This window comes from Zunongwangia sp., assembly GCF_048269745.1.
In the GTDB taxonomy this organism is placed as follows: domain Bacteria; phylum Bacteroidota; class Bacteroidia; order Flavobacteriales; family Flavobacteriaceae; genus Zunongwangia.
Genome location: NZ_JBLXIB010000007.1, coordinates 1 through 57,671 on the forward strand (window position 1 = coordinate 1; position 57,671 = coordinate 57,671).

At 31.9% G+C, this 57,671-nt stretch carries 50 protein-coding genes and 1 tRNA gene (1 of these 51 running past the window's edge); 29 read left to right on the top strand and 22 right to left on the bottom strand.

The annotated features are described in order from the left end of the window. The first annotated feature begins 224 nt into the window (after positions 1-224). Together ACN0WI_RS09565 and mazG are read left to right on the top strand one after the other, a co-directional pair. Positions 225-719, top strand: a complete 495-nt coding sequence (locus ACN0WI_RS09565) for a DUF6265 family protein (RefSeq protein WP_417886520.1) — start codon at positions 225-227, stop codon at positions 717-719. A 154-nt stretch (positions 720-873) separates the two neighbouring features. Beyond that, complete coding sequence (gene mazG / locus ACN0WI_RS09570) at positions 874-1,650, top strand: nucleoside triphosphate pyrophosphohydrolase (protein WP_417886521.1); 777 nt, start codon at positions 874-876, stop codon at positions 1,648-1,650. A 9-nt stretch (positions 1,651-1,659) separates the two neighbouring features. Here the strand turns inward: mazG and ACN0WI_RS09575 are convergent, their stop codons facing one another. Further along, positions 1,660-2,151: a hypothetical protein gene (locus ACN0WI_RS09575; protein ID WP_417886522.1), complete on the bottom strand. Its 492-nt coding sequence runs from the start codon at positions 2,149-2,151 to the stop codon at positions 1,660-1,662. Positions 2,152-2,160: 9 nt separating this feature from the next. After that, positions 2,161-2,631 carry an Lrp/AsnC family transcriptional regulator gene (locus tag ACN0WI_RS09580; protein WP_417886523.1) on the bottom strand — a complete coding sequence of 157 codons (471 nt, stop codon included), beginning with the start codon at positions 2,629-2,631 and terminating at the stop codon, positions 2,161-2,163. Positions 2,632-2,793: 162 nt separating this feature from the next. On the opposite strand from ACN0WI_RS09580, the gene ACN0WI_RS09585 reads away from it, so the two are divergent. From ACN0WI_RS09585 to ACN0WI_RS09600, 4 genes are all read left to right on the top strand, one after another. Next, positions 2,794-3,921 carry a 5-methyltetrahydropteroyltriglutamate--homocysteine S-methyltransferase gene (locus tag ACN0WI_RS09585; RefSeq protein WP_417886524.1) on the top strand — a complete coding sequence of 376 codons (1,128 nt, stop codon included), beginning with the start codon at positions 2,794-2,796 and terminating at the stop codon, positions 3,919-3,921. 209 nt (positions 3,922-4,130) lie between these two features. Then, entirely contained in the window at positions 4,131-6,578 is a 2,448-nt protein-coding gene (locus tag ACN0WI_RS09590) for a DUF4114 domain-containing protein (RefSeq protein ID WP_417886525.1), read from the top strand. A 239-nt stretch (positions 6,579-6,817) separates the two neighbouring features. Next, a complete protein-coding gene (locus ACN0WI_RS09595) occupies positions 6,818-7,105 on the top strand; it encodes a hypothetical protein (RefSeq protein ID WP_417886526.1) in 288 nt (95 codons plus the stop codon). A gap of 290 nt (positions 7,106-7,395) precedes the next feature. Next, a complete protein-coding gene (locus tag ACN0WI_RS09600) occupies positions 7,396-8,046 on the top strand; it encodes a SanA/YdcF family protein (protein ID WP_417886528.1) in 651 nt (216 codons plus the stop codon). Positions 8,047-8,175: 129 nt separating this feature from the next. Here the strand turns inward: ACN0WI_RS09600 and ACN0WI_RS09605 are convergent, their stop codons facing one another. Further along, the gene (locus ACN0WI_RS09605; RefSeq protein WP_417886529.1) at positions 8,176-10,236 is read right to left on the bottom strand and encodes a tetratricopeptide repeat protein; all 2,061 of its coding nucleotides are present in this window, start codon (positions 10,234-10,236) and stop codon (positions 8,176-8,178) included. A gap of 137 nt (positions 10,237-10,373) precedes the next feature. Between ACN0WI_RS09605 and ACN0WI_RS09610 the strand changes: the two genes are divergently transcribed. Further along, the gene (locus ACN0WI_RS09610) at positions 10,374-11,633 is read left to right on the top strand and encodes an oligosaccharide flippase family protein (RefSeq protein WP_417886530.1); all 1,260 of its coding nucleotides are present in this window, start codon (positions 10,374-10,376) and stop codon (positions 11,631-11,633) included. Between the two features lie 75 nt (positions 11,634-11,708). Then, positions 11,709-12,911 (top strand): glycosyltransferase, encoded by a 1,203-nt coding sequence (locus ACN0WI_RS09615; protein ID WP_417886531.1) that lies wholly within the window; start codon positions 11,709-11,711, stop codon positions 12,909-12,911. A 6-nt stretch (positions 12,912-12,917) separates the two neighbouring features. Here ACN0WI_RS09615 and ACN0WI_RS09620 read toward each other — a convergent pair whose 3' ends face one another. Genes ACN0WI_RS09620 through ACN0WI_RS09630 form a run of 3 tightly spaced genes read right to left on the bottom strand, consistent with a single transcriptional unit; the run spans position 12,918 to position 18,791 of the window. Then, complete coding sequence (locus ACN0WI_RS09620) at positions 12,918-14,483, bottom strand: glycoside hydrolase family 2 TIM barrel-domain containing protein (RefSeq protein WP_417886532.1); 1,566 nt, start codon at positions 14,481-14,483, stop codon at positions 12,918-12,920. After that, entirely contained in the window at positions 14,473-15,702 is a 1,230-nt protein-coding gene (locus ACN0WI_RS09625) for a hypothetical protein (protein ID WP_417886533.1), read from the bottom strand. The genes ACN0WI_RS09620 and ACN0WI_RS09625 overlap by 11 nt, the downstream gene beginning before the upstream one ends. Next, entirely contained in the window at positions 15,702-18,791 is a 3,090-nt protein-coding gene (locus tag ACN0WI_RS09630) for a hypothetical protein (protein WP_417886534.1), read from the bottom strand. Before ACN0WI_RS09630 ends, ACN0WI_RS09625 begins: the two co-directional genes overlap by 1 nt. Before the next feature lie 182 nt (positions 18,792-18,973). Here ACN0WI_RS09630 and ACN0WI_RS09635 point away from each other — a divergent pair, with 182 nt between their 5' ends. The 3 genes from ACN0WI_RS09635 (at position 18,974) to rfbD (ending at position 21,763) form a co-directional block, all read left to right on the top strand. Then, positions 18,974-20,137, top strand: a complete 1,164-nt coding sequence (locus ACN0WI_RS09635) for a response regulator (protein WP_417886536.1) — start codon at positions 18,974-18,976, stop codon at positions 20,135-20,137. Positions 20,138-20,345: 208 nt separating this feature from the next. Next, positions 20,346-20,903 carry a dTDP-4-dehydrorhamnose 3,5-epimerase gene (rfbC, locus tag ACN0WI_RS09640; protein WP_417886537.1) on the top strand — a complete coding sequence of 186 codons (558 nt, stop codon included), beginning with the start codon at positions 20,346-20,348 and terminating at the stop codon, positions 20,901-20,903. After that, positions 20,903-21,763: a dTDP-4-dehydrorhamnose reductase gene (rfbD, locus tag ACN0WI_RS09645; protein ID WP_417886538.1), complete on the top strand. Its 861-nt coding sequence runs from the start codon at positions 20,903-20,905 to the stop codon at positions 21,761-21,763. Before rfbC ends, rfbD begins: the two co-directional genes overlap by 1 nt. A gap of 54 nt (positions 21,764-21,817) precedes the next feature. Here the strand turns inward: rfbD and ACN0WI_RS09650 are convergent, their stop codons facing one another. The 5 genes from ACN0WI_RS09650 to ACN0WI_RS09670 form a co-directional block, all read right to left on the bottom strand. Next, positions 21,818-24,040, bottom strand: coding sequence for an NADP-dependent isocitrate dehydrogenase (locus tag ACN0WI_RS09650; RefSeq protein WP_417886539.1), 2,223 nt, complete (start codon positions 24,038-24,040; stop codon positions 21,818-21,820). Positions 24,041-24,237: 197 nt separating this feature from the next. Then, positions 24,238-24,591, bottom strand: coding sequence for a 50S ribosomal protein L19 (gene rplS / locus ACN0WI_RS09655; RefSeq protein ID WP_417886540.1), 354 nt, complete (start codon positions 24,589-24,591; stop codon positions 24,238-24,240). Positions 24,592-24,709: 118 nt separating this feature from the next. Continuing rightward, the gene (gene trmD / locus ACN0WI_RS09660) at positions 24,710-25,390 is read right to left on the bottom strand and encodes a tRNA (guanosine(37)-N1)-methyltransferase TrmD (RefSeq protein ID WP_417886541.1); all 681 of its coding nucleotides are present in this window, start codon (positions 25,388-25,390) and stop codon (positions 24,710-24,712) included. Positions 25,391-25,433: 43 nt separating this feature from the next. Further along, positions 25,434-26,030: a hypothetical protein gene (locus ACN0WI_RS09665; RefSeq protein WP_417886542.1), complete on the bottom strand. Its 597-nt coding sequence runs from the start codon at positions 26,028-26,030 to the stop codon at positions 25,434-25,436. Positions 26,031-26,281: 251 nt separating this feature from the next. After that, positions 26,282-27,682, bottom strand: coding sequence for a trypsin-like peptidase domain-containing protein (locus ACN0WI_RS09670; protein WP_417886543.1), 1,401 nt, complete (start codon positions 27,680-27,682; stop codon positions 26,282-26,284). A gap of 114 nt (positions 27,683-27,796) precedes the next feature. Here ACN0WI_RS09670 and dapF point away from each other — a divergent pair, with 114 nt between their 5' ends. The 4 genes from dapF (at position 27,797) to ACN0WI_RS09690 (ending at position 31,424) form a co-directional block, all read left to right on the top strand. Further along, positions 27,797-28,582, top strand: a complete 786-nt coding sequence (dapF, locus tag ACN0WI_RS09675; RefSeq protein ID WP_417886544.1) for a diaminopimelate epimerase — start codon at positions 27,797-27,799, stop codon at positions 28,580-28,582. Beyond that, complete coding sequence (locus tag ACN0WI_RS09680) at positions 28,576-29,109, top strand: GNAT family N-acetyltransferase (protein ID WP_417886545.1); 534 nt, start codon at positions 28,576-28,578, stop codon at positions 29,107-29,109. The genes dapF and ACN0WI_RS09680 overlap by 7 nt, the downstream gene beginning before the upstream one ends. After that, positions 29,099-30,142, top strand: coding sequence for an endolytic transglycosylase MltG (gene mltG, locus ACN0WI_RS09685; protein WP_417886546.1), 1,044 nt, complete (start codon positions 29,099-29,101; stop codon positions 30,140-30,142). The genes ACN0WI_RS09680 and mltG overlap by 11 nt, the downstream gene beginning before the upstream one ends. A gap of 595 nt (positions 30,143-30,737) precedes the next feature. After that, positions 30,738-31,424 (top strand): peptidoglycan-binding protein LysM, encoded by a 687-nt coding sequence (locus ACN0WI_RS09690; RefSeq protein ID WP_417886547.1) that lies wholly within the window; start codon positions 30,738-30,740, stop codon positions 31,422-31,424. Positions 31,425-31,462: 38 nt separating this feature from the next. Here ACN0WI_RS09690 and ACN0WI_RS09695 read toward each other — a convergent pair whose 3' ends face one another. Genes ACN0WI_RS09695 through dnaA form a run of 3 tightly spaced genes read right to left on the bottom strand, consistent with a single transcriptional unit; the run spans position 31,463 to position 34,135 of the window. Next, on the bottom strand, positions 31,463-32,182 hold the full coding sequence (locus ACN0WI_RS09695) for an SAM-dependent methyltransferase (protein ID WP_417886548.1): 720 nt from the start codon (positions 32,180-32,182) through the stop codon (positions 31,463-31,465). A gap of 2 nt (positions 32,183-32,184) precedes the next feature. Next, complete coding sequence (locus ACN0WI_RS09700) at positions 32,185-32,655, bottom strand: low molecular weight protein-tyrosine-phosphatase (RefSeq protein ID WP_417886549.1); 471 nt, start codon at positions 32,653-32,655, stop codon at positions 32,185-32,187. Between the two features lie 52 nt (positions 32,656-32,707). Further along, positions 32,708-34,135: a chromosomal replication initiator protein DnaA gene (dnaA, locus tag ACN0WI_RS09705; protein ID WP_417886550.1), complete on the bottom strand. Its 1,428-nt coding sequence runs from the start codon at positions 34,133-34,135 to the stop codon at positions 32,708-32,710. Between the two features lie 207 nt (positions 34,136-34,342). On the opposite strand from dnaA, the gene ACN0WI_RS09710 reads away from it, so the two are divergent. Next, positions 34,343-34,744, top strand: coding sequence for an acyl-CoA thioesterase (locus ACN0WI_RS09710; RefSeq protein WP_417886551.1), 402 nt, complete (start codon positions 34,343-34,345; stop codon positions 34,742-34,744). A gap of 44 nt (positions 34,745-34,788) precedes the next feature. Here ACN0WI_RS09710 and ACN0WI_RS09715 read toward each other — a convergent pair whose 3' ends face one another. The 4 genes from ACN0WI_RS09715 to smpB all read right to left on the bottom strand — a co-directional run bounded on the left by ACN0WI_RS09715 (position 34,789) and on the right by smpB (position 37,702). Beyond that, entirely contained in the window at positions 34,789-35,415 is a 627-nt protein-coding gene (locus ACN0WI_RS09715) for an IMPACT family protein (RefSeq protein WP_417886552.1), read from the bottom strand. 30 nt (positions 35,416-35,445) lie between these two features. Further along, positions 35,446-36,057 carry an HAD family hydrolase gene (locus ACN0WI_RS09720; protein WP_417886553.1) on the bottom strand — a complete coding sequence of 204 codons (612 nt, stop codon included), beginning with the start codon at positions 36,055-36,057 and terminating at the stop codon, positions 35,446-35,448. Next, complete coding sequence (ribD, locus tag ACN0WI_RS09725) at positions 36,050-37,078, bottom strand: bifunctional diaminohydroxyphosphoribosylaminopyrimidine deaminase/5-amino-6-(5-phosphoribosylamino)uracil reductase RibD (RefSeq protein ID WP_417886554.1); 1,029 nt, start codon at positions 37,076-37,078, stop codon at positions 36,050-36,052. The genes ACN0WI_RS09720 and ribD overlap by 8 nt, the downstream gene beginning before the upstream one ends. A gap of 159 nt (positions 37,079-37,237) precedes the next feature. Beyond that, entirely contained in the window at positions 37,238-37,702 is a 465-nt protein-coding gene (gene smpB, locus ACN0WI_RS09730; protein ID WP_417886555.1) for an SsrA-binding protein SmpB, read from the bottom strand. A 319-nt stretch (positions 37,703-38,021) separates the two neighbouring features. Between smpB and ACN0WI_RS09735 the strand changes: the two genes are divergently transcribed. Beyond that, positions 38,022-39,410 (top strand): NAD-dependent succinate-semialdehyde dehydrogenase, encoded by a 1,389-nt coding sequence (locus ACN0WI_RS09735; protein ID WP_417886719.1) that lies wholly within the window; start codon positions 38,022-38,024, stop codon positions 39,408-39,410. 93 nt (positions 39,411-39,503) lie between these two features. Here ACN0WI_RS09735 and ACN0WI_RS09740 read toward each other — a convergent pair whose 3' ends face one another. Continuing rightward, complete coding sequence (locus tag ACN0WI_RS09740; RefSeq protein WP_417886556.1) at positions 39,504-40,601, bottom strand: esterase-like activity of phytase family protein; 1,098 nt, start codon at positions 40,599-40,601, stop codon at positions 39,504-39,506. 115 nt (positions 40,602-40,716) lie between these two features. Here ACN0WI_RS09740 and ACN0WI_RS09745 point away from each other — a divergent pair, with 115 nt between their 5' ends. Together ACN0WI_RS09745 and ACN0WI_RS09750 are read left to right on the top strand one after the other, a co-directional pair. Further along, on the top strand, positions 40,717-40,902 hold the full coding sequence (locus ACN0WI_RS09745) for a CsbD family protein (RefSeq protein WP_417886721.1): 186 nt from the start codon (positions 40,717-40,719) through the stop codon (positions 40,900-40,902). Between the two features lie 148 nt (positions 40,903-41,050). Continuing rightward, positions 41,051-42,022 (top strand): Gfo/Idh/MocA family protein, encoded by a 972-nt coding sequence (locus ACN0WI_RS09750; RefSeq protein WP_417886557.1) that lies wholly within the window; start codon positions 41,051-41,053, stop codon positions 42,020-42,022. Between the two features lie 51 nt (positions 42,023-42,073). Here the strand turns inward: ACN0WI_RS09750 and ACN0WI_RS09755 are convergent, their stop codons facing one another. Further along, complete coding sequence (locus ACN0WI_RS09755) at positions 42,074-42,613, bottom strand: DUF1697 domain-containing protein (RefSeq protein ID WP_417886558.1); 540 nt, start codon at positions 42,611-42,613, stop codon at positions 42,074-42,076. Between the two features lie 267 nt (positions 42,614-42,880). On the opposite strand from ACN0WI_RS09755, the gene ACN0WI_RS09760 reads away from it, so the two are divergent. The 6 genes from ACN0WI_RS09760 to ACN0WI_RS09785 all read left to right on the top strand — a co-directional run bounded on the left by ACN0WI_RS09760 (position 42,881) and on the right by ACN0WI_RS09785 (position 51,944). Beyond that, a complete protein-coding gene (locus ACN0WI_RS09760; RefSeq protein WP_417886559.1) occupies positions 42,881-43,750 on the top strand; it encodes an SDR family oxidoreductase in 870 nt (289 codons plus the stop codon). Positions 43,751-43,774: 24 nt separating this feature from the next. Beyond that, positions 43,775-45,193, top strand: a complete 1,419-nt coding sequence (locus ACN0WI_RS09765; RefSeq protein ID WP_417886560.1) for a phytoene desaturase family protein — start codon at positions 43,775-43,777, stop codon at positions 45,191-45,193. Positions 45,194-45,526: 333 nt separating this feature from the next. Further along, on the top strand, positions 45,527-50,023 hold the full coding sequence (locus ACN0WI_RS09770) for an excinuclease ABC subunit A (protein ID WP_417886561.1): 4,497 nt from the start codon (positions 45,527-45,529) through the stop codon (positions 50,021-50,023). Between the two features lie 134 nt (positions 50,024-50,157). Beyond that, positions 50,158-50,457, top strand: coding sequence for a hypothetical protein (locus tag ACN0WI_RS09775; RefSeq protein ID WP_417886562.1), 300 nt, complete (start codon positions 50,158-50,160; stop codon positions 50,455-50,457). 152 nt (positions 50,458-50,609) lie between these two features. Continuing rightward, positions 50,610-50,879 carry an ArsR/SmtB family transcription factor gene (locus tag ACN0WI_RS09780; RefSeq protein WP_417886563.1) on the top strand — a complete coding sequence of 90 codons (270 nt, stop codon included), beginning with the start codon at positions 50,610-50,612 and terminating at the stop codon, positions 50,877-50,879. Positions 50,880-50,915: 36 nt separating this feature from the next. Then, positions 50,916-51,944 carry an LLM class flavin-dependent oxidoreductase gene (locus ACN0WI_RS09785; protein WP_417886564.1) on the top strand — a complete coding sequence of 343 codons (1,029 nt, stop codon included), beginning with the start codon at positions 50,916-50,918 and terminating at the stop codon, positions 51,942-51,944. Positions 51,945-52,147: 203 nt separating this feature from the next. Here the strand turns inward: ACN0WI_RS09785 and ACN0WI_RS09790 are convergent. Further along, a tRNA-Pro gene (locus ACN0WI_RS09790) sits at positions 52,148-52,221 on the bottom strand. Positions 52,222-52,367: 146 nt separating this feature from the next. Between ACN0WI_RS09790 and ACN0WI_RS09795 the strand changes: the two genes are divergently transcribed. Continuing rightward, the gene (locus ACN0WI_RS09795; protein WP_417886565.1) at positions 52,368-53,939 is read left to right on the top strand and encodes an NADP-dependent glyceraldehyde-3-phosphate dehydrogenase; all 1,572 of its coding nucleotides are present in this window, start codon (positions 52,368-52,370) and stop codon (positions 53,937-53,939) included. A 26-nt stretch (positions 53,940-53,965) separates the two neighbouring features. On the opposite strand, the gene ACN0WI_RS09800 is transcribed toward ACN0WI_RS09795, so the two are convergent. After that, positions 53,966-54,814, bottom strand: coding sequence for an aldo/keto reductase (locus ACN0WI_RS09800; RefSeq protein ID WP_417886566.1), 849 nt, complete (start codon positions 54,812-54,814; stop codon positions 53,966-53,968). A 160-nt stretch (positions 54,815-54,974) separates the two neighbouring features. Here ACN0WI_RS09800 and ACN0WI_RS09805 point away from each other — a divergent pair, with 160 nt between their 5' ends. The 3 genes from ACN0WI_RS09805 to ACN0WI_RS09815 form a co-directional block, all read left to right on the top strand. After that, on the top strand, positions 54,975-55,997 hold the full coding sequence (locus ACN0WI_RS09805) for a PAS domain S-box protein (RefSeq protein ID WP_417886567.1): 1,023 nt from the start codon (positions 54,975-54,977) through the stop codon (positions 55,995-55,997). A gap of 71 nt (positions 55,998-56,068) precedes the next feature. After that, positions 56,069-57,328, top strand: a complete 1,260-nt coding sequence (locus ACN0WI_RS09810; RefSeq protein ID WP_417886568.1) for a YaiO family outer membrane beta-barrel protein — start codon at positions 56,069-56,071, stop codon at positions 57,326-57,328. Positions 57,329-57,389: 61 nt separating this feature from the next. Then, positions 57,390-57,671: the 5' portion of a hypothetical protein gene (locus tag ACN0WI_RS09815; RefSeq protein WP_417886569.1), read on the top strand. It continues 813 nt past the right edge of the window; the window shows 282 of its 1,095 coding nt (coding positions 1-282); the start codon lies at positions 57,390-57,392; the stop codon falls past the right edge of the window.

Consider the following 57,671-nt stretch of genomic DNA (forward strand, 5'->3'; position numbering starts at 1 on the left):
CTTCGTGTCATAATACAGTAAAATTAAAGTTATTTTTGAACTTAATTTACTGTCCTAATTTTTGGGGTATGATCATTATTTTATTTTTAAGTAGGTAAGTGTTTCTTTTAAAAATCAATAAATAAAATACCACTTTAAAATTATATTGTGTTGTTTGTTAGTTTTTTAGTGTTTGATGTCGAGAATTTTAATTAGATTTATCTGAAACTCAACTCAGGTATATTATGAATAGAATTTTATTAATTGTGATAGTTTTGATTAGTTCTTGTAATCAGAATACAAAATCAAAAAATGTAGTTGATGAAAAATCTTCTAAAAAATATACAGATACTATAACTGAAACGAATTTTGATTGGTTATTAGGCAAATGGAAAAGGCTTAATGAGCAAGAAGGAAAAGAAACTTTTGAAAATTGGGAAAAGAAAGACAGTACAGAATATCGTGGGATCGGATTTACATTACAAAATGGAGATGTTATAAAGCAAGAGAAAATGATGATTTCTAAAACAAATAATAATTGGAAGTTATCCGTAAAAACTTTGGAGGAACAAGAATCGACAGACTTTGAACTTATAAAAGCTAAACAGGAAGAATTTGTATTTGTAAACGATTCGATAGAATTTCCTAATGAGATTAAATATTGGAAAAAAGGAAATCGTTTATATGCTACTGTTAAAAATGACTCTATAAATGTTGATTTTGAATTCAAAAAAGACTAGTATTCATTAGTCTTAGAATTCGTGATTCTGAATTTTTAAATCAATTTAATTAACGTTATTCAATCACAACTTCTATAAATATTCTGATTATAAATTACATTAATATAAATGTTCTCTCTACTGAAAATGGTACTTTTGAGGTTAAAATAAAGGTATGAATTCTAGAGAGAAGCAATTAAAAGCATTTGGTCGTTTATTAACTATTATGGATGAGCTTAGGGAGCAATGCCCTTGGGATAGAAAGCAAACTATGGAAAGTTTACGCCATTTAACCATTGAAGAAACTTACGAGTTGGGTGATGCTATTTTAGATAAGGATCTAGATGAGGTAAAGAAAGAGCTCGGAGATTTGCTATTACATTTAGTATTTTATTCAAAAATAGGAAGCGAAACTAACGATTTTGATATTGCAGATGTTGCTAACGGAATTTGTGAGAAATTAATAACAAGGCATCCTCATATTTATGGTGATGTAACAGTTGCAGACGATAAAGATGTTAAAAAGAATTGGGAAAACATCAAACTTAAAGAAGGAAGGAAAAGTGTGTTAGAAGGTGTGCCTAAGTCTTTACCAGCTATGGTAAAAGCAGATCGAATACAAGAAAAAGTATCTGGTGTTGGGTTTGATTGGGAAGAACCACAACAAGTATTCGAGAAGTTGCAGGAAGAGCTGGCAGAATTTCAAGAGGAAGTAACCCAAAACAATCAGCAAAAAATGGAAGCTGAATTTGGGGATGTTTTATTTTCAATGGTGAACTATGCACGATTTCTAAATATAAATCCTGAAAATGCCTTAGAGCGAACTAATAAAAAATTCATAAAGCGTTTTCAGTATTTAGAAACAAAAGCAGCTGAAAAGAACACTAGTCTAAAAGATATGGATTTAGCAGAAATGGATGTGTTCTGGAATGAAGCTAAACAAAACGATTAATATAATGCATTAAACTATTTCTAAAGGTAAACTTTCGGTAGAATAAGTTGCCACAATTTCTTCAGCTTTTTCCTTAGTGAAATAATATTTGTAGCCAGCTGGAGCAAATACCGGATATTTACCTTCTGGATTTTCTTTGCTTTTGTGCCGGAAATTATAACCTGCTAAATACAAAGAAACTCCTCTAACTTTGATTTTATAAATAGGCCGATGCTTCGCATTATGAAACCAAGTTTTAATAGTTTCTTTATCAGGTTCCATTTCCCAAGTTAATTTTTCTTCATGCAATACGTCTCCATTTTTAGGAACGTCAGTAAATAATAAATCAAAATTATGAACATAACAACTCAGTAAAATGCGATCATCCAAAATAACTGCAGGAGCATGTTTATTTCCAATTATGGTAATATTAACCTCACAATCTATAATTTCAGGGAAGTAATTTTCAAAAAAATGTTCCAGTTTTTTATTTCTTCTTTGTATCGCTTTTTCTGTAATCATATTCTTTATTTATAAATCAATTATTCCAATACCATTGGTATTTTTAATTTCAGTCATAACAAAAGTACTATGGGTACTTCCAATACTTTTTACGCTGCCTAATTTATTGAAAACAAAATCCTGATAATGCTTCATATTTTTGGCATATACCTTTAAAATAAAATCGAAATCTCCCGAAATATTATAGCATTCTACAATTTCATCAATACTCATAATGTCTTTTACAAACGCATTACCAATACTTTTGTCGTGTTTTTTTAATTTTATATTACAAAATACAATAAATCCCTGATGTAATTTTTCAGCATTTAAAATGGCTATATATTTTTTAATGTAACCTTTTTTTTCCAATCGTTTTATTCGTTCAAAAACTGGTGAAGCCGAAAGGTTTACTTTTTCTGCCAGTTGCTTGGTAGTATAGTTAGAATTATGATGTAGTATTTTTAGTAAACGTAGATCGATGATATCTAGATTTTCCATAGTATGATTTTCCGTAAGTCCACTTAAAATGGAGGGATAAAGATAAAAAAATCTTCAAATATTTAAAATATAGATTATATAACTGAAATAGATGATTTTTAAGGTTTTTTTAAGTGTAATAGATAGGTTTGTAAAGAACATTTAACCAAATATTATCTAATTATGTGTACAATATCTCATGCTCCATTTAGAGCAGAAGCAGTTGGAAGCTATTTACGACCAGAACGTTTAAAAAATTCCAGAATTGCTTATTTTAATAATGAAATATCTATTGAAGAATTAACTAAAATTGAAGATGAAGAGATTACCAATCTTGTTGAAAAGCAAATAGAATGCGGTTTAAAAGCTGTAACCGATGGTGAGTTTAGAAGATCTTGGTGGCATTTAGATTTTATGTGGCATTTGGATGGAATTCAAAAAATTGAAGTAGATAAGGGATATCAATTTAAAGATGTAGAAACGAGAGCAGAATCGGCTAGTGTAGTTGGTAAAATTCAATTTTCAGAAAATCATCCTTTTTTAGCTCATTTTGAATTTTTAAATAAGTTGGCTAAAGAAAAAGGAGTAACAGCTAAACAAACAATTCCTGCTCCGGCACAATGTTACGCGGAATTAGTGAGGCTTGATAATCTAGATGAAGCTAAAAAAGTTTACCCAAATTTAAATGATTTAGAAACCGATCTAATTAAAGCCTATACCGATTTTATTTTTGCGTTATACAACAAAGGTTGCCGCAATTTGCAATTAGATGATTGTACCTGGGGAATGTTATGTGATGCTAATTTCTGGAATAAAATGGCAGGAGAAGATTACGATCCTGAAGAATTAATAGATCGTCATTTGGCATTAAATAACGCGGTATTAGAAAAGTTACCTGAGGATTTAACTGTAAATACGCATGTATGTCGCGGAAATTATAAATCTACTTGGGCATCTTCAGGAGGATACGGAAGAGTAGCTGAGAAACTTTTTGGAAAAGAAAATGTTAATGCCTATTACCTAGAATTTGATACTGATCGATCTGGCAGTTTTGAACCTTTAAAAGAAATTCCTCCTCACAAAAAAGTAGTTTTAGGATTGTTAACTTCTAAAAATCCTACTTTGGAAGATAAGGAACTAATTAAGGCTAGAATTAAAGAAGCAACTAATTATGTGCCTTTAGAAAATTTATATTTGAGTCCACAATGTGGTTTTGCTTCAACAGAAGAAGGAAATATATTAACGGAAGAAGAACAATGGAATAAAATGAAATTGATAAATGAAATTGCTTCAGAAGTTTGGGGAGAATAATTATAAATATATAATCTAAAATATTGATTTTGAGTCCGTTTTTTATAACGGACTTTTTTTGTGCTTAGTTGAAATAATACTTCTTCAAAAATTAATCGATTCTTTTTTACCAATAATCGATACTTATTGTTTAGTTATCTAATTAATTGATAATTAGTTTAATACTGTCTTTATATTTGTTGAAGAGCTAACCAAAATCTATTTAAGCCATGAAACAAAAATTACTTTTACTTTTCTCGATTTTAAGTTTTAATCTCTATGCACAAGATTATCAGTTTTTAGGTACATATACAGCAGATGGAGTGCCTAATTATCTAGATGGCAGAGATAAGATATCGGCTGAAACCATACAAATGATAAACGATGCACTTCCAGAAGGTTATCCGGTTCCTGATTATAACCCTCACTATATCTCTGCTGGTTACGACACCGATATCGTTTTAGATAAAGATGCAGATGTTTGGGTAACTTTTGTTCAAGAAGGTGCAGGCTATAAAAACGTATTAGGCTTTTATACTTATGATAGTAATAAACCACAGCCATCAAAACCAACCCCAGAAGAAATCACCATAATTTTTCCAAATGTTTCAGCACAGGGTTCAGGAGGAGGCTTATTGGTAGGTGATAAAGTAAAAATAGGAAGATTTACTGCCGGAACCGGAATAGGTTGGGTATTACTAGCTAATGGATGGAAAAATGGAGCGGTAACGTCTGGTCATTGGCAAGTGTTTTCAAATCCGGACTATAATCCGGAATCCGATCCAGATTTAAAGCCTCATAATGTATTATTAGCTGATGAGGAAAATGAACGAATCATTTTAGGGTTTGAAGATATTAGAAGAGATTATTCTAGTTGCGATCAAGACTTTAACGATGCATTATTTTATGTAACTGCCAATCCCTACGATGCAATTCGAACTGAAAATTTTGTAGATGTAAAATCGGCTACCGATGTAAGTTCAGCCAACGACGGTGGATTAGAAAGTAACGGAGATTTAGCACGCTTAATTGCTAAAAGAAACTTTAATCGGATTAAAAATAATTCATTTAAAAACACAAAAAGTAAACAAGTAACTTATAAAGCTCAGAGTCAATTTATCAAAAATTCGCAGGTTAATCTGGAATCCCTACTACCAGAAACCGGAATGTTTGGCTCTGAGCGCGCATACGAGTCGAGTCCTGAAGATTTATTAGCCATTACAAATGCTACTGAGATTTTCTCGGTAGATTATTACCAGGACCAAAAAAGAGTGGCTGCTGCACTAGCTAGCCACACTGAAGGCTCAATTTACGATCATTCTAAAGTAATTTGTGATCGGTTAAATGGTTCTAGCTTAGAAGATATTAGAACAATAAAATTAGCAGGTCATCGCATTATAATGATTAAAGTATTGCGAAGAACGGGGCAATTAGAATATGCACTCAATTTCTCGATACAAATGAATGCCGGAATGAATACACTTTTTAGTTATTGGAATATTGGTGATTATCCTAAAGGGAATTATGCTAATTTCCAAGTATGGGGTGGTACAATGGGCCAAGTAAGTACCATAGCAAAACATATTATCGAAAGTTTTACCAATACACAAGGTTTGAAAGTAGATAATCAATCGAAAACAGTACCCGGTGTATTTGTAAAACAAGGAATTTATAAAAATGGAAAAATTCATTTAAAGCTTAGAAATAATAGTAATGCTTCATTAATGCAAGTAACAGCAAATGCACGAGCTACTGAATTGGCTGCTGAAGAAACTTTTCAGCAAAATATTGCGCTACAAGGAAATTATGAAGAAGAAGTTATTTTGAATATAGGCGGAATTTTTGATGCTGGTTTAGAAATACAAGCAGAAGGTAGCCAAAAAACAGATGCACTTTATTTGGCTGATGGCCCTTGGGGAATAGATTATAACGAATCAGAAACAAAAATTTCAGAATTTGAATTAGAAGCATCCGAGATCGAAAATAGCGATGCTGCTACTTATCATATAGAGCGAAATGCGAAAATTAGTGGGGACATTTATGGAACGTTAAATATTTTCAGAAATATTCTACCAGGAGATCTCAGTTTTTATCCTGAAAATTTTGAAGCTATAGCGTTTAATTTACAACATTCTGTTCCTGTAGAAGTGATATTAGTATCTGAAAATTTAACTGACTGGGATAAAAGATATCGATACACTATTGAAAGTTCAGAAAATACTAAAGCGTATAATATTCGATTAACAGATTTTAAAAATGATTCAGGGCAATTTGATGGAAAACAAGCATTAAAAGGTATTGTATTTTCAGTAAAGGGCGATTATAAACAATTTAAGACTTTTACAGTGAATGTAGCGGATGTTAAGTTTACTGATTTTATTGAAATTCCTCAAAATGAAAAGCCAATAGCAGTGGTAGAAACACCTGATAAAAAAGCGTATAACTATCCAAATCCGTTTAGAGGAAGCACCAATTTAGTGTTGCCAAAATCGGGAAAGCAAGCTAAAGTAACAATATTCGATATGGGAGGTAGAGTAGTACATCAAGAAGAATATGTATTACAGCATGCAGAAATAGAAGTTCCTTTACAGTTACATGGAGTTTCACCAGGAATGTATCACAGCATAATAAAAGTAGATAATAACGATACTATGAATGTTCGTTTAATTATAAAATAAAATGTTTGATTAGTTTTGTTGGTTAGGTTGAAAAATGCCGGTGCACTATGCTCCGGCATTTTTTGTATTAAAATCGAAAAGTTATAGCTCTTTATTTATAAAAAATGGCATATTTATCTAGTAGCTTAGATGCTTGTTTTACAATAGATAAACAATTTTTATGTTAGTATATTTTATTCCGAATGTAGCATGTTTATTTTTTTTTAAAATTTGAGGACAAGACCAAAAAAGCTAGTCTAATGACACAAGAAGTATATCAAAAAGCAATACAATTTGCCGGAGGGAAATATCAAAATCAAAAAGTCCCACGAACAAATTCTAATTATTTAGTACATATTTCTAAAGTAGCTATGGAAGTAATTCTTGCTTACAATTCAGCTAATAACTTCAATCTAAATTATACCATACAATTGGCGATTCTTCATGATACTTTAGAAGATACTGAAACTAACTTTTCAGAATTATCTAACCAATTAGGAAATAGAAGTAGTACCCTCCAAAACATTGGGCAAAAGATAAAATTGTAGATTATATAAATGAAGCAAAATTGATTAATGAAATGCTACAGGACAAGAATAACTATTTAGATGAAAGATTGCAATAAAAAATAATAGCGTACAAGAAATTCACGGAATAGTAGTCTATTAATTTAACATCGTGAAAACAACTTCATAATTATATTATAAAAATAGGTCGTGAGAAGAATAAACTAACAGTATACTTGTTATAAAAATAAATAATTGAAAATATAAAACTGCCAGTTTAATTCTATTTCAGTTTTAGTAAAGCTATCTTTAATAGCTTTGAAAGCTAAATTATGTTTAATAATCCAATGAAAAAGAGACTATTATTAATACTACTACTATTATTAATTATTCCTGTGATACTAGTTTTTCTATCTAATTATTCAATAGAGAAAAATGCTGAAAATAAAACCTATTCAGATTCTTCAGAAATCAATAAAAATAAGGTTGGCCTTGTTTTGGGAACAGCAAAAAAATTAAAAAATGGTCAGATTAATTTATATTTTCAATATCGAATAGATGCGACTGTTGAGCTTTATAAAAAGGGTAAAATAGATTTTGTTTTAGTAAGTGGGGACAATGGAAATGAAGATTACGATGAACCTACAGATTTTAAAAATGAACTTATTAAAAGAGGAATTCCGGAACATAAAATTTATCTAGATTACGCTGGTTTTCGAACCTTAGATTCTGTGGTAAGAGCTAAAAAAATATTTGGAAAAAAAAGTATCACGATTATCTCCCAAAAATTCCATAATGAAAGAGCGATTTATTTAGCCGAAAAAAATGGAATTTCGGCAATTGGATTTAATGCAAAAGATATAACCGGAAAAAGTGGTCTTAAAACTCAAGTTCGAGAATATTTTGCAAGAGCAAAAGTTTTCTTTGATATTTTGTTTGGTGTAAAACCTAAATTTTTAGGAAAAAAGATTGAAATAAAGTAGATTAATTATTCTCTCAAAATAGCAGTTTCACGATTTTGATTTCGTGAAACTGCATTACTTTTAATATTTCTATTTAAATATTATAAAAACTATTTTTAAAATCCAAAATGGATGAAATAGGTATCCTTTTTATTGTGTTTTAAAAATTGGTTTACTTAAAAAAATCCACTTTAATCGTAATCCGAACTCGGTAAATGTAAACCCAGCAGCTGTTGCAGAAGCTATATTACTTCGTGTGCCGTATAAATTGGTAATTAAACGTTCTGAAAATTTGTAGCCAAATTTACCTTGAACTCGATAGGTAGATTGTTTAGCGTCATCTTCAATAAATTGGTAACCGGCAGCAGCAGTTAATCCGTAATACCATTCTTTTGGTTGAGCGGCATTTTCACCTTTCATAAAATCTACAAACAATTCAACAGCATTAAAATGTGATGGACTAAAATAAATTTCCGGAACCTGATTTTTAAAACTTAAATACTGGTAATTTATACCTCCTTTAAGCACCGGTTTCGATAAGAAGTTGTAATACAAACTAGTAAATAGTAAGTTTCTGCTATTATTATCGGTTTGCGAACTATAAAAATACTGCGTAAACCAGCCCAAATTAATATTGGTACCCATGTTATAATTTAAATAGTAATTGTTTACTCCAATCTCACGATCTAATAAATCAGCATTAAAATCTTGCACTTCTCTATAATATCCAACCTCTAGATCTTGTAATTTATAAGGTTTTATTTTGAAAAATGCGCGTGCTAAAAACTGATCGTAATCTTTACTGAATGATTTAGCAGAATTAACACCAGCCATTACATGAAAGCTAGCTTTTGAATGAAATTGATAACTAGCTCCTAGGCTAAAATTATTAGCGGTAGCTTCATTATTAGTAACCGAATTCTTTGTTTTTCGATGTTTATAATTAGCATTCACTTTCCACTTAGTACTCAATGGAAATAGAATTTCTGTAGTGGTAGAATAAGCTTTGTTATCACCATTATCGAATGTATAGCTTATTTTTTCTTCTACGGAAGGGGAGAAGTTCCGATCGAGTTTATTTTTAAAATTAGTTGCATCCTTTTGATTAGGAAAAACTTCTAATGTTTGATAAACGGCTTGGTAAGATTCAATACTTTCTCCATTAGCAAAATAAGCATTAGAAATCCCTAAATTACCATCGAAAGAAGCGCTATCTTTTTCTAAAATTTGCTGATAATCGTCAATACTTTCTTTAAAATCGCTTCGGTACATGCCTAAGGTAGCTCGTAAAGCCAAAATCCAATTTTTAGGGCCGTATTCTTCAATAAGAGTATTAATATAAGTTTCACCTTTTTTAAAACTTTTATTCCATACGAGAGTTTGTCCGTATCGTTCTTTAGAACTTTTAACAAGCGTAGAATCCTTTAAAATATTAGCCTTTTGTAAAGCCATTTTAGCTAATTTTTGGGCTTCTTTTTCGTCTTCGGCAATATGTGCGGCTAAAGCCATTCCGTTGTAAGCAACTACGCTGTCTTTAGGAGTAGTGGCCAACTCTAAATACACATTCTTTGCTTTATCACTTTCTTTAGTGATTAAATAAATATTGGCTTTATTTAATAAAGTTTCTCGGTCAGCACTAAAATCTTCTAAATTTTCATTTAGTAGAGAAATTGAACCTTCATAATCTTGATTTTGCATTTTTTGATAGGCAAATCCTAGTCGAATATATTTTTTGGAGACCATAGCGTTAGGGTTGCCAGGAGAAACTCCTAAAGCTTTATTTATGTAGTCTAAAGCTTTATCGTAAGTTTTTAAATTCGATAATGTATTGGCATATCCCAATAATGCCGCAAAGTTTTCTGGATATTCTTCAACTAAATTTTTGTAATATGCTTCGGCTGCTGTATAATTTTTACCCCATAACATTGATTCTGCATAATTTAACTTCACTTCAATATCATCTGGATAAACTTCTAGTAGTTTTGAAAATAGATTAGTAGCCTTTTCAGGTTGTCCATTTAATCCAACAGCTCTTCCGTAGCAGAGCTTTGCTGTTTTATCATCAGGAAAGTCTTCTAGGATTTTTTCAAAAAAAGGTTCTGCTTCTTTAAAATTTCCATTTTCTAAGTAAGTGAATCCTTTTTGCATGTCTTGAGCATGTACAAAATAAGATCCAAATATGATGAAAATCAATAAGTTAATGTTTTTCATAATTTGGGTTGAATTTTAATGCAAGTTAAGTAGGTTTAGTCTTACTTTCATCTAAACAAACTTTCCACTCATCGAAATAGCTGCTTTTTATAACGTTAGTATATAGATATTTGTGTTGAAACCTAATCTCTAATCTAATGAAAATCACATTATCTCAATTAAAGATAAGAAAAATTACGCCAGAACAGTTTTTTATGTTGAGTGCAATGGCTGTAAATGGTGGGAATTATTTATATAATCTCTTATTAGGGAGAATTTTAGGGCCGCAGCAATTTGCTAATGCAGCCATTCTTATCACCTTTTTGTTAGTCTTATCTTTCGTAGCAATGACCTTCCAATTAAGTGTTGCTAAATTTACCGCAGGTTACGAAACACATAAGCAGCTTCACTTTTTAAATTATGTAAAAAAAGCATCTCTACTAATAGGGATTGTTGCCTCGTTAGCTGTAGTTATTTTTGCAGGACAATTGCAACAAGTATTCCATACCGATAGTAAATGGATGTTTATAATTTTTGGACTAGGAATTCCTGTTTATTTTTTAATGAGTGTAAACAGAGGGTTTTATCAAGGAAATAAAAGTTTTTATAAACTATCGGTTACGTATCAAGCAGAGATGTTTAGTCGGTTATTTATTACAATTCTTCTAGTTGTGTTATTAACAACTAATAATTCTTCGAACTTAGTAGCTTTAGGGATTTTAATCTCATTTATATTTGGTTTAATGCCTTTTAAAAACAGCGGTAAGTTATTTTCTAACAAAATAGAATTAGAAGCTTCTGAGGTTAAAAATTTAGTTCATTTTATTGCTATAACCGCATTTTATGAGTTTACTCAAATTATAATCAATAATAGTGATATATTATTAGTTAAACATTATTTTCCCTCTTACGAGGCCGGTTTATATGCCTCTTTAGCGCTTATTGGTCGGTTAGTGTATTTTGTAGCTTGGATGTTTGTTATGATTTTATTACCAACCGTTGTACAGCGAAAAAAACGAGGAGAAGATACATTACCTGTATTATTTAGATACATAGGTTTTGTGTGTATCTTGGCTGCAACTATTATTGGTTTAACTTACTTTTTTCCAGAATTTATAATTAATATTATGTTTGGTGAAGCTTATGTAAGTATGGCTTCTTTGTTATGGAAATATGCTTTAGCAACTTCTCTATTTGCTATATCTAACGTTTTTGTATATTACTTTTTATCTTTAGATAAATACTGGCCGGTGGCACTTTCTGGAGTATTTGGAATAGCACAAGTAGTAAGTATCTTATTATTTCATGAATCTTTAGCTCAAGTAGTTAATGTGCAAATAAGTATTATGTTAGGTTTATTAGGAGTACAATTAGTGTATTTCTTTTATCAGCATAAATCAAAAACTCGTCTAAAGTAAATTGTCATTCAACGAATAAAGTATTAAAAGATAGCAAGATAGCTGCATATTTGAATCATCTAAAAAACCTAAATCATGAAATTAGCCATTGTAACAGCATTTCCGCCAAGCAAAGTAACTTTAAACGAATATGGATATCATTTGGTTAAAAACTTTGCAGCAAAAAAAGATGTAGAAGAAATTGTTTTAATTACCGATTATACAGAAGCTGATAAACAATTAGATTTTGAGAACAGTGAAAAAATTACAATCAAGCAATGTTGGAAATTTAACGATTATAAAAATGTTGCTACAATTTATAAAGCAATAACTAAAGAAAAGCCAGATGCTATTTTATTCAATCTTCAGTTTATGAAGTTTGGAGATAAAAAAGTTGTAGCAGCTTTGGGCTTATTACTACCAATGATATTTAAATTGAAGAATGCAGCGACTATTGTATTGTTACATAATATTTTAGAAACGGTAGATTTAGGTAAGGCAGGTTTTACATCTAATAGATTGATGCAAAAAATGTACAATTTTATTGGTGCTAGTTTAACTCGATTAATTTTACAAGCAGATACAGTTGCCGTTACGATAAGTAAGTACGAAGAAATTTTAAAATCTAAATATAAGAAAGATAATGTGGTTTTAATTCCGCACGGATCTTTTGAAACACCACCAGAGCCAACTTACGATTTGCCGGAAGGACCTAAAAAAATAATGACTTTCGGAAAGTTTGGAACTTATAAAAAAGTAGAAATATTAATTGAAGCTGTAGAAAAATTAAGAAAAGATATAAATGAAGAGTTAGAAATTGTAATAGCCGGAACGGACAGCCCAAATACCCCTGGATATATTGATAGCATGAAAAAGAAATATTCGGCAGTCCCTAATCTTACGTTTACGGGTTATGTAGAAGAAAAAGATGTTCCGGTTATTTTCAGTGAAAGTGCTGTAGTGGTTTTCCCATATAGTTCTACTACAGGAAGCTCTGGTGTACTTCACCAAGCAGGAAGTTACGGTAAAGCAGTAGTATTACCAGATTTAGGAGATTTAGGAATTCTTGTACGAGAAGAAGGGTATAGAGGGCAATTTTTTAAGCCTGAAAGTTCAGAATCTTTAGCAGAGGCTATTGGATCAATTATCGCTAACGATGGGTATCGAGTAGATTTAGGTAAGAAAAATTACAAGGCATCTTGCTCTTTACCAATGGAAGAAATAGCTGAAAGATATCTTGATCAATTTCAAAAGATAACAGATAAAAAAGTAAAAAAAAGTAGTGTAAATATGATATAGAATTGGTTAGTTAGTTAGGTTTTTATGATTGATGTACTTAAAAGCAGGCTTAGGCATTCCCTGGAGATCTATAAATCCAAAATGCTTTTGTCTGCTTTTTCTCCATGGACGAATTCCTACCACATCAGTAGGAACTTTAGGAAAATCGTATAAGGTCCAAGACATAAATGCTAAATCTTTTTCCTTAAAAAAGGACTGTATTTTTTGATGATAATTAGCTTGATCTTCTTCATCATCTCCAAAAAAGTTCCACAAACCATGATAGGAACTCATACCGAATTCTTGTAGCACTAAGGGTTTATTTACCTTTTTTTGCAAGATAGAATAGTCTTCTTCTAATTTATCTAAATCTTTGTAAAAGTGAAAAGAAACAAAATCTAGTTTATTTTGTAATTTTTCAGCAATATCTGGTGTAGACCATCCTATAGTAAGCAGGTGGTTAGGATCGGTTTTTCGAATTTCACTTGTTAAATGCGAAAGCCATTCTAAAACTAATTCTTCACCACGAGAATCGAAATCAAGATCGGGTTCATTTTTTAAATCCCATGCTATTATTGCAGGATGATTTTTAAATGTTTCAACAATTTGGCGAGCATGCTCAAAAGTAAGTGTCCAATCTAACACCGAATAATTTCCGTAGAAATCGAATAATGTAACCACAACTTTTAAGCCTTCTTCTTCTGCAACATTTAAAAGTGTATTTAATTTTTGCAATTTTTCAGGAACAACATCAGCTTTCCCAAAATCTTCATATTGTATAAAAATACGGATACTGTTAAGCGATGCATCTTTTATGATTTTAAAATCTTTCCGAAGAGTATCTTCAGAAAAATTATCACCAAAAAGATCCCAAGCAGAATGTTGTGGATAATAATTAATTCCTTTAATTGAAAATGGCTTATTTTCAATATAAATTTTACCGTTTTTAACGCTTGCTATTTTACTGGAAATCGTAGAATCTTGGTTTGGTGTAGCTAATTCTTTTTGAAGATGACGAATACGCCAGAAACCGTCTTCTAACAAAAGCATTACCTTATAATTAGCGGTATCTTGATGGGTGAATAACTTTTGATTGTTTTCATAAACTTCTTGATATTCTATTACATTTTTATCGGTTATTACTACTAATTGTCCATCGGCACTGTAAAACTCTAAATCGGGTTCGTGCTGTAGCGTTGTAGCTTCAAAATGAATATTATTTTCTTCATTATATGCAATAGTTTCAAATAAGTTAACACGAGAACTGTCGGTATAATAATCTTCAATTCCATACGGGTTATTTGTTTTATAAGCTACCTCTTTTACATACCAAGCATTTAAGTAGTCTTGTTGGATTTCGCCTAAGGTTTGTAATTCCATAGGTCTGCCAGGATTTACCGTATCTCCCCAAGTTATTTTCGGTAAATAAACATCTTTACTTAAAACTTCGGTATGTAGCATTCCGGTACGATCTGCACCCGTATTAAGCCAAGCAAGAACAGAGCTTATACCGAAAAGAATTAATCCATTTAGAGCAATAAATGTGATAATAAGCCCTGCACGGTAAATATTTTTTGTGATTTTATTTTCCATAAAATGTTCTTCCTATTGGTTTTTCAATTCCGAGTGCTTTTACAATAAAATGATAGCTTTTTTCAGGATAAAAACTTTCTTGCAACCTAAAAGTAACTAAACCATCGTTAGAAGTTTCGTGTTTAGTATCTACTAATTCATTTTCATGATATACCATAAGTGTAACTTGTGCACCATCTGGAATTAACTGATTCATAAAACTATGAAGCGGACCTACTTGAATTATACGATTATTTTCTGAAAAATTAATATTGAAATTCTTTAAAACCGATCTGAATTGTAATGAAATTTCATCACTTTCTGAAAGACCCGTTACATAGGCTTTTACCGACCAACTTTCAGGATGGTCCGGATGAATTGTTTTAGCAGTTGCTATACCATTAATAGTAGTTCCTCGCGTGGTTAAAATTAGATTTTCTTTGTTTTTAATATAAAAAGTAACAAAAGTACCATCGCTTACTACATTACCCCATTCGTCTCTAATTATTGATGTTGTAAAAGTAGCGACCTGATTTCCATCAGCAAAATCATGATTTCTAGTTGATTGAATAGTGAAATCTGTTGCGTTAGAAGGTAATACATTACTGGTTAATTCAATAGAGTTTATCCCATTTACTTCAGAAGAAATATGAATATCTCCTGTTTTTCGGTACGATGGAATATTTTTCCAAGCCATAAATTTTTCCATATACACTGTTATTGTATCTATATTTAGATAAAACTGTCTGTGAATATTAACGGTTGTACTATCGGGAAGCGGATTATCAAAGGCATCGACTGGAGCTATTACTAACATTGAATAATCTCTATCTCCAGCTTGAATACTTCTTGGTCCAAAATAACTTTCTATAGTAGGCTCTGTATTTAAGCTTGGTTTTATAATGAGTTGTCCTTCTGCTACTTTTTTATTCTTTTCAATAAGAAACCAATTTAAAGCACCAGTTTTGTTAGTTAGAAATTCTGGAAACTGAAATTTAGCTGTTTTTTTATTGAATTTGGGTTTTAAAACAGTTTGTGAATAAGAATGATGTATATATAATTTTAAAGCAGCTGTATCTTTAATATTGAATGTTAAGTTTATTGGTTTGCCAGCTACAAATTCAGTGTTTTTTGTTAGTAGAATTGGAGGTTCACTCTTGTTTTCTTCTGAAAAAAGAGTAAAAGAAATGTCTATAATGGCTATTAATATTACTAAACTTATAGTGACTAGTCGTTTCATTATTTAGGATTTCCTACGTAATTATTAATTTTAATATTTAGATAATTAAAGCCTTTACCATCTACGTTTTGTAATTGTTCTTTTATATGATTCTCATTTCGATTTGGTATTACTTTTTTAGCGATTTCTGAATTTGGCAAGCCATTTACAAAAATATTTTTCATGGAACTATTAATAACTTCTACATCATTAATATTTGGTAATTCCTGATTAAAGTATTGTTTTCGCTGTACGCGAACTCCTTCTCGCATAAAAGTATGGCCAACCCAAATAAGCTCTTTTTCTTCATTATAAAAAGAAAAAATAAGTTCGGGTATAGTAACTTCTTGAATACCATAATTAAATAAAGTTCCGGTAATTTGTTGATTTTTAAAAGAAACATCAGCTAAAGAGACCGATTTATATAAATCGGTATTAGCAACATTGGCAGCACATTGCAAGTTAAATTTAACTGGTGGTTCAGTTAATTTAATAGGCGTAAATTCATCCGGATTAAAAGTTTCTGGAATTTTATCATCTTTTCCTAACCAAGCAATGCCTTCAAAATCTACTCGAAAACTAGTAATTTCTTTTGGGAGTAATTTATGGCTCATTACGTATTTAGCATTGTAATTAGCTAATGCTTTGTTGTTTTCATTATAAAGTGTTCCTTTTATAACTACATCTGCCGGTACATTATCTACATTTTGAACTTCTCCGATAATTGCATAACGCTCTCCTTTTTTTACCAATTTAGCAGATAGTACTTCAAGTACTGGTTGTTTAAGTACATCTTGATGATAGGTTTGCTGTGTTGTTATTCGTCTTCGCCCATGATTGTAAAACTGAGTTAAGTTGTCTGAAAATAATTGATCAGGTGGAATATCGGTGTCGAATTTACTAGGTTTAATAAACCATTTACTATTAATTTTTATAAGTTCATGTTCATAGGTTTTGTCAATTTTTTCAAGAGGAGTTATCCAACGTGTATGTGCTAAAATTTTAGCGCTTTTTTTAGTTTCTTGAAGTACTTCTAAACCAATAGAATCCATTTTTGCATACGAGCTTAAAATGCCATCGGTAACTGAAACTTCTAACATATATTGGGCAATAGTAACATCGCTTTTTGGATCTAAATATGAATGAGCTCGTTCAAATTCTTTAAAATCGAGTGCATCATAATAAGCTTTTACCACATTTTGTGCGCTGATTTGTGTCGCATTTTTTACATAGAAAATATAAATCCCGTAAAAAATAATTCCACTTAAAATAACTGCCCAAATATGGCTATACTTAATTAATCGCCAATTAAAATTGTTATAAGGTGTTTTAAATTTTAAAAAGTCTGGTTTCGGGGGTAATTTGATTTTTAAGGTTTGGTACCATATAAACTGAATATTGATAAAAAAAGCAAGTAATACCGTTGTTACAGGGATAGTACCCCACATAATTTTTAAAAAAACAGGGACATCATCTTTTGGTAAAATTTTGCTGATAGGCGGGACGTTTAATTTTTCCCAAACCATGATTCCATTTTCAAGTTGTTGTAAGCGTTGCCAACCTGAGAAATAAAGAATGGGATCGTAAAATTTATCATTAGAAAATATATATTTTAGATTATATTTTTCGGGTACTGTTAGGAATTGCTGTAACGATCCAATTCCTTCAACACCTCTAAATTTAGAGTTTTCTAGGCGTTCTACAGCTCTAGTAGTTAATTCAGGAAGCCTTCGTGCGCTATGGTAATTTCCATCTACAGTAAGTGCATTTGTTTGTGCAGAAAGCCAGGCCATTTGGTCGCCAAAGCCTAAGGTTAAAAACCGCCAAGCATCATGTTGATCCTGACTCAGGAAATTGGTAATAGGTAGTGTTTTTATCTTTTGAGGTTGCATTGGTCTAAAATACCCTAATGTAACCGTAAACACTGTCATAAAAAGAAATAGGATAACTAAAAAAGCGCCTAAAACTCGGTGATATACTGCTCCTAATTTTTCTTGAATTTTCCATTTTAAGTCTCTTTCGGCAAAACGATATCCAAATTCACCAAATACGGGCAATGCCATAATAGAAGCCCAAAGTGTAAATCGATCTAGTGTTAAGATGTTAAATGCAGTATCGCCTAACATCATTTTTGGGATAGGAGTAGTGCCACCAGTTCCTAAAATAGCAAGTAAAGTAAATGATAGCCCGAAAAAGATATAGCGTTTTGAATAATATCGGTATAATATATATGGAAGTAAAAACATAAGTATCCCCCATGGAATTGTAAAGAATACTAAACCTGAAGAAGTTACTTCCAAAAAATTATCACGACTACCATGTGGTATTGGAACTTGCGTAATCGGATTTTTTTTAGAATTCACCCAGTAGGGTAGAATACATACAACAATAATGACTAAAGAGATTGCACCAAATGAAACAATCCGTTTAAAAGCTTGTAGAAATGAACTGAAGAATACTTTAAAAGTCACTTGTTTTATTGTAGGAACTTTCTCTCTGGACATGTCCATAACAGCCATTCCTATTAACGGAAAAATAAAAAACACCATACCAAAAATTGGGGTTACATGATGCGATGTAACGGTTACCGCTAGCAATGAAATTGCCCGAATTAAAGATCCTTTTTTTCCGGTTTTAATCCACATATAAATTTCGGGCATACAATGCATAAGTATAGAAACTCCAACAATACTTGGCAATTGCCCGAAAATATGAAGTGTTTCAACAAAAGACGATGAAAAAACGGCCAATAGCGCAGCATATCCGGCAGCGTTACGATTACCAAGCATCATTAAAGAAAACCGATATACTCCAGTTATAAATAATACAATCCCTATAATAGCAACGGTAAATAAGCCAAATTTTAATCCGCCAATATAACTGAGCAATCCCATAGCTTGATGAACTAAAGGAGGATAGCCCATTACGGTGAATCCTGTATACCATTCATAATTCCAAGGTTCCCACCAGCTATTAGCGTAATGGTCGGCAAAAAATAAATGTATTAAAGCATCGTAGGTGTTTTCAATAGTATAAAACACAGTAGTCCCATGGAAAAGTACACCAATTATTAATGCTGCAATTAAGTATTTATTTGTTTTTTCCTTCATTCCTTGAAAACCCTGTATGTTTTGCTATTTAAAAGTAAATATAAAGGAATCATTATTGCTATTCCAATTCATTTATCGATAGAAATTAACCTTTTGTCTTTAGAATTGCTTATTTTCATCTAATATAAGTTATAAGCGATTGATATCCAGTCTATTTTTGCCAATATAAAACTAAACCAACTATGAAAATTTTAGCTATTGACGATCAGCAGTTAGTCCTTCTTCCGCTGAAAAAAAGATTAACCGAGTTAGGATACGAAGTTTTCACGGAAACAGATTCTTTAAAATCAAAATCAATTTATGATGATGTTAATCCAGATCTTGTAATTGTAGATCTTAATATGCCTGTAATTTCCGGTATAGAAATTATTAGGTATATCCGGACAACTAAAAATCATAGTACACCTATTATGGTGCTTTCTGGTAATAGTGATGATAATTCAATTGTTGAGACTTTTGATTTAGGGATAGAAGACTATATGAAAAAACCTTTAAGCTTAAATGAAGTATCAGCTAGAGTAAAACGATTAATTGGAGCAGCAAATGATGGATCTCAACCGCAAGCTATTTTACAAAATAGTATAATAGAGAAACGATGTGTGGGAGTGGTTATTCCTTGTTATAATGAAGAAGACAGGCTTTTAAGTAAGGATTTTACCGATTTTGTACAAGAACACTCTGGTTATCATTTATGTTTTGTAAATGATGGTAGTAAAGATAATACGTTGGAAGTATTACAACAATTAAGAAAAGGACGTGAAGATTATATAACAGTATACGATTGCCCAAAAAATGGAGGAAAAGCAGAAGCTGTTCGTTTAGGGATGTTACATATGGCAGCGTTTACCGATTTAGATTATATTGGATTTCTAGATGCAGATCTTTCTACGGATTTATCCGATTTTGATGATTTGGTAACAACTATTGAGACGTCTGATTTTAAAATAGTGAGTGGCTCTAGAATTAGTAGAATGGGAGCTAATATCGCTAAAGAATCTGCAAGGCAAATTATAAGTCTTTCTATAAATTTTATTATCCGAAAAATTCTTAAAATGAATTTTAAAGATACTCAGTGTGGAGCTAAAATTATGGATAAAGAAATTATAGAATTAGCTTTTAAGGATAAATTTATTACAAAGTGGTTGTTTGATGTAGAAATTTTTATGCGGATGAAAATATATTTTGGAGCTACAAAAGCCAAACAACTAATTTGTGAGCAGCCTTTAAAAAGATGGGTACATGCTGATGGTTCAAAACTATCGATGAAAGATTCCGCTAAAATTGTATTTCAGTTGGCTGACATAGCTAGACATTATAATCAGAAAGAAGTTAAAAAAAAAGAGTAAAGAATATGTAGTGAGGTCTGGTGATGTTCAATAATGTATTAATAGAGGTTTAAAGCAGGCTCCTTTGCCTGCTTTTTTTATTTTAAAGATTTATAAAATATATTGAGAGATATTTAGAATTTAAATTATCAAAAATAGTTTAGTGCTTGTACGATTACGTAATATTAATGATCTTTACTTTTTTTAATAAGTCTGTAAATAAAATTATATGAACTTAAAAAACACCGATATTTCAGGTTGTTTTGAAATAACTCCCAATATATTTAAAGATAAACGGGGTTATTTTTACGAAAGTTTTAATGAACAAAAATTTCAACAAGTAACCGGGCATTCTGTAAATTTTGTTCAAGATAATTGTTCATTTTCTAAAAAAGGAGTGTTGCGAGGGTTACATTTCCAAGAAGGAGAATTTTCACAAGCCAAGCTGGTTACTGTTATGCAGGGAGAAGTGATAGATGTGGTTGTTGATTTACGAAAAGAGAGCCCTACCTTCAAAAAAGTATATAAAGCTAAATTATCTGATAAAAACAGGAAACAGCTTTTTGTTCCAAGAGGTTGTGCCCATGGTTTTATAGTAATAAGCGCGTCTGCTTCATTTTTTTATAAATGTGATAATTTTTATAATAAATCTTCAGAAGCTGGTATCATTTATAATGATCCGACACTTAATATCGATTGGGAGTTTCCAGAAAATGAATTAGTAATTTCTGAAAAAGATCTAGAATTGCCTACTTTAGAAAAATATTTTTTGAAAACAGGCTTATAATGAAGAATATTTTAATAACCGGTAGTAACGGACAGTTAGGACAAAGTATTCAAAAAGAATATCAGAATTTATTAAATAAAGAACAGTTCAACTTCTTTTTTAAAGATTCGGCTGAGTTAGATATAACAGATACAAAATCAGTTATAGAAGATTTTCAAAAAAATAAGTATCAGTATTGTATTAATTGTGCTGCATATACAGCTGTAGATCAGGCTGAAATTGAAAAAGAAAAAGCTTTAGCCATAAATGCAGAAGCTGTTTCTAATTTGGCAGAAGTTTGTAAAGCCAATCAAACTATTTTGATCCATATATCTACTGATTTTGTTTTTTCAGGAATTAAGCCTTTTCCTTATAAGGAAACAGCTAAAACACAACCAGCTGGAATTTATGGTGAAACAAAGTTAAAAGGAGAGCAAATTATTCAGCAGCATTTATCTCGATATTTTATTTTGCGTACTTCTTGGCTATATTCTGAATTTGGAAATAATTTTTTGAAGACGATGTTAAGACTAGGGCAGGAGAGGGAGGAACTTTCTGTAGTTTTTGATCAGGTTGGAACACCAACATATGCGAGAGATTTAGCGCAGGTAATCTTAAAAATAATTATTACCAATTCTAACGATTTTGGCTTATATCATTACAGTAACGAAGGTGTTGCTAGTTGGTACGATTTTGCTATTGCTATTTTTGAAAAGAAAAATATAACTTGTAACGTAAAATCCATACTTAGCGAGGAATATCCAACTTTAGCTAAACGTCCTGCGTTTAGTGTACTAGATAAACAAAAAGTAAAAGCTGTTTTTTCTTTAGAAATTCCGTATTGGCAAAAATCTTTAAAGAATTGTATTGATAAATTATAAAAAACGGCTGAATTTTAAAGTTCAGCCGTTTCTAGTTATTCTTTTATGCAGATTTTAGTTTCCTAAAATTTCATTTAAAGTTTTACTTGGTAACATAGCATTAGTAGTTTTTTTATCGTCTACTTTATAATAACCACCAATATCTTGTTTAGAACCTTGTGCAGCATTTAGTTCTTCAACAATTTTACTTTCATTTTCTTCTAATTTGCTAGCTAGTTTTCCGAAGTGCTCTTTTAATTCAGCATCTTCATCTTGATTAGCTAATTCTTCAGCCCAATATAGTGATAAGTAAAAATGGCTACCACGGTTATCTAACTCGTTTACTTTACGAGATGGGGATTTACCGTTTTGTAATAATTTTTCTGTAGCAGCATCTAAAGTATTCGCTAGAATTATTGCACGCTTATTATCGTATTTATTTCCTAAATGTTCTAAAGAAACAGCTAAAGCTAAAAATTCTCCTAAAGAATCCCATCGTAAATGGCCTTCTTCTAAAAATTGTTGAACGTGTTTTGGAGCAGAACCACCAGCACCAGTTTCAAACAATCCACCACCATTCATTAATGGCACAATAGAAAGCATTTTTGCACTAGTACCTAATTCTAAAATAGGGAAAAGGTCGGTTAAGTAATCTCTTAATACATTTCCAGTAACAGAGATTGTATCTTTACCATCTTTAACTCGTTTTAGCGTAAATTCAGTAGCTTTTACTGGAGACATGATTTCGATTTGAACACCTTCAGTATCGTATTGTGGAAGGTATTTTTGAACTTTTTCGATTAACTGTGCATCGTGAGCTCTTTCATTATCTAACCAAAATACAATTGGCATTCCACTAGCTTTACCACGGTTAACAGCTAATTTAATCCAATCTTGAATAGGAGCATCTTTTACTTGACACATTCTCCAAATATCGCCAGCTTCAACTTCATGTTCGATTATCGTTTCTCCTTTAAGATTAATAACCTCTACTTTACCTGCACTAGGAACTTCGAAAGTTTTATCATGAGAACCATATTCTTCTGCTTTTTGAGCCATTAACCCAACATTAGGAACAGTACCCATGGTTGTAGGATCGAAAGCACCATTTTCCTTACAAAAAGCTATGGTTGCTTGGTAAATTCCTGCATAACTACTATCAGGGATTACAGCTTTAGTATCTTGAGTTTCATTATTTTTATTCCACATTTGCCCTGATGTTCTAATCATTGCTGGCATAGAAGCATCAATAATTACATCACTTGGTACATGTAGATTTGTAATTCCTTTGTCAGAATTAACCATAGCTATATCTGGTCCGTTTTTTAAATCGGCTTCAATGGCATCGTTAATTTCCTTTTTCTTATCAGGAGAAAGATTATTTAAAGCACTTAATATATCACCTAAACCATTATTTGGATCACCTCCAGCTTCTTTAATATCATCTCCATATTTTTCAAAAACATCTTTAAAAAATACTTTTACAGCATGACCAAAAATGATAGGATCTGAAATCTTCATCATGGTTGCTTTCATGTGTAAAGAAAAAAGAACACCTTGGCTTTTAGCTTCTTGTATTTGTTCTTTCAAAAACTCTTGAAGTTTGGATACTTGCATAACCGAACCATCAATAATTTCTCCTGCTAATAGAGGTAAACCTTCTTTAAGTATCGTTTTCTCTCCATTTTCGGCAGTAAAAACGATATTTATTTTATCGTTATCGTTTAAAGTAACAGATTTTTCGCTGTGGTAAAAGTCTCCACTTTCCATTGTTGATACATGTGTTTTAGAGTTCCCACTCCATTCACCCATTGTATGAGGAAATTTTTTGGCGAAGTTTTTAACAGCTTTTGGCGCACGTCTGTCTGAATTACCTTCTCGTAAAACAGGGTTAACAGCACTACCTTTTACTTTATCGTATTTTGCTTTAATAGCTTTTTCTTCATCGGTAGTAGGCTCGTCCGGATAATCAGGAAGCTTATATCCGTTATCTTGTAATTCTTTAATAGCAGCTTTTAGTTGAGGACTAGAAGCACTAATATTTGGAAGTTTTATAATGTTGGCTTCCGGTTTTTTAGCTAGATCTCCAAGTTCAGCTAGCGCATCGGCTACTTGTTGACTTTCTTCTAAAAATTCTGGGAATTGAGAAAGAATACGTGCTGCTAAAGAGATATCTTTAGTTTCCAACGCAATGTTAGCTGCTTTTGTATACGTTTGAACAATTGGTAATAAAGAATAGGTTGCTAAAGCCGGGGCTTCATCTGTTTTTGTATAAAAAATCTTGGTGTTCTCTGCCATTATTTTATTTTTTTAGTTTTCATTTTAACGCACGAATACCCATTGAATTCAATGGATTCGCATTTTAGCAATATACTATATTTTTAATGTATATGCTAAATTAAAGCTTTAAAGGCTTGTTAAGAATTTCTAAAAATAGGGCATAAAAAAACTCCGTTATTAAAGCGGAGTTTTTGATAAGGTATAAAGAGTTTTCCTTATGATCTTTTAGCTTCTTTAATACGAGCTTTTTTACCAGTAAGTTCTCTAAAGTAGAAAATTCTTGCTCTTCTAACTTTACCTCTTTTATTAATTTCAATCTTCTGGATTGCAGGAAGATTTAAAGGGAAAATACGCTCTACACCAACAGTACCACTCATTTTTCGAATAGTAAAAGTTTGTGAGCTACCAGTTCCTCTTTTTTGGATTACAACTCCACGAAAAAACTGAGTACGGGTTTTTTGACCCTCTTTAATTTCGTAATAAACTGTAATAGTATCTCCAGCTGAAAATTCAGGAAGATCTTTTTTTGCAACAAATTCGTCTTGAACGTATTTAATTAACGATTCCATAGATAAATATTTAAGATACAAGCTAAAGCAACATTCACGGTTTTCGCCAGAGGTTATTTTAGAACGGATGCAAAATTATAAAAATATATTTTATAATTTAATGTTTTTATAAATAATTTTATTCATCTTCTAAAAGATCGGGCCGAAGTTGTTTTGTGCGTTTAAATGATTCATTTTCACGCCATTCTTCAATTTTAGGGAAGTTGCCAGAGGTTAAAATTTCTGGAACTTTCCAGCCTTTATATTCAGAAGGTCTTGTGTAAACTGGTGGAGCTAATAAATTATCCTGAAAAGAATCGGTTAACGCTGAAGTTTCATTTCCTAAAACTCCAGGGATTAATCGGATAACGGCATCACAAAGAATTGCAGCTCCTAATTCTCCTCCGGAAAGCACATAGTCTCCAATTGAAATTTCTTTGGTAATAAAATGATCACGAACTCGTTGATCTACACCTTTGTAATGCCCACATAAAATAATAATGTTTTCCATCATTGAAACGTGATTGGCCATTTTCTGATTTAGCGTTTCTCCATCAGGCGTCATATAAATAACTTCGTCGTAGTTTCTTTCCGACTTCAATTTTGTAATGCATTTATCAATCGGCTCAATCATCATTACCATTCCGGCACCGCCTCCAAATTGATAATCGTCAATTTGGCGGTAATTGTCGGTAACATAATCTCTAAGATTATGAAGATGAATTTCTACATGGCCTTTTTCTATAGCACGTTTTAAAATAGAAGCTTCAAAAGGACTTTGTAGAATATCGGGAACAACTGTAATAATATCGATGCGCATAATCTAAATTTTTCAGAGTGTAAAAGTGCGAAAATTAAGGTGTTTAGCTATTCATTCTGTTAACCTTGTTTTTTTCGTCTTGTAGTAAGCGTCCTAAACGTTGCTCTTTCTCTAAAGCTTTTTTCTTATAATCGTCGAATTCTCGTTCCGTGTCGTCTAGTCGTTTTCTTGCTTCTTTTGTAACTGAATTAGAATTTTTGAATTTATAAATAAAGAAAAGCAATGCTAGTATAAGTAAGGCTACAATTCCCCACATCATTGCCATGTAAGTTCCTTTAGTTAATGGTAAGCCTAAGAAAACAATATTGTCTTTCTCTTCATTAACTTGTTGTAGGTTTTGTTGAGTTGATTTAAGTTCAGTCTCTAAATTATTAATTTCTTTTTTTTGATTAGCTGCCGTTTTTTTTCCGGTAGAAATCTGATTTTTTAAAGTCTGAATATAAGAGTTCGTATTGTTTTTTAGTTTTATTAAATCATCGTAATTGACTACTTTATATTCTTGATAATTATTAGAAGATTCTATTAAGTCTTCAAACTGTTTTTGTATAGGGTTTTCGTTTTCATTGCTAATAGTATCTTGGGCTTTTCCGGAAAATGAATATCCCAAAATAAAGATTATTAAAATAAATAATTTGTTCATTGTAAAAAATACTTTTCTAGTTTGTTAGTATCAACGTAACCCGTAAAAACTTATTTTATTGTAGTAACGGATTAATAACGGGCAAATTTCTAAAGAAAGTTACTTAGAAACAACGAATAAAGAAGATAATTATTTTTCTTTTTTTAGTTGATTTGTTTTCAGTTGAATTTATACTATTGGGAATATAGTAATATACAGAAAAAGGCTTACTAATAATTTAGTAAGCCTTTTAGTTTGGGAATTATATGAGGTTATCTAAAGATAACTCTTTGTTTTTGACCTGTTTTGTCAATAAATGTCATAGATAGACCACCATTTCTAGATATATTTTTAAATGCTTCTTGTGCATCTCTAATATCTATAATTTTTTTACCATTAATTTCAGTAATTAATGCCCCTACAAATTCATCTTCCGGATAACGCTCATCTAAAGTTTTACTAATTTTCACACCGTACTTAGTGTCATAAAACTTAAGATCGTCTTTAGAAGCTTTGGTTACTTCTAGACCTATAGGTAACACAGCAGTACTCAGTTTAGTCAGTTTTACTTCGATTTCTCGTTCTTCTCCATTTCGTAAAATTGTAACATTCACAATATCATTAGGCCTTTTAGTATTTATGTAACCAGTAAGATCTGAAAATTTATTAATAGTAATATTATCTACCTTTTTAATTACATCGTTAGTTTGTATACCTGCTTTTTCAGCACCGCTTCCTTCGGTCACATCGCTAACAAATACACCTTGCGTAGTCCCATATTCTTTACTCATTTCTGGAGCTCGGTTAAAATCGCCTCCACGAATACCCAAAATTCCTTGTTGAATATCTCCATATTCCATAATATCATCAACAATTTTTTTAGCATTATTAGAAGGTACAGCAAAAGCATAACCTACATAGCTACCCGTCATTGAAGTAATAGCAGTATTAATACCTACTAATTCTCCGTTTATATTAACTAAAGCCCCACCGCTGTTACCAGGGTTAATAGCAGCATCGGTCTGTATAAAGGATTGTCCAGCATTAGCAGGATTTAAGTTTCTTGATTTAGCACTTACAATACCTGCTGTTACGGTAGATTTTAAATTAAACGGATTGCCTACAGCTAAAACCCATTCTCCAACTTTTACATTATTAGAATTCCCGAAAGGAATGTACTCTAAGTCTTTTTCCGGATCAATTTTTAGGAGAGCAATGTCTGAAACAGCATCAGATCCAATTACTTTTGCCGGATACGTTTTGTTATTATTAAGGGTAACTTCTAACTCATTAGCACCTTCAATAACATGATTATTAGTTACAATATAACCATCCGGAGTTATAATTACACCAGATCCTGTACCACGTAGTGACTTACTAGATTCTGTTTTGCCTTGCATAATATCTGCCCAACTACGTGGACCGTTAAAAACAGCCACATTTTTGACGTGAACTACTGCATGAACGGTTTTTTCTGCTGCTTTGGTAAAGTCAGCATTGGTTCCATAGACAGGTGTGGCACTATAATTTGCTTTTAATAAACTTTCTGCAGCTTCAGACTTTTCCGAAGTGAAATTTTCGGATTGTTCTGGTTCAAAAAACAATTTGTAGCTACCTAATGTTAAAATTCCACCTAAGATGGAAACAATAAGTAAACTTGCTAATTTTCTCATCTTTTTAATATTTATGTTTTGTTACTTGTTTTTACTCATTTTATATTGGACACAGGTAATAAACGCCAACGTCTTACAAAATTGTATATTTGTAGCGTTAAAAAATCTGTAAAAATGAAACTTCAGTTTTTCAAATATCAAGGAACAGGGAACGATTTTATAATGATTGATAATCGTCAGCAGCAAGTGTCCAAAAATAATACCAAACTTATAAACAAACTTTGCGATCGAAAATTTGGCATTGGTGCCGATGGTCTTATTTTATTAGAAAATGAGGATGGAGAAGCCGATTTTAAAATGGTTTACTTTAATGCAGATGGAAACCAAAGTACAATGTGCGGTAATGGAGGGCGTTGTATTGTAGCTTTTGCAAAACAGTTAGGCATTGTTACCGATAAAACTATTTTTACGGCAATAGATGGTGTACACCATGCAAGTATAGATGCTAATCAGGTGAATTTAGAAATGCAAAAAGTAAACGGTATAACTTCTAATGGAAACACAGCTTTTCTAGATACCGGTTCGCCACATCATATTGTTTTTACAGAGGCTGTAGAAAATTTAAATGTAAAAGAAGAAGGAGCTGCGATTCGATATTCTGATGCGTATAAAAAAGAAGGAACAAATGTGAATTTTGTAGCAGCTGGAGCAGATGCTAATACATTTTCAGTGAGAACTTATGAGCGTGGAGTAGAAGATGAAACTTTAGCTTGCGGAACCGGAGTTACGGCTGTAGCAATTGCTGCACATTACAGTAATCGAACTTCTGCTAACGAAATTACATTAAATGTGCCGGGAGGAAAATTAAAAGTTTCTTTTAAAGTCAATGGAGAAACATATTCTAATATTTGGCTAACTGGTCCAGTTGATTTAGTATTTAAAGGAGAAATAGAATGCTAACATTACAAGGAGACAGACTTTATTTGCGAGCTTTAGAACCAGAAGATCTTGATTTCTTACATATATTAGAAAATTCAGAAGAGTTTTGGGAAGTTAGTGCAACCCAAACGCCTTATTCAAGATATATTCTAAAAAAATATTTAGAAAATTCCCATTTGGATATTTATGAAGTCCGTCAATTACGTCTAGTAATTTGCAATAGTGAAAATAAACCTATTGGGCTAATTGATATTAGCGATTTTGACCCTAAAGATCGTAGAGCAGCTTTGGGAATTTTAATAGCTAATCCCGAAGAACGAAAAAAAGGATACGGAGCCGAAAGCTTATCGCTTTTATGTAGGTATTGTTTTAAACATTTGGGGCTTCATCAGGTTTATGCTAATATTGCAGCCGATAATTATCAAAGTATTAAATTATTTGAGTCTCAGGGATTTTCTAAAATTGGTTTAAAAAAAGAATGGTTTTTTTATAACGGAGAATTCAAGGACGAATATCTATATCAACTAATCAATAAAGATGTATTTTAAAAAAATATTAGCAGCAGTTGCTATTTTAGGATTAATAGGGCTTGGTTTTTTTAGCTATTATATTTACAACACTGTATTTGGAGAGAATACCAAATTTTCTGATTCTCAAGCAATTGTTTTAATTCCAACAAATTCAGATTATCGTTCTGTAATGGATAGTTTACGACCTTTAGTAAAAGATATACAAACATTACATATTGTAGCAGAGAAAAAGCAATATCCAAATAACATAAAAGCAGGTCGATTTATTCTGAAAAAAGGAATGAATAGTAATGAAATTGTAAATACACTGCGTAGTACAAATGTTCCCGTTAATATAACATTCAACAACCAAGAACGTTTAGAAGATTTAGCAGGGCGAGTAGCGCAACAAATTGAAGCCGATAGTACCTCCCTTATAAAGGTTATGAAAGATTCAACTTTTTTGGCGAATCATCAATTTTCAGAAGAAACAGCTTTAAATATGTATATTCCGAATAAATACGAGTTTTTTTGGAATACATCAGCGGAAGAGTTTAGAGATCGAATGTTGAAAGAATATAATCGGTATTGGACAGAAAGTCGTTTAGAAAAAGCTGAAAAAATAGGTTTAACTCCCAATCAAGTTATGGTGTTGGCATCTATTGTTCAAAAAGAAACTGCTAAAGTAGATGAGCGTCCAAAAGTAGCCGGAGTGTATATGAATAGGTTTAAAAATGGATGGAAATTAGAAGCAGACCCTACTGTGATTTATGCCCTAAAGAAACAAACTCAAAATTTTGACACCATTATAAAACGAGTTTTGTATAAAGATTTAGAATTAGATTCTCCTTACAATACGTATAAATACAAAACCATTCCTCCGGGACCCATTACAATGCCCGATATATCATCTATAAATGCTGTTTTAAACTATCAGCATCATGATTATTTTTATTTTGTAGCAAACGTTAAGAATTTCGGCTATCATAAATTTGCTAAAACGCTAGCTCAGCATAATCGAAATAAACAAGAATACGTGCGTTGGATTAATAAAAAAGGAATAAATAGATAGTTTTAAAAAATTAGTATAAATCACCTTACTAAAGGTTTTTTTCAAACTTTGAGTGTATTCCAGTTCAAAACTAAAGTGTACACTTGTCTTGAATTGGAATATTTTATATAGAGATCTTTAAAAATCGAAGTAATTTTTATAGAGTTTGGATTAAGAATATCTTTATTTATTCTGAAAAAATAAATTCATTCATAAAAATTGTTTTGCAAGTTGATATAGGAGTGGACTAATAAAATATTTTCGATACTTACCAATAAAATTCATATAAGATTAGCAAGTTCAAGTTTTTCAAATTTCGAAACTACTGAATATTCTTAATTCTTATATATCAATTGGAATATTTTTCCAGCATTGTTAATTATAGACTTACAAAACTTCTAGTAGAGACTTCTCATTATCATCTTTATAAGAGAATCTGGAGAGTGATTTTTCAGGCTTTCACTAAAGTTTTAAAATACTTAAAAAAAACTTTAACAGTCTGTTATTCAGGTTATTTAAAATTGTTGTACATTTGCGGTCGCAATTTGAAGAAGTAGTAAGCTCATAAAAATACAAAAAAATATTTAGTAAGCAACTTCTTCAGAAAAAAAATGTAATGAGTAAGAAAATTATTAAGCTTTCATGGTTGCCGTTTGTTGCTGGTTCTGTGTTTTTCAGTTTTAGTACAAAAGAAGCCGCTATATCTAGCTTGGAAATTGAAGGATTCTCGACACATTCTTTAGAGTTAGACTATACGGTCACTAATAACTCAATAGAGAATAGTCCGTTAAATCAAAAAGCAATAAAACCAACAAAGGCGCTTCCTAAATTAGGAAAGTCTTATACCGGTTTTAAAGAAGCTGTTGGTTTTAAAGAATCTCGAGGAAATTACAAAACCATAAACCAATATGGGTATATGGGAAAATATCAATTTGGTAAAGGAACATTAAATTTATTAGGAGTGTATAACACTCAAGAATTTTTAAACTCTCCAGCGTTACAAGAGAAAACTTTTTACACGAATGCTTCTCGTAATAAATGGATTTTACGCCGTGATATTAAGCGTTTTGTTGGGAAAACAATTAATGGAGTAGAGGTTACTGAGTCTGGTATTTTAGCAGCAGCACATTTAGCGGGACCAGGTAGTGTTAAAAAATACCTACGTAGTTTCGGAGCTCAATTATTTAATGATGCTTTTGGGACTAGTATTACAAACTATATGAAGCGTTTTGCAGGTTACGATACTTCATTTATAAAACCTGAAAAAAATCCGAGAGTAGATCTTTCGAATTTTAATGATTAATAAACAAAATTTAAAAAGCAGCTTTAATTAGGTGCTTTTTATTTTTGAATAATAAAAATGGTAGGTCTTTTATGAAGGTCTACCTTTTTTTGTTTCCAAGCAGATATAGGTAAAGTTAAAATATACTCAGAAGATAAGGTGATGTCCGCAGCAACACACAATTTTGTGGTTGGATGCAGTGTTTGTATCATATCTTCTAATAATTTATTATTTCGATATGGCGTTTCTATAAAAATTTGTGCCATATTCTTTTCAGAAGAAATTCGTTCTAACTGTTTTAACGCTTGTTTTTTTTCCTTTTTGTCGATCGGCAAGTAGCCATTAAAGCTAAAAGCCTGTCCATTCATACCACTAGCCATCATTGCTAAAAGAATGGAAGAAGGGCCAACTAATGGAACAACTTGAATCCCGTTTTGATGCGCTAACTTAACAATTTCTGCACCAGGATCAGCTACACCCGGTACGCCTGCTTCACTTAGTAAACCAGTATCGTAACCGGCTTTACAAGAATCTAAAAAAGTGGGGATTTCGGTAGCTTGCGTAAACTTATTAAGTGTTTTAAAATGTAATAAGTTTTGTTTTTTAGAAGGAACCAAGTTTTTAATAGATCTACGCGCTGTTTTCTCGTTTTCTGCAATATAATAATCAATACGTTCCACATGTTTTTTTACAGGAAGCGGTATTACATCTAATGGATTTGTATCCCCGAGAGTAGTAGGAATTAAATATAATTTCCCTAGCGTAGATTGAGTATCCATAATTAATAAATTCCTTTTTGAATTTTATCTGATATTACATCACAAGCTTCATTAAGCATTTGGTATACATTTTCAAAACCTTGATCGCCACGGTGATAAGGATCTGGAACGTCTACATTTTCTCCAGGGAAAATTTCCTCTAAAATAAGCTTAACTTTTGCTTTTTCTGCATCAGATTCTGCTAGCTCAATTGCGTCATCATAATTGAATTGATCCATTACAAAAATATGATCAAATTCTTTTAAATCTTCAGCAGTTAATAATCTACCACGTTGGTTGGTTATATCTAAATTATAACGCTTTGCTATTGCTACAGAACGAGAATCTGGTGGATCACCAACGTGGTAATTTCCGGTTCCTGCGGAATCTACCAGCACATCGGTATTATCATTTAATTTAGACTTTAAAATGCCTTCAGCCAGGGGCGATCTACAAATATTACCCAGGCAAACCATTAGTATCTTGGTTTTCATAATTGTCGGGTTTTAGACGTAAAAAGCCCTTGTTTAAGAGCTTTTTAATTGGTTACATAGTTAGTTTTTTATTCAAATCTTCTACAAATTTTTTGAATTGTTTATCAGTTGTAGAAAGATTATCAACAGTTTTGCAAGCATGCAACACTGTAGCGTGATCTCTTTTTCCTATTTGCGATCCAATACTCGCTAAAGAAGCTTTGGTAAACTTTTTAGCAAAGAACATAGCTAATTGTCTAGCTTGTACTATATGGCGTTTTCGCGTTTTAGATTGCAAGGTATCTACATCCATCTGGAAGTAATCGCTTACTACTTTTTGAATGTATTCTATACTTACTTCCTTTTTTGTATTTTTTACGTAATTGTCTACAATACCTTTAGCAAGAACTAAATCTATTTCTTTTTTATTGAAAGAAGAGTGGGCAATAAGTGAAATTACAGCTCCTTCTAATTCCCGAATATTAGTTTTAATATTATTCGCTAAAAATTCAACAATTTGTTCTGGCATTTCAACACCGTCACGGTATAATTTGCTTTTAATTATCGAAACGCGAGTATCAAAATTAGGATGTTTCAATTCAGCAGAAAGGCCCCATTTAAATCTTGAAAGCAATCGTTGCTCAATATCCTGCATATCTACAGGAGCCTTATCACTTGTTAAGATTACCTGCTTTCCATTTTGGTGTAAGTGGTTAAATATATGGAAAAAGACATCTTGTGTTCCGGCTTTACCAGAAAGTAACTGAATATCATCAACAATAAGAACATCGATAATTTGGTAAAAGTGAATAAAATCGTTTCTATTATTCTTTTTTACCGATTCAATATATTGTTGTGTAAACTTCTCTGCAGAAATATATAAAACAGTTTTTTCCGGATGTTTATCTTTAACTTCAACACCAATCGCATGAGCAAGGTGAGTTTTTCCTAAGCCAACTCCTCCAAAAATAAGAAGAGGATTAAAAGAAGTTCCTCCGGGTTTATTTGCTACAGCTAATCCTGCAGATCTAGCTAATCGGTTTGAATCACCTTCTAAAAAATTATCAAAACTATAGCTAGGGTTTAATTGAGATTCAATTTTTACATTCCGAATCCCTGGAATTACAAATGGATTTTTTAATTCCGGATTTTTATTTTTTACCGGTACATCAACTTCCTGAGAAGCCATGTTAGAACGTTGAGTGCTTGGTATTTTTTCAGTAAAAGGCATTCGGTTGCCGTATGTGTTCTCCATTTTGATTACATACACCAACTTTGCTTTTTCTCCAAGCTCTCTATTTAAAGATACTTTTAATAACTTAACGTAATGCTCTTCCAACCACTCATAAAAAAACTTAGATGGAACCTGTATACTCAAGGCACGGTCCGTAAGCTTTACGGCCTGTATTGGCTCGAACCAGGTTTTATATGCCTGCGGCGATATATTATCTTTTATAAAAGCTAAACAGTTATTCCAAACTGATTGCGCAGTTTCCGACATGCTTTTTGAGGCGTTATTAATTGGTTACTAGATTGTTTGATTTATACCTTCAAAAAAAGAATACTTTTTTAAAGAAGGGGCACAAAGATGTGAACAAAAAATGTAAAAAAAAAACACTTTTGGGGTTGAATATTTAGAATATTTTGTTCATACTTATAATACATCGAATCACAAAATTTTATTTATTTAATTCTTAAAAAAACCAGTATGAAATCTCATAAAACAACGCTCAAAGTTCGATACGCAGAAACAGACCAAATGGGTGTTGTACACCATGGAAACTACGCACAATACTTAGAGATTGCCCGGATATCTTGGCTTGAAAATGTGGGAATTTCCTATAAAGATATGGAAAAAAATGGGATCATGTTGCCTGTTTATGAAATGAATTTTAAATTTAAAAAATCTGCTTTTTTTGATGATGAGTTAACCATTGTAACTCGTCTAAAAACAACGCCAGACGTTCGTATAAGTTTTGATTATGAAATCTATAATAAATCCGGAGAATTGCTCACCACGGCCACTACAATTTTAGTATTTATGGATGCTAAGAAGAGACGACCAATACGTTGTCCTAAATATGTGTTAGAGCTATTGGGAAAAGACTGATTTTTTAATAACTTTTTATCAAAAAAAGCGAAAATAAAATTTATTTAAGAACTTTTTATAGCTTCTATTTTTTTGATTGTTACTTTGTAAATAGTATCAAATTTTTCAAATATAAAATCGGCATATTTTTTTCGGACGGAAAGGTAAATCTTACAATCCAATTCTAATTTTTGCTCAAGGATTGTAAGATTATTTTCTTTGATGGTTCGCATTACAATATTCATTTCAGGATAACCAAAAGAAACTTCAAAAATTTCATCGATTGTTCTCTGCACAATAGTAGCGTTTTCAAGAGCTAATTGTGCAGCTGTTTTATAAGCATTTATAAGTCCACCAACACCTAGTTTTATGCCACCAAAATACCTTACCACAACAATAAGTACATTGGTTATCTCGAAAGATTGTATTTGTCCATAAATCGGCATTCCGGCTGAATTAGAGGGTTCTCCATCATCGTTTACTCGATAGTATATAGAATTTCCCTCTTTTCCGGTTTGCCAAGCAAAACACCAATGCCGCGCTTTATGATGTTTACTTTTTAAAGTTTCGATATGCGTATTGGCTTCAACCTCCGAATAAATCGGATAAGCATAGCCGAAAAATTTCGAATTTCGATCTTTAAATAAAACTTCAGCGCTTGGTTTTGTAAGTGTTTTGTAGGTGTCCTTCATAAATGGTTACTTCCCGATTTTTTGATAGAATTATTGAAATAAATCTTTTTTAACTGAAAATAAATTAATTACATCTTCTTTTTCAGGATTAATATTCCATGTTTTAATTCCTAATTTATCTGCTGTTTCTATATTTTCTTTAGTATCATCTATAAACAAACATTCTTCGGCAGAAAGCTGATGTTGTTTAAGTACAAACTCATAGATGTTAGCATCTGGTTTTCTGAAATTTATTTCGTAGGATAAATAAAAGGCATCAAAACATGCTTTAAATTCTTCGAAGAACTCAACATTTTCCCGAACCCAATCAATATGAATTTCATTAGTGTTACTCAGTAAAATTAATAGGTATTGTTTTGAAGCAGCTAATTTTTTTAAAAAATCTAATCGGTATTTTGGAAAATCTACAAGAATCGAGTTCCAGGCATTTAAAAATTCATCTTTTTCTAACTTGGTGAAAGTTTGTTGATATTCTTTAATGAATGTATCAGAATCTAAATTACCTTTTTCGTATTGTAAATTTTTATTGGCTAAATGTGAAGGCAATTTTGTAATGCCGTGTTTTGCTAAATTAGTTGGAGTAGCAGATTTATCGAGATTGATAAAAACATCGCCAAAATCGAAAATGATTGTTTTAATCATTCAAATATATTTTAAGTTGGTTATTCTCAATTTTTTCTATGGAAATTAAATTGCCTGTAATGTTAGGGGCAGAAATTCCTTCTTTAATGGATGCTGTTCCTGTAAAAACTCGAGCTTCATCCCATAGATTAGTATCTATAAAATGTTGCAAGGTTTGAAGACCACCTTCAATAATAACCGATTGTAAACTTTCTTTATATAATATGTTAACTATTTGTTCCGAAAGATTATTTGCAAAATCTGCTAATTTATAGGTGCAATTTGGTAATTCTGTTTCAGTAATTAATAGAGTTTTAGCACTAGAATCGAAAATAGCCGAATCTGCAGGAATTTTTCCTTTCCTATCAATTACAATTCGCGTAGGATTAGCTCCTTTTACTAAGCGAGTACTTAATTGTGGATTATCGGCTAACGCGGTTTTAGTGCCTACTAATATGGCTTGTTCTTCAGCTCGCCATTTATGCACAAGTTGTTTCGCATAGGCATTGCTAATCCAAACTGGAGCACGTTCATTTTTACTGATTGGAGCTATAAAACCGTCTTGGCTTTGTGCCCATTTTAAAATAATATAGGGGCGTTTTTTGGTATGAAAAGTAAAAAAGCGTTTATTGAGTAAATGACTTTCTTTTTCTAGAATACCAACAGAAACATCGCAACCTGCTTCCATTAGTTTTTTAATACCTCTTCCGGCTACTTCGGAAAAAGGATCCACTGTAGCAATAACTACTTTTTTAATTCCTTCGGCAATAATTAAATCGCTACAAGGAGGTGTTTTACCAAAGTGACTACAGGGCTCTAAGCTAACATAAATTGTCGCTTTTTTAAGAAGTGCTTTATTTTTAACCGAATTAATAGCATTAACCTCGGCATGAGCTAAACCAGCTTTTTGATGCCAACCTTCACCAATAATATTATCGTTATAAACAATTACAGATCCAACCATTGGGTTTGGATACGTAGTACCTAAACCGTTTTTAGCTAATTGAAAGCACCTTTTTAAATATTTTTCGTGAGTATTCACAATAGTCTCTTTTTGGAGTATGGGAAATCCAAAATTAACGATTTTAGTAAGAATTATTAGTGCTTATTAAGTAAATATACCACTGTGAATTTTTCTGTGATTTTTAGAAAACTAATTTCTTCTGAATGTAAATCGAAAGCTATATAGCTATACAAGTTTTTAGTTATTGAACTCTTTTTTAATTCTGCTTAATTTACGTTTGGTGTCACGTTCTTTTATTGTTTCCCGTTTATCGTATAGTTTTTTACCTTTTGCTAAGGAGATTTGAAGTTTCGCTAAACCACGATCGTTAATAAAAAGCCGGAGCGGAATTATCGTTAAACCAGAATTTTTCACTTCTTTCTCTAACTTTCTTAATTCCCTTTTTTGTAATAAGAGTTTACGTTCGCTTTTAGGATTATGGTTAAAATGAGTAGCATGCGAATATTCTTCCACATGCATATTAATAACAAACAACTCTCCATCCTGAAATTCACAAAAGCTTTCTGCTATAGATGCTTTACCTTGGCGAATTGCTTTAATCTCGGTACCAGCAAGTTTAATTCCGGCTACGTACTTATCTAGAAATTCGTATTGAAATTTCGCTTTTCGGTTTTTTATGTTGATGGTGTTCTTTTGTTTCATAATATGCAAAAATAGTAAGCTTTCTTTAATTATAAGTATTCTTTAGAGAAATACTAACAAATTTAGCGCTTAATAAAGTAAATAAAGATACTTATCGTTTCATTGTTATCTAGATAATAGTCTTTTATTTATTTGAAGCAGATTATGTTAAATACCTTTAAACCTTATTAGAATGTTTTAATTAAAAATGTTCACATAGGTTATTAGTTTATGTTAATAAATCTCAATTAACGTGTGTTTTAAAAAGCTTTAACAAGCATTTATCGGCTTCTCTATAGCCTCTGCAGTACTTTTATAAAAAAAAGAAGCTATGAGTACGATGATTGAACAAGATGTAATGAAGACAGTAAATCCAACAACTGGAAAACCATTAAAAGAATATTCTTTAATGACAAATGAAGAAGCAAGTGCTGCTGTTAAACGTTGTCATGATGCTTTTGTAGATTGGAAGAAAAAGTCATTAGAAGAAAGAGCCGAAGTAATTAAAGCCATAGGGAAAAATCTAGCAGCTTCTAAAAAAGAATTTGCTCAGTTAATGACCAATGAAATGGGTAAATTACGAAGTCAAGGTGAGCAAGAGATTGAATTATGTGCGAAAATTTGTGAACATACGGCTGAAAGTGGATCTAAAGAATTACAAAACGAACCGGAAAGAGAATTACCAGGCGGAGGTAGAGGAATTATAAAATATTCACCAATTGGTGTAGTATATGGAATACAACCTTGGAACTTTCCAGCATATCAGGTAATTCGTTATGCTATTGCGAACTTAATGGCTGGTAACGGTGTGTTACTTAAACATGCTGAAAGTGTAACCGGATCTGCTATTAAGGTAAAAGAAGTTTTTGAAGAAGCTGGACTTCCAAAAGATCTATTTACAGTACTGCTTATAAATCATGACCAGTCTGATGAAATTATAAAAAATGATTTTGTACGTGGGGTAACTTTAACAGGAAGTTCTAAAGCGGGAAGACATGTTGCTAAAGTTGCTGGAGAAAATTTGAAAAAAACTGTTTTAGAGTTAGGATCTAACGATGCATATTTAGTTTTAGATGATGCCGATTTAGAAACTGCAGTAGATTGGAGTGTAAAAGGTAGGATCTATAATAACGGAGAAACCTGTGTAGCAGCGAAACGATTTGTTGTAACCGAAAAGAATTACGATAAATTTTTAGAGGCATTTACCGAAAAAATGAGCAAAATAAAATTTGGTAATCCTAATGATGAGGATACTCAATTAGGACCAATTGTCCGTGAAGATCTTAGAGATAAATTACATGAGCAAGTGGAAGAAAGTGTGAAGAAAGGAGCTAAAGTTTTATGTGGTGGAGGAATACCAGAGCAAGATGGATTTTTCTATCCGGCAACTGTTTTAGCAAATGTAGAGCCTGGACAACCAGCTTACGATGATGAGTTATTTGGGCCAGTAGCTTCTGTAATTAAAGCAAAAGATGATGAGGATGCTATGCGAATTGCAAACGACAGTCGCTTTGGTTTAGGTGGAGGCATATTCTCTAAAAATGAGAAGTATGCTATTGAACTAGCAGAAAAGCATTTTGATACCGGTATGGTGTTTATAAATGGTTTTGATGTTGCACAACCAAATATGCCATTCGGTGGAGTTAAAAACTCAGGATATGGTAGGGAACATGGTGGTTTTGGTATTAAAGAATTTGTAAACGCTAAAGCAATTAATATCTTAAAATAAACACCGTTTAATTAGCTTATTAAGTAATTGAATTAAATAAAAAAAGCCATAGAATTATTTTCTACGGCTTTTTTATTTAATAAGTTTTATTGCTTATTGAGCGGTAAGTTCCAATAAAATAACTTGTGTTAATTGTTTAGTGAAACTATTAAAATTATTATCTGAAATTACTAATACAGATTGGTTTCCATTTGTTAGTTTAGGGCCAAAGCATATTCCTTCAATATTATCTACAATACCATCGGTTAATTGATCTTTAACGTTTTTAAAATCGAATAGTAATTTCTTTTTAGCCGGTTTAAAATCGATTTTTTTAAGACTTTCTGCATCTAGAGTATTAGTAGCATTTTCTACATTTACTTCAAAAATTCTAACGGTATTGCTATGAGAACCATGTCCGGCTGAAAATGCGCGTTCTAAAAGTAAAAAATGATCTTTTTTATACTCTAATATTTCTGTAATTCCATTAATGGCAAAATAAAGCCATGGTATTTTAGAGATTCCATCTAATTTGTAAGCGAACTGTTTGGTAGCTTTCTTAGTTTTATTATCAAAATAAGTAATTCTAGAATACGATTTTGTAGGGAATAATTTTGGTTTAGGTCCATCTTTAACTAAAGGTAATTCTGTAGAAACCCAAATTCCATTTCCGGTAAGAGCGTTTGTTATTCCTTCAAAAACACCATTATGTCTTGGTTTCTGTGACCCAGAAGCTTTAAAATAATCGGGTATTTGGTAAGAAGATTTATAATTCCCTTGCGAATCGACAATAAATACTGAAGGATCACGAGCATTAGTTACACTACCTTCGCTACTAATTATAAAATCTTTTCCATCTTCTGTAATTCGAATAGATTCTGGATCTAGTACATGGTTATCAAAAAATGAATCTTTCTTATTTATAAATATTGTTTTATCGAATAAAATGGTATCAATTTTATTATTTTTGATAGGAATCGATGCTTTATAAAATCTAGCTTTGTTGGGAACGTCTACTATAAAATAGTAATAACCATCTTTATAATCGATACCCGATAATCCACCAATTTTAGTTCCGTCTATACTTTTATCTGCGTTGATTATATATTCATCTAAAAATTTTAACTGAACTTCTTCGTTTTTAATTTTTCGTGTAGTGGCGCAAGAGCTTAAAAATAAGCTAAGAATAGCCAAAATCGATATTTTTTTCATTTATAAATTTTGTGGCTAAAATAACAAAAGCTTAAGTAAATTATAGCTTTTCATTGGCACAAAAATGATAGAAGGAGTAGTAATTTTATCCTACAAACCAATAAAAACAAAGATTATGAATAACGATCAGTTAGAAGGAAAATGGAAGCAGATTAAAGGTGATTTCAAACAAAAGTATGGAAATGTAACCGATGATGATGCAACTTATTCAGAAGGAAAATTTGACGAAATGTTGGGGAAACTTCAAGAGCGTACAGGTAAAGATAAAGAAGCACTAAAAAAAGAGATTGAGAAGTGGTAATTTTTGCAATTTAGTGAAAAGAAGGCTGTAGAAATACAGCCTTTTTTAATTTGTAAGGAAAATTAAAATAGCTTTTAAAATGTTTTGTATTTTTAATTGATATTGGTTATTTATCAAAGTATATTTTATAATAAGTTGAAAGAAGCACATGGAAAAAATTAGTTGGGGAATTATTGGCTGTGGTGATGTAGCAGAAGTAAAAAGCGGACCTGCATTTCAGCAATGTAAAAATTCTGAATTGGTTGCGGTAATGCGTAGAAATGGTGCTAAAGCAAAAGATTTTGCTGAGCGACACAAGGTTCCCAATTGGTATGATAATGCAGAAGAATTATTGGCTAGAATAGATATAAATGCCGTCTATATTGCAACACCTCCAGCTTCGCATTTAAAATATACATTACAAGCTATAGCTGCCGGAAAAGATATTTACTTAGAGAAACCCATGACAATTTCTGAAAATGAGGCAATAAAAATTAGTGAAACGTTAAAAAATAGTAGTTCTAAATTAACAGTTGCTCATTATAGAAGAAAATTGCCTGCTTTTTTAAAGGTAAAAGAACTATTAGCAAATAAGGAAATAGGCGAGATTCGTGTAGCTGATATTCAAATTTTACGATCTCATAAAAATGATTTAATTGCAGAAAGCGATGATAATTGGCGAGTAGATCCTTCTGTTTCAGGTGGTGGTTTATTTCATGATTTGGCACCCCATCAATTAGATTTAATGTATCATTATTTTGGTGATATTGAATCGGTGAAAAGTTTTTCAGATAATCAGTCTAACCTCAACTCGACGGACGATGTGGTCAACGGAATTATTCACTTTAAAAATGGTGTGCAATTTCGTGGAGTATGGAGTTTTTCCGTATCAGAAGAATCACAATTAGATCGCTGTATTATTTATGGAAGCCAAGGTAATATTGAGTTTCCGTTCTTTGGTGATCAGGTAATTTTAAATACAGAAAGAGGTAAACAGGTTTTTGAGTTTGAAAGTATTCCACACGTTCAACAACCAATGATTCAGGAAACAGTAAATTATTTTTTAGGTACAAATAATAATCCCTGTACCGCCGAAGAAGGTTTGGTAGTAATGAAATTATTAGATGCATTTACTCAATAATTAAAATTTAATTACTTCAAAAATTGCCAAAAATCAAAAAATGATTTTCAGTTAGTTTTGTGCACTGCTTAATTCCGACAACTTTATTACTGTTTTCCAATTTCGAGTGGTTGCTCCCACTTTAAGTTTTTTCTCGAAGAATGTATTACTAAGTTTAGTTTTATGGTATTTACCCTCACAATATAAAAACACGTTTTTACCATGTATAAGAAACCGATCTGGATTATATTGTAATGCTTCTGTTTTTTGTTGATTTTCGGTAGTAGGAATATGTTTTAAAAAAGTAAGATGTAGGTGTGTATTTTCCGTTTCGGTAGTGTAAAATGGATTATTAGTTAATAAAAATTGTATTTCTTCTGCTGTTCTAATAATAACCGGAACTTCAAAACCAAATTGTTCAAAAATTGCTTTTTCAAGTTTATTTTCTAAAGCTGAATTGTCTTGCGAAGATTGAAATATGATATTTCCACTTTGTATATAAGTACTCACTTTTTCTAAATCTAGGCGTTCACAAAGCGTTTTTAAATCTTTCATTAAAATTTTTCTTTTCCCACCAACATTAATACCTCTTAAAATTGCAATTTTTGTCATTTATATAGTTTTAGTATTACGATAGATTTAAAAAAGCTAATGTTACAATTAGCAACCAAAATAGCTAAAATTTAAATATGTATAGCTCAAAACTCTTTTCAATTTATTTATTGCGAATTGAAATGTCTAGTCTCGAAAAAACATAATTTACTGTTAATTTGCATAATTAATTTATAAAAGTATTGGGAGTATAGCCGTGTTGTAGCTGTTTGCTTTTTTTATCTTGTATTACTTTTTAAGCTAACATTTATTAAAAATCAGCATTATATGGCATCAACAATTTTAATAGTGGGTGCATCCGGTGCGTTGGGAATGCATTTGGTAAGAGAATCTATAGAAAAAGGATTTAAGGTAAGAGTGCTTACACGTTCTGAAGAAGGATTTGTAAAATTAAAGGAATATACAGCTGATATTTGGCGTTTAGATGCGAGCAAGGAGACAAATCAGTTACAAGATATAACTAAAGATATCGATTATGTGGTTTCCGCTTTAGGAAAATCGATTAGCTTGTTTCATCCTACATCGAATTCTTTTTATGACAATAATTATAAAGCAAATTCAAATATTATAGCCGATGCAAAAAAACATCAGGTAAAAAGGTTCTTCTATGTTTCGATGAAAGGTGCCGATAGTGCATCTGAATTTACAATACCTAGAATGCATAAAATGGTTGAAGAGAAACTGGAAAAATCGGGATTAGAATATTCGATTATCCGTCCGGTTGGTTTTTTCTCGGGATTAAACGATTTGATTATTATGGCTAAGCGACAAATTATTCCTTTGCTAGGAGATGGGCAGGCTAAAACGAATAGTATTTATCATGGCGATTTAGCTAATTATATAATGACAACTTTTTTAGATCTTCCGAAACTTATGGAAATAGGTGGCCCGATTGTACATTCTCGAGAAGAAATGGCGGAAATGATTCAGAAGCATATTAGAGGAAAAATAGTAAAAATACCAACTACATTAGCTAAAGTAGGGAATGATTTCTCTAATCTAATAAGCAAAGAACAATTCGGGCATAAATTATCTTATTTCACACATATAATGACTCATGATATGATTGGAGAGAAAAGAGGATTTTTAAGTTTTGAAAATTACTTAAAAGAAATAGATTTAGATAAAATTAAATAGTTAAACCTAGCAAAAAATAAAACTATGCAGGAGTATGATGCTGTAATTATAGGAAGTGGTCCCAATGGTATTGCAGCCGCTATTTATCTTCAGCAAAAAGGATTAAAAACACTAATACTAGAAGCTAAACCTCAGCCGGGTGGCGCTACTAAAACTGGAGAACTAACTTTACCCGGTTTTCAGCACGATATAGGGTCTGCAGTATTACCGATGGCATATAGCTCGCCTTTTTTTGAACAATTACCTTTAGAAAAATACGGATTAAAATGGATATTTCCGGATATTCCTTTTGCACAAACGCTTGAAAACGGAGATGCCGTAGCTTGTTATAAAGAAGTTGAAAAAACAGCCAAAGGTCTTGAAGAAGATGAAGTGGCGTATACTAAATTGATGGGTACTTTAGTAACAGATTGGCCAAAAATAGCGGATGATATTTTAGGCCCGTTAGGTATTCCATCGCATCCTTTTAAATTTATAAATTTTGGCAGGTATGCATTGCTTCCGGCAAAAACATTAGCTAATCATTATTTTAAAAAATCAAAGAGTCAATCGTTGTTTTACGGCGCAGCCGCACATTCCACATTACCGCTTACTAATTTAGCATCAGCATCTTTCGGATTAGTATTAACAATTATGGCGCACCTAAATGGGTGGCCTTTCCCAGAGAAAGGAGTTTCATCTCTAATTAATGCTTTGCTAGAATATTATAAAGATTTGGGAGGAGAGCTGATTTTAAATAAAACTATCACCAGTTCTAAACAGCTTCCATCTTCAAAAATTCAGTTATTCGATCTTACGCCTAAACAGCTTTTACACATTGAAGGTTTAAATTTTAGTACTTCTTACCGAAAGCGACTATCAAATTACAAGTACGGATCTGGTGTGTTTAAAATAGATTGGGCTTTAGATGAACCCATTCCTTTTTTGAATGAAAAATGCAGAAAAGCAGGAACGATACATATTGGTTTTAGTCCTGAGGAAATAGAAATTTCAGAAAAAGTAATTTCTGAAGGGAAAATCTCTGATAAACCTTATGTTTTACTGGTGCAGCCAACTGTTTTTGATACTACGCGTACACCTGAAAATAAACATACAGCCTGGGCATATTGTCATGTTCCAAACGGAAGTAAAAAAGATTGTACCGAATTAATAGAGCAACAAATTGAAAAAGCAGCTCCCGGTTTTAAACAAACGATTTTGAAACGTTCGGTTATGAATACCGAAAAACTTGAATTGTTTAATCCCAATTTGGTAGGTGGTGATATTAATGGAGGAAGGCAAGATATTACACAGATTTTTACAAGACCTGTAGTAAAAATTTCTCCGTATAAAACCTCGAATAATTCAGTTTATATTTGCTCTTCCTCAACACCACCAGGTGGAGGTGTTCATGGAATGGGTGGCGTAAATGCTGCTAAACAAGCATTAAAAGATCATTTTTAATGACTTTAAGTACTATTACCTAAGAGCAAGCCCATGAGTCGTTTATTAGAAATTTTTTCTTATGTAAAGGAGAACCTCAAAACATTGAATTTCGATTATCGAATAAAATCAAAGTCAAAATTCAGTGATTAATACTTGTAGCAATTATTTGTTTTACGAGAATTTACTTAAGATACAGGAGATTTATATAAGCCTTTAAAATCTTTATATATTTGAGTTTCTCAAGTCAAAATATCTCAAGACAAGGCCATGAGGCATTTATCAAAAAAATATTTCGATTTCCGAGGCTTACCTCGGAGCATTTAATCTCGATTATCGAATAAATACTCCTATATGCGCATACAAAACGCTTACCAAAATAATTTAAAAAATATATCTTTAGAAATACCTGAAAACCGACTAATTGTGGTAACAGGTTTATCGGGTTCGGGAAAATCTTCATTAGCAATGGATGTTATCGGTAACGAAGGCTACCGGTATTTTTTAGAAAGTTTACCGGCGTATAATCAACAAAACGCAGCGGCAATTCCCACCGCTGAAGTTGATACCATTTCTGAACTACCACCGGTGATAAAAGTGGAACAATCAAAACGATTTCAGTCGATTAATGCAACTTTCGGGACACTTTCAGAATTAACCCCAATTTTCAGGATTTTGTTTGCTCGCTATTTCGCAGCAGAAAAAATGAGCAAATCGCTGTTTTCTTTTAATCATCCAAAAGGTGCCTGTGAATATTGTCGTGGTATAGGTGAAGCGGAGTATATCGATTTAAATAAATTAATTGGAGATGAGACGAAAACACTGCGGGAAGGCGCTATTGTAACTACATTGCCGGGTGGTTATATTGTGTATTCGCAAATTACGGTTGAAGAACTGAATAAAGTTTGTAACGCACATGGGTTTAGCGTTGATATCCCGTGGAAAGATTTAAGTGCCGAGCAGCAAGATGTTATTTTAAAAGGGAGCGATCGTATTCAGGTTTATTATGGTAAACATAGTTTAGAATCTCGCCTGCGTTGGGAAGGTTTTAAAGCGAAACCTCGTGAAATAGGCTATTACAAAGGAATGCTTCCTATAATGAATAACATACTTCGGTTAGATCGGAACAAAAGTATTTTACGTTTTGTAAGTTCTAAAGTTTGCCCAAGTTGCCATGGCGCTAGGATAAAAGCAGCACATCTAAAATTTAAATGGAAAGGTTTAAATTTTAAAGAATGGATGGATTTGCCGCTGCAGGAACTGTATGATAGGTTGAAAAATCTACAATTAAACGGAGGAGAAAAAGTATTAATTGAAAAATTAGGTACGCAACTGCAGGATTTAATTCGGTTAGGAATGGATCACTACCAGTTAAGCACACCGAGTACGGAAATTTCTTCGGGAGATGGCCAGCGGATTAAACTGATAAAACAGGTAAACAGTAGTTTGCAAGGTATTTTGTATGTTTTTGATGAACCTTCTATCGGTTTGTCACCAGCCTATCAAAAGCATTTGTATCATATTTTACGCCGATTAATTAGTCGTGGGAATATGGTAATGGTGGTGGAACATGATTTGAATTTGATAAAAAAATCGGACTGGATTGTAGAATTGGGGCCAAAAGCCGGAATTGAAGGAGGAGAAATTATTTTCAATGGTGCTACTCAACAGTTTCTTCAATCTAAACAGTTAGCAAGCCCTACTTTAGAAGTTTTGAAAAACCAATCAACTGAAGCAAAATCTAGCCGGGAAGTTGTTGATGAAGCTTATTTTCAACCTAAAAAAAATGGATTATCCGTAATTAGCAGAAAAACGAAAACAATTGTACAGCATTTACAAACCTATTGTGATAATGAAGCTATAAAGCTACAAACGGTCTCTGATCAACCTATCGGGAAAACACCACGAAGTAACCCGGCTACGTATACCGGAATTGCAGATAAAATACGCGATATATTAGCGAAAACTACAGAAGCAAAATTGTTAAAACTCACTAAAAGTTCTTTTTCATTCAACAATAAAGCAGGACGTTGTGAGCGTTGCGAAGGCGCGGGTGTTATTACCTTATCGATGAGTGTAATGGGAACTATCAATCAAACTTGCCCAACTTGTAATGGTAAACGGTTTAAACCCGAAGTTCTGAAAGTAACCTTTCATCAAAAAAACATTGCTGAAATTTATAATTTGAGTATTTCAGAAGCCTACAATTTCTTTAAAGAAGAAAAAAAGTTAGCTGAGGTATTATCCTTAATGATTAGTTTAGGATTAGGTTATATTAAATTGGGGCAACCCTCTAATACGTTATCGGGTGGTGAAGCTCAACGAATTAAATTAACCAAGCATTTTTCGAAAACCGCTAAAAATACTATGTTGCTGCTAGAAGAGCCCAGCATTGGTTTGCATCAGTTAAATGTACAGCAATTGTTAGATGCTTTACATCAATTAAAAAAACAAACAGCCGGAATTGTATGTTTCGAAAATCATGAATTATTTCAGTTAACTAGTGATGTTTGGGTTGCTAATTCCGAAGAAATTCAAGAGAAAGAAGCAGTGTTTCCAGAAAAAAAAGAAACAACAACTATTGCCATCCAAGGAGCCAGAACCCACGCGTTAAAGGATATTAGTATTGATCTACCGAAAGAAAAACTAACAGTAGTAACCGGGATTTCCGGTTCTGGAAAATCTTCTTTGGTTATCGATACCTTACATGGCTATGGCTTACAGGAAATGAGTAAGCAATTTTCGAGCTATCAGCAAAATCGAGTAGGGGTTAATTATCAATTTGAAGTTTCTCATATTAATGGATTAATGCCAAGTATTTGTATTACGCGTAAAGAAAAGAATTTTTCAGACCGATCAGACATTGCCAAGCAAACCGATATTGATAAAAGTTTGCGTTTCGCATTTTCTCGTAAGGCACAATACCAAGGTAAAGAATGGTCGGCGAGTCATTTTTCTAATAACCATGAACTAGGGAAATGTGGTGTTTGTGATGGATTAGGGCAAGAGTTGTTACCTGATGTATCTAAAATTGTGAGAGATGACAATTTAAGTATCGCCGAAGGAGTATTTGAGCATAATAAAGCCTTGTACTATTACGGGCAAGCAGGAGGGCAGTATATGGCAATTGTTGAAGAAATTGGAAAAGAATACGGATTCAATTTACAAACTCCTTTTAAAGATTTAAATAAAAAGCAAAAAGCCATCATTTTTGAAGGAATACCTGACAAAGAATGGGAAGCCCAGTGGCATTTTAAAACAAAATCTCGCGAAGGTACACAGCAGGTAAAAATGATTTGGAAAGGGCTGTTTACGTATTTAATGGATGAATATTTTTTAACTCGAAAAAATAAAAGCATTCATCACTTAAGCGCTTTATTGTCGACAACCACTTGTAGCCATTGTGAAGGTAGTGGTTTAAAACCTGAACGTTTAGAAATTCAGTTAGATCAAAAATCCATCTATGAAATAAAGAAGATGGATTTTAATGAATTTGAAAAATGGATTAAAACTGCAAAACCTACTGATGAAATTGATAGGCAATTGCTCGAGAAACTTCAAGAACATCTTATCCTTACCTTAGAGCGAGCTAGGCAATTGCATATCGATCATTTACAGCTTAATCGAAAATCGAAAACACTTAGTGGCGGAGAGCAACAACGAATTGCGCTAATCAAACAACTTAACAGTCCGCTAAAAGGCATTACGTATATGCTAGATGAGCCTTCTGCAGGATTATCAGAACAAAACATTCCGGATTTAATTAATCTGCTAAATAGTTTAGTCGCAAAAGGAAATACAGTTATTGTAATCGAACATCATAAAGATTTGGTTTTAGCCGCCGATCATTTAGTTAAAATTGGTCCGGGTGCGGGTATACATGGAGGCGATATAACTTTTGAAGGTAGCCCAAAAGCCTTTTTAGAAACCGCTGAATGTCATCCTTATTTAAAAGCATCGAAAACGAGTCTACAACTTCGTCTTCGTCTTTCTAAATCGAGAATTTCAATTCAGCAATTAAAAAAGCATACGCTGGAAAAAGAGTCATTAACTATTCCGATTGGTGGAATTACTGCTATAACCGGAAAATCTGGAATTGGAAAAACCACATTAGTAAAAGATATTTTAATTCCCAGTATTGTACAAAGTACACCGGTAAATTGCAAAACAATTGACTATCCAAAATCGTACAAAAGTGCGCAATATTTTGAGCCTAAAAAGCTACAAGCTCATAATGCAACATTACTCGTTTCATATTTAGATATTTTAAAAGTAATCAGTACGCTTTTTGCTAAAGAGAGCGGATTGAAACCGAAAGATTTTTCGTATAAAACAAAAACGAGTCAGTGCCCTAATTGTAAAGGAACAGGATATGTAGAAACCAGTTTAGATGTGGCTGCTAACTACATTGAAACCTGCGATGTCTGCGACGGAAAGCGTTACCAAGATCATATTCTAAAACATACCTTATATTCTAAAACTATAGCTGAGGTTTTGGCAATGACTATTGCCCAAGCAAAAAATTGGTTAAAAACTGCAAATGCTTCAGAAAAAACACTTTATGTATTAGAAGAATTAACAGCAATTGGCTTAGCCCATTTACGATTAGAACAACCTGTTAAATCCTTATCATCTGGAGAAAAACAGCGATTATTATTGTTCAATTGGTTTCAAAATAAAACCGAAAATGAATTGCTGATTTTAGATGAACCCAGCATCGGTTTACATTATGCCGATATCGATTTGCTATTTGCCATGCTTTCCAAACTCAGCCAAAAAAATGATTTATTGGTGGTTGATCATAACCAATATTTGTTACAAAAAATTGGAGTGGGGATGGAGTTGAACTAAAAGTAATAGTCAAAGTCAAAGTTTTACTAAACTAGCAGTACAAGTTGGTAGCCTTTAAAATCTTCTTTAATTTTAAAAGAAAAGAATTTTAAGTACAAGTACCACGTTGCTTACCACCCAATAATCCAAAAATAATGGATTTGGTAGTGCTAAGTTCCGGAATATCCGAAATATCTTTAGGGGTAGCCATGCTGTTATGGAAAGAAAAACGAATAGATACAGGTCTTTTTTTAGCTTTGTTTTATACTCTTATTTTTCTAGGAAATATCTCCCATTATCAAAATAGAATTGATGCTTTTGGTTTAGATTCAGATAAAAAACGGTTTATCCGCTTGTTGTCTCAATCTATTTTAATATATGGCGCTTTATGGTCTACCGGAGCCGATAAGCATTTAATTGAAGAATCTAAGAAACAAGATTATATGGAAATTTAAGTGGGTATATTTTTATAAAACCCTTTTTGGTAATTTACGGATAAGGGGTTTTTGGTATAAATCAAAATTTAATGAATTTGTAAGGATTTTGAATAGTTCCTACTAACTTGTACCTAGTAAAATAACAAAAAACTAATCAGTAATTATAGATTTTGAATTTAAAGCAAGTTGAAAAAATAGCTAAAGCCTTGAGTGATCACAATAGACTTCTTATTTTAAAAGCAATACAATCGAGTAAAGGAAAATTAGATTGTACAGCCATAGTGAATTCGATTGATTTAGCACAACCCTCTATCAGTCATCATATTAAAAGATTGGTAGAAGCAGATTTGATAATTCCGCATAAAGAAGGGCGTTTCTATTTCTACGCTTTAAATCAAGAAGTGCTTGATGATTATTTATCTACATTAAAAAACTTATAAATTTTCAACGATTAATATATTGATACATTTAAATATATGGATAGTAAAGAAATAAAATATTCGATTCTTGAGCTTGCTCATGTTTCAAAAGGCAATACCTATAAACAAACTTTGAATAACTCTTTAGATTTAGCAAAAGTGGCAGAAGCTTCAGGATATCATAGGTTTTGGTTTGCCGAACATCATAACATGGAGCATGTAGGCAGTGCTGCAACTTCAATTTTAATTGGATATGTTGCTAATAATACAAGCACAATAAAAGTAGGCTCAGGAGGTATTATGTTGCCTAATCATTCCCCATTAGTAATCGCCGAACAATTTGGAACTTTAGCGCAATTATATCCTGGGAGAATTGATCTTGGTTTAGGTAGAGCTCCAGGAACAGATCCTAAAACAGCCAGTGCCATACGTTCAGATTTTATGCAAGCAGCCCAATCTTTTCCTAACGAAATAGCGAAGATTGAACGTTATTTTTCTACTGAAAATAAAACTTCAGAAGTAAGAGCTCCAATAGCAGAAAGTGCAAACGTTCCGCTTTATATTTTAGGTTCTAGTACCGATAGTGCACATTTAGCAGCTAGAAAAGGGCTTCCTTATGCTTTTGCGAGTCATTTTGCAACAAAACATTTGCATAATGCTTTACAGATATATAGAGAAGAGTTTTCAGCCTCAGAAGTTTTAGAAAAGCCATATTGTATGGCAGGTGTAAATGTAATTATTGCTGAAACAGATGAAAAAGCGAATGAATTATTTACAACATTAATACGAATGTTCCTAGGAATATTAACTGGCGAACGCGATGGCCTAAAACCACCAACACCCATGACATCTGAATTAAAAAGTGTTTTGAATCATCCTTCTGTTCAGCAAATGCTTAACTATTCTTTCGTAGGAAGTAAAGAAACTGTAAGGAAACAAGTTAGCAATTTTATAGATGAAACCGGTGTAGATGAATTAATAGCTGTTTCTGCTATTTATGATGCTGAAGATAGAAAAAAATCAGTCAGTACATTTGCTGAAATTATGCAGAAAATTAATAAGCAAGTCAATAATCCTGAAAAATAATAAAGTAATTTAGATTATTCCGAAAACTTATAAAGACTATTAGCAAGCTGACTATTCTATTTTTAGGATAGTCAGCTTTTTATTTAAAAAAAGATGTAAATAATCTAAATTTTAAATGATGAATAGGCTTTACTTACAAATAATATAATAAATCAGATTTATCTAAAATACTGATTGCAAGTTCTATGTAAGAAATAAAATTGTCGGGATGACAGGATTTGAACCTGCGACCCCACGCCCCCCAGGCGTATACGCTACCAGACTGCGCCACATCCCGATTAATACTTGCAAAGTAAAGTTAATATTAACTAATCTCAAAGTTAAAAATCAGTATATTTAAAAATCAATTTTACTCGAAAATACTCCAGAATGTTAAAATATTAAGTATCTTCATTATTTGATATTATCCAACAACCACAAATAATGAACGAACAACTTAAAATTACAGATCTTTTACACCAAAAAGAATACTTAAGCGATGGAAAACTCATACAATGGGAAGGAAAAACTGATGAGGTTTATTCTACCATCTCTTCAACTGAAGATTATCAGCCTACTCTATTAGGAACTGTACCGCATATGGATAAAACAGCAGCTTTAGAAGTTTTAGAATCTGCATGTAAAGCATTCGGTAAAGGGAAAGGAGACTGGCCAACTATGAAAGTTTCGAAACGAATAAGCTGTATGGAAAATTTCGTTGAGAAAATGAAAGAACAGCGGGAAACTGTGGTAAAATACCTAATGTGGGAAATCGGTAAATCGATGCCCGATTCTTATAAAGAATTTGATCGTACCGTAGAATATATTCTAGATACAATTGAAGATTATAAACAGTTAGATAGAGATAGTGCTAAATTCTCTAAAAAGGACGGTGTATATGCACATATTCGAAGAGGACCTCTAGGAGTTGTACTTTGTTTGGGACCTTATAACTATCCGTTAAACGAAACCTTTGCCTTGCTTATCCCTGCAATAATTATGGGGAATACGGTAATCTTCAAACCGGCAAAACATGGCGTGCTATTACTATCACCATTATTAAAAGCATTTCAAGAAAGTTTTCCTCCTGGAGTAGTAAATGTAGTTTACGGAAGAGGGCGAGAAGTTGCTGCACCAATAATGGAAGCCGGAAGAATAGATGTGTTAGCTTTAATAGGAAATAGCAAATCGGCTATAGCATTGCAAGATCAACACCCACATAAAAACAGATTGCGTTTAGTGTTAGGTTTAGAAGCAAAAAATCCGGCGATAATTTTACCGGATGCCGATTTAGATTTAGCGATTGAAGAATGTTTATCTGGAACACTTTCTTTTAACGGGCAACGTTGTACTGCTTTAAAAATAGTATACGTTCACGAAGCTATTCGAGAAGAATTTAATAAACGATTTTCAGCACGTGTAGACGCTCTTAAATTTGGAAATCCTTGGGAAGAAGGAGTAAGTTTAACACCTTTACCGGAACCAAATAAACCGGCGTATATTCAAGAATTAATAGATGATGCAAAGGCTAATGGAGCAACTATTTTAAATGAAAATGGAGGTCAAACTTATGACAATTTTATTTTCCCAGCAGTATTATATCCGGTAACTCCAGAAATGAGAGTGTATAAAGAAGAACAATTTGGACCGGTAATTCCTATAAAACCATTTACTGAGATTGAAGAGATTTTAGAAGAAATTGCAAATTCTAATTACGGGCAGCAAGTAAGCTTATTCGGTAAAGATATTTCAGAGCTTGCTCCACTTATCGATACATTGGTAAATTTAGTGTGTCGCGTAAATTTAAATAGTTCATGCCAACGTGGGCCAGATGTTTTTCCATTCACCGGACGAAAAGATTCTGCGGTAAGTACACTTAGTGTTCATGATGCATTGCGTTCATTCTCGATCAGAACTTTTGTAGCTTCTAAAGATAATCCGAAAAACAATAAAATATTAGAGAACTTGCTAGAAAGCAAATCCTCTAATTTTGTAAGTACCGATTACCTTTTGTAAGCTAAGAACTACGGAAACTATCCCGATTATTTATTGGAAAAATGTTCCATAAAATGATCGGGATGAGCTCCGGTTCGTTCATTATTATCTAATGAATCGATTTCTTGAATTTCTTCCGAAGTCAATTCAAAATCAAATACATTAATATTTTCTTTAATTCGGTTTTCGTGCACGCTTTTGGGAATGGTTACAATTCCTTTTTGCAAATCCCAACGGATAATTATTTGTGCAACCGATTTTCGATGTTTTTTTGCTATTTTTTTTAATACAGGGTGATCTAAAATTTGTCCGCGCATTAATGGGGACCATGCTTCATACTGAATGTTTTTGTCCTGACAATAATCAATCATATTTTGCTGTACCAATCTGGGGTGGCATTCATTTTGCAAAACCATCGGAGTGATGTTGCCATTTTCTAGAATTTCATCAATTTGGTGTTCCAAACAATTGCATAAACCAATAGCTTTTACTTTTCCTTCATTATAAAGTTCTTCTAAAGCTCGCCATGTTTCGGTTAGAGTATCCGGAACTGGCCAATGAATTAAATAAAGGTCTAAATACTCGAGCTGTAACTTTTTTAAAGAAGTTTCTAATGCCTTTTTTGTATTTTCATAACCCTGATCGGTATTCCAAACTTTACTAGTTACAAAAATTGAATCTCTGGAAATCTCGCTTTTTAATAATGCTTGTCCTACACTTTCTTCATTATCATAAAAGCTAGCTGTATCGATATGCCGATATCCATTTTTTAAAGCAGTTAAAACAGCTTCTTCTGTCTCTTTGCCAGCTTTAGATTTATAGACGCCTAAACCCAAATAAGGCATTTTATAACCGTTATTTAAAACACTTACACCATCTTTATCTGTAATAGTCATTTTTCAGTTTTTTAATACCTAAAATTATGTGTTTTTTATTTGTATAGATAACTATATTTTCAAAAAAATTAATTAAAAGTTTCTGTTTTTATTTTAACATTTTCCGCTTATTTTTTTTAAATTTATTGGCTTTAAATTTAATTTAACTTATTGATTAGCAATGAGTATTGAATCCTCGAAGTATCAAATATTGTATGTTTATACTGATAAAAATGATTTATCTTCTTTTATAATGCTTCAAAAAGAAGCAAAAATAAATTTTACAGTACATTATTCGTCTAATTTTGAATTAATAAAGGAAAAATATACGAATAGTAATATCAATTTAATATTTCTCGATATTGCTAAAATTTCTACGTTTTCAAAAATTAAAAATTATTTTGATAAAATAATTAAGCTTTTTCCAAAATTACCAGTTATAGGATTAAGTGGATCTTCAAATATGGAAATAGGTATTAAATGTTTGAATTTTGGAATTTATGATTTTTTCTATAAAAAACATTTTGATGCCTTTTCACTTTATAAAATTTTAAACCACGAATTACAGAAGCAAAAAGGTATAAGTAATCTGAAATATTCTTGGCAAAATTACCAGCAATTATTTGAGTTAAGTCCACAATCCATGTTTGTTTTTGATATTGATACTCTGTCGTTTCTCGATATTAATAATGCTGCAATAAAAAAATATGGATACACTCGAAAAGAGTTTCTTAATATGACTCTTTTGGATATTAGGCCTACAGAAACTATACAAAAATTTTTAGATATTATTGAAAATAACAAAACAGATATCTCTAATAAATTTGAAGGCTTATCGGAACATATCGATAAAATGGGAAATAGGCTAACTGTAGAAATAAATAGCAATTTGATTAATTTTAATGGGAGAATGGTTCGCATTTCATTAGCAAATGATGTAACAGAATATCTAAAAAAAGTATCTGCCATAAAAAAACAAAATCAATTATTACAAGACATATCTTGGTTACAGAGCCATAAATTGCGTGCTCCTTTAGTTCGAATTATGGAATTAATTAACGATTCTAAACAGAGTAATCCCATCACTGATCAATTTTACTTAGATGAAATTCAAAAAGCATCTGTTGAGTTAGATAAAATTATCCGTACTATTTCCAGTAAAGCATCAGAAGCCAAATATTCAGTAAATGAGACCTCTCGTTAAGGTGCTTTTATTTTAGCTGATTTTCAGATTAAATTCCTATCTTCAATTTTACCAAATCTAAATTTCGTTTTATGGGTTTTAAATTTTTGTCTAAATTTTTGGTGATTTTAGTTATATTTCTATTTCAAACAAATAGTATTATTGCTCAGAATTTAACTGTGGAAGAATTATTTGCAAAAGCAAGAATGGCAGCTTTTAACGATAAAAATTATTCAGAAGCTATTCAACTTTCAAAACAGGCATTAGTTAAAAATCCAGATTATGTAGATATTCAGGTTTTTTTGGGGAGAGTATATACTTGGAATCAACAACCTGAAGAAGCCCGAGCTGTTTTTAAGAATATATTTCAAAAGCAATCTAAAAATAAAGAAGCGTCAATTGCTTATGCTAATTTAGAATATTGGAATGATAACCCTAAACAGGCACTTCAAATTGCTGATGATGCTTTAATTAATTATCCGGATTCTGAAGAATTATTATTACTGAAAACAAAACTATTAAGAGATTTAAAACGGTATGCTGAAGCTCAAAAAACAAATCAGAATCTCCTGAAATTATATCCCAATAATACAGAATCTCGATCTTTAAGTCAACGCCTAACAATACTCTCAGCACAAAATCAAGTAGGATTGAAATATGATTTTATTTATTTCGACGAACAATTTGATGATCCTTGGCATTTAGCAAGTTTAGATTATACTCGGCAAACTAAATTAGGGGCGATTGGAGCTCGGTTTAATTATGCGAACCGTTTTAATACTAATGCTTACCAAGTAGAGTTAGATGCCTACCCTACAATTTCAGAAACTTTCTATGCTTATATTAATGCAGGCTATTCTACTGATGATGCAGGTATTTTTCCTGAATACAGAACCGGTTTTTCATTATATGCTAATTTACCATGGGCTCTAGAAGCCGAAGCTGGTTTTAGATTGCTTGGTTTTGAAGATGAAACTTGGATTTATACTGCTTCAGTAGGAAAATATTATAAGAGCTTTTGGTTTAACTTTAGAACATTTCTCACACCCGCTAACGAATCTATTTCGCAATCCTTTAGTTTTATTACTCGATACTACTTTGGTAGCGCCGATGATTATTTGAACCTAGAATTAGGAACTGGAATTTCACCCGATAATCAAACTAACAATATTTTATACAACAATGGGAATACCTATAAATTAAAGTCGAATAATATTTTGCTTCGTTACCGGAGAACATTTGGAGCTACTAATATAGCCTTTATCGAAGGAAGTTGGAATCATCAGGAATACCGACAAAATGAAAAAGGAAATCAGTATACTATTGGAGTAGGATATTTAAAACGTTTTTAAAATGCTAAAAAAACGGCTGTTTACAAGTGTGATAATCTTAGTGCTACTAATCCCAATATTTATGTTTTTAGCATGGTACTTTACACCTACCACAATAGTAAATGCCGTAATTATCGATAAGACGGTATTAAACCAAGAAGCGCAAGAACATAGTGTTTTATATTGGTTGTTGCATTACAAAAAATACACTAAACCATCCAATAAGTATTATCAAAAAAATGAAGATTACTATGGTTTTTTTCCAAAAGAAGACGAAGAATTTGAAGAAAAAGGATTAGAAGAATTTTCAGACTCAGAGCTTAAAAAACTAAGTGATACAACCGATTTTGTGTATATAACCGAT

Bases quoted from the DNA above. Each gene is read 5' to 3' on its own strand.
- ACN0WI_RS09745 (WP_417886721.1), top strand. From the start codon at position 40,717: ATGAATAACGATCAGTTAGAAGGAAAATGGAAGCAGATTAAAGGTGAT.
- rfbD (WP_417886538.1), top strand. From the start codon at position 20,903: ATGAAGAATATTTTAATAACCGGTAGTAACGGACAGTTAGGACAAAGT.
- ACN0WI_RS09650 (WP_417886539.1), bottom strand. From the start codon at position 24,040: ATGGCAGAGAACACCAAGATTTTTTATACAAAAACAGATGAAGCCCCG.
- ACN0WI_RS09695 (WP_417886548.1), bottom strand. From the start codon at position 32,182: ATGGATACTCAATCTACGCTAGGGAAATTATATTTAATTCCTACTACT.
- ACN0WI_RS09670 (WP_417886543.1), bottom strand. From the start codon at position 27,682: ATGAGAAAATTAGCAAGTTTACTTATTGTTTCCATCTTAGGTGGAATT.
- ACN0WI_RS09740 (WP_417886556.1), bottom strand. From the start codon at position 40,601: ATGAAAAAAATATCGATTTTGGCTATTCTTAGCTTATTTTTAAGCTCT.
- ACN0WI_RS09775 (WP_417886562.1), top strand. From the start codon at position 50,158: ATGGATTTGGTAGTGCTAAGTTCCGGAATATCCGAAATATCTTTAGGG.
- smpB (WP_417886555.1), bottom strand. From the start codon at position 37,702: ATGAAACAAAAGAACACCATCAACATAAAAAACCGAAAAGCGAAATTT.
- ACN0WI_RS09770 (WP_417886561.1), top strand. From the start codon at position 45,527: ATGCGCATACAAAACGCTTACCAAAATAATTTAAAAAATATATCTTTA.
- ACN0WI_RS09800 (WP_417886566.1), bottom strand. From the start codon at position 54,814: ATGACTATTACAGATAAAGATGGTGTAAGTGTTTTAAATAACGGTTAT.
- ACN0WI_RS09805 (WP_417886567.1), top strand. From the start codon at position 54,975: ATGAGTATTGAATCCTCGAAGTATCAAATATTGTATGTTTATACTGAT.
- ACN0WI_RS09625 (WP_417886533.1), bottom strand. From the start codon at position 15,702: ATGAAACGACTAGTCACTATAAGTTTAGTAATATTAATAGCCATTATA.
- mltG (WP_417886546.1), top strand. From the start codon at position 29,099: ATGTATTTTAAAAAAATATTAGCAGCAGTTGCTATTTTAGGATTAATA.
- ACN0WI_RS09750 (WP_417886557.1), top strand. From the start codon at position 41,051: ATGGAAAAAATTAGTTGGGGAATTATTGGCTGTGGTGATGTAGCAGAA.
- ACN0WI_RS09810 (WP_417886568.1), top strand. From the start codon at position 56,069: ATGGGTTTTAAATTTTTGTCTAAATTTTTGGTGATTTTAGTTATATTT.
- ACN0WI_RS09635 (WP_417886536.1), top strand. From the start codon at position 18,974: ATGAAAATTTTAGCTATTGACGATCAGCAGTTAGTCCTTCTTCCGCTG.
- ACN0WI_RS09600 (WP_417886528.1), top strand. From the start codon at position 7,396: ATGTTTAATAATCCAATGAAAAAGAGACTATTATTAATACTACTACTA.
- ACN0WI_RS09785 (WP_417886564.1), top strand. From the start codon at position 50,916: ATGGATAGTAAAGAAATAAAATATTCGATTCTTGAGCTTGCTCATGTT.
- ACN0WI_RS09755 (WP_417886558.1), bottom strand. From the start codon at position 42,613: ATGACAAAAATTGCAATTTTAAGAGGTATTAATGTTGGTGGGAAAAGA.
- rfbC (WP_417886537.1), top strand. From the start codon at position 20,346: ATGAACTTAAAAAACACCGATATTTCAGGTTGTTTTGAAATAACTCCC.
- ACN0WI_RS09795 (WP_417886565.1), top strand. From the start codon at position 52,368: ATGAACGAACAACTTAAAATTACAGATCTTTTACACCAAAAAGAATAC.
- dnaA (WP_417886550.1), bottom strand. From the start codon at position 34,135: ATGTCGGAAACTGCGCAATCAGTTTGGAATAACTGTTTAGCTTTTATA.
- ACN0WI_RS09630 (WP_417886534.1), bottom strand. From the start codon at position 18,791: ATGAAGGAAAAAACAAATAAATACTTAATTGCAGCATTAATAATTGGT.
- ACN0WI_RS09620 (WP_417886532.1), bottom strand. From the start codon at position 14,483: ATGGAAAATAAAATCACAAAAAATATTTACCGTGCAGGGCTTATTATC.
- rplS (WP_417886540.1), bottom strand. From the start codon at position 24,591: ATGGAATCGTTAATTAAATACGTTCAAGACGAATTTGTTGCAAAAAAA.
- ACN0WI_RS09580 (WP_417886523.1), bottom strand. From the start codon at position 2,631: ATGGAAAATCTAGATATCATCGATCTACGTTTACTAAAAATACTACAT.
- trmD (WP_417886541.1), bottom strand. From the start codon at position 25,390: ATGCGCATCGATATTATTACAGTTGTTCCCGATATTCTACAAAGTCCT.
- ACN0WI_RS09720 (WP_417886553.1), bottom strand. From the start codon at position 36,057: ATGATTAAAACAATCATTTTCGATTTTGGCGATGTTTTTATCAATCTC.
- ACN0WI_RS09590 (WP_417886525.1), top strand. From the start codon at position 4,131: ATGAAACAAAAATTACTTTTACTTTTCTCGATTTTAAGTTTTAATCTC.
- ACN0WI_RS09700 (WP_417886549.1), bottom strand. From the start codon at position 32,655: ATGAAAACCAAGATACTAATGGTTTGCCTGGGTAATATTTGTAGATCG.
- ACN0WI_RS09595 (WP_417886526.1), top strand. From the start codon at position 6,818: ATGACACAAGAAGTATATCAAAAAGCAATACAATTTGCCGGAGGGAAA.
- ACN0WI_RS09665 (WP_417886542.1), bottom strand. From the start codon at position 26,030: ATGAACAAATTATTTATTTTAATAATCTTTATTTTGGGATATTCATTT.
- ACN0WI_RS09715 (WP_417886552.1), bottom strand. From the start codon at position 35,415: ATGAAGGACACCTACAAAACACTTACAAAACCAAGCGCTGAAGTTTTA.
- ACN0WI_RS09615 (WP_417886531.1), top strand. From the start codon at position 11,709: ATGAAATTAGCCATTGTAACAGCATTTCCGCCAAGCAAAGTAACTTTA.
- ACN0WI_RS09565 (WP_417886520.1), top strand. From the start codon at position 225: ATGAATAGAATTTTATTAATTGTGATAGTTTTGATTAGTTCTTGTAAT.
- ACN0WI_RS09605 (WP_417886529.1), bottom strand. From the start codon at position 10,236: ATGAAAAACATTAACTTATTGATTTTCATCATATTTGGATCTTATTTT.
- ACN0WI_RS09710 (WP_417886551.1), top strand. From the start codon at position 34,343: ATGAAATCTCATAAAACAACGCTCAAAGTTCGATACGCAGAAACAGAC.
- ACN0WI_RS09765 (WP_417886560.1), top strand. From the start codon at position 43,775: ATGCAGGAGTATGATGCTGTAATTATAGGAAGTGGTCCCAATGGTATT.
- dapF (WP_417886544.1), top strand. From the start codon at position 27,797: ATGAAACTTCAGTTTTTCAAATATCAAGGAACAGGGAACGATTTTATA.
- ACN0WI_RS09575 (WP_417886522.1), bottom strand. From the start codon at position 2,151: ATGATTACAGAAAAAGCGATACAAAGAAGAAATAAAAAACTGGAACAT.
- ACN0WI_RS09680 (WP_417886545.1), top strand. From the start codon at position 28,576: ATGCTAACATTACAAGGAGACAGACTTTATTTGCGAGCTTTAGAACCA.
- ACN0WI_RS09760 (WP_417886559.1), top strand. From the start codon at position 42,881: ATGGCATCAACAATTTTAATAGTGGGTGCATCCGGTGCGTTGGGAATG.
- mazG (WP_417886521.1), top strand. From the start codon at position 874: ATGAATTCTAGAGAGAAGCAATTAAAAGCATTTGGTCGTTTATTAACT.
- ACN0WI_RS09610 (WP_417886530.1), top strand. From the start codon at position 10,374: ATGAAAATCACATTATCTCAATTAAAGATAAGAAAAATTACGCCAGAA.
- ACN0WI_RS09735 (WP_417886719.1), top strand. From the start codon at position 38,022: ATGATTGAACAAGATGTAATGAAGACAGTAAATCCAACAACTGGAAAA.
- ACN0WI_RS09585 (WP_417886524.1), top strand. From the start codon at position 2,794: ATGTGTACAATATCTCATGCTCCATTTAGAGCAGAAGCAGTTGGAAGC.
- ACN0WI_RS09690 (WP_417886547.1), top strand. From the start codon at position 30,738: ATGAGTAAGAAAATTATTAAGCTTTCATGGTTGCCGTTTGTTGCTGGT.